Raw genomic sequence first — 56601 nt, forward strand, 5'->3', positions numbered from 1 at the left:
GGGCACGAGCTGCTCGGCGCCGAACGGCAAGCCGTCCGCCAGCCGCTCGGGTCCGCCCTGCGCGCCGGCGTCACGGTGACGCTGTCGTCGGACGCCCCCGTCGTCGACCCCGACTGGCGTCAGGCGATCATCGTCGCCGTCGAGCGCAGCCAGACCGACGGGATCCCGCATCCGGACAGCCCGGAGGCCGTCTCGACGACGGACGCGCTGGCGATGATGACGGTCACCGCCGGGGAGCTCGACGGGTCGGCCGCCCGCAAGGGACGCCTCGCCCCCGGCTTCGCCGCCGACCTCGTGGTGCTGGGCGGCCGGTGGCCGGATGCCGCCCACGTCCGCGATCTGGAGCACCTCCGCACCGACCTCACCGTCGTCGGCGGCCGCATCGTCCACCGCCGCTGACTCGCCCCGGCCCGATGCTCATCTTCCGCCGACAACAATGGCGCCCGCGCCGCGCAAATCTTGTCGGTGGAACGAAACCGATGCTCGGCGAGGGGGTCAGACCACGGAGGCGGGGACGCGGAGGGTGTCCAGGAACGCGTCGAGCTGGGCGAGCAGACGCTCCCGAGTGGTCGTCTCGGGCATCAGCAGGCACATGATCTGCAGTCCGGCGTTCATGGCCGTGAGCTGGTCAATCACGATCTGATCGTCGACGGATGCCACCAGTTCGCCGTCGTCACGGGCCTCCCGGAGGAACTGGCCCATCTGGGCGCGCCAGTGCAGGGCGTTCTCGCGGTGGGCGTTCCAGAGCTCCTCGTCCTGCACGGCGTGGTCCCAGAACGCGACCACCACGCGCGACTCCTGCACGCGCTCCCGGTCGATCGGCATGATCTCCAGGCACAGTTCACGCAGGGCGGCCAGACCCCGCAGCGTCGGCAGCGCGGCCCCGGCACGCACGTTGGTGCGGGTGTGCGCCCGGACGAACGCGGCCGCGAGCAGGCTCTCCTTGTTCGGGAAGTACCGCTGCAGCGCCCCGTGCGCGAAGCCGGCCTCGGCGGCGATCTCGCGCATCGTCGCGCGCTCGAACCCGCCGCGCTCGATGAGCCGCCACGTGGCGTCCACGATCAGCTCACGGCGTTCGTCGTGATCGACGATCTTCGGCATCCGGCACCTCCTGAAGCCGTTTCGCAGTCGGCTTTCGCTCAGCATCCTACGGGGGACCCGTTCGTCTCCACTTGGTCACGTATCGTTATCATTCCGTGACATTCGGATAACCCGACCGGGTGTAACTTTTTTATCACCAAGTGGTGATTATCCCGTCTCACCCGACAGCCTCATCCGACAAAGGAGCCGAAGATGACGAAGAATCGCAGCCAGGGCCGCCTCGCCCTCGCTCTCACCGCCGTGCTCGGGGCAGCCGCGCTCGCGCTGTCCGGATGCTCGGGTGCGAGCGACGCCGCCGCGACCGGTGCCGACGGCCTCACCACCCTCAAGGTGGCCACGATCGGCCTCACCTCCGACGGCGGCCTGGAGATCGGCATCAAGCAGGGTTTCTTCAAGAAGCACGGCCTCGACATCCAGACCTCGGTGGTCGCCAATCCTCCGGCCGGTCTCGCCGCCGCCCAGTCGGGTCAGGTCGACGTCGCGTACGCGCCCAGCATCCCGCTGCTGAACGCGCTGAGCCAGGGCGTCCCGCTGAAGGTCGTGCAGGCCGCCGACGGCTACGCCCCCGGAGCATCCAAGACGAGCGATCCCGCCACGGTCGATGACACGTCGCTCTACGCCAGCAAGGCGTCGGGCATCACCTCGGTCGCCCAGCTCAAGGGCAAGACCATCGCCGTCCCCGCCCGCAAGGCGCAGCTCGAGGTGGTCATCGCCCAGACGCTGAAGGATGCCGGCGTCGACCCGAGCTCGGTCAACTGGGTCGTGCTCGACTTCACCTCGGCCGTCGCCGCGCTGAAGACGGGCAAGGTGGATGCCGCCGGGCTCGTGTCGCCGTTCGGCAGCGAGGCGAAGGCGAACGGCTCCACCTACCTCGCCGCGCCCAGCCTCAAGTTCTTCGTGGACGGCGCGGTGGGTCTGTGGACCACCGGCTCGTCGACCCTGTCGGGCAAGAAGAAGGCGATCGAGTCGTTCCAGGCCGCCATCAAGGAGGCCAACGCCTACGCGAACGCCCACCCGAAGGAGGCCGTGCAGGCCGGGCTCGACTACACCAAGTCGACGCTGACCGCCGACGAGGTCACCACGCCGTACTGGCCGACCGCCGTCACCGACGCCGAGCTGCAGCACGTGAACGACCAGATGGTCTCGCTCGGCTACCTCGCCAAGGCCGTGCCGCTTTCCGGCGTCATCGCGGACGGCGCGCAATGAGCACTGCCCTGCGGCAGACGCTGACCGGGATCGCGGGCGTCCTCCTGGCGCTCGCGGTCTGGCAGCTCGCGGCGACGGTGGGTCCGTTCGCGGACTCGCCGCTGCCGTCGGCGACGGCATCGATCGCCGAGGCGGCTGCGCTTCTCGCAACGCCGGCGATGTGGTCGGCGACCGCCGTCACCGTGGCGATCGCACTCGGCGGCCTCGTGGTCGCGACCGTCATCGGCGTGGTGTTCGGCGTCGGCATCGGGGTCTCCCCCGTGCTGCTGCACGCGACCCGCGTGCCGCTGGAGTTCCTGAAGCCCATCCCGCCGATCGTCATCCTTCCGCTCGCGGTGCTGGTGCTCGGCCCCACGTGGCAGATGGGGATGTTCCTCACCGTGTTCGGCTGCGTGTTCGCGATCGCGATGCAGACCTCGGCGGGCGTGTTCGACACCGACCCGGTGGCGCTCAGCACCAGCCGTTCGTACGGGATGGGCCGCGGCGAGATCCTCGGCCGGGTCGTGCTCCCCTCGGCGCTTCCCTACATCGGCACCTCGATCCGCGTCTCCGCGCCGACCTCGCTCATCATCGCGGTGGTCGCCGGCCTCCTCGGCGGCGGTCCGGGCCTCGGCCAGAGCCTGCTGCAGGCACAGCTGGCCGGCAACCAGCCCCAGCTGTTCGCCTACGTCCTCATCCTCGGCATCCTCGGCCTGTGCGTGCAGTGGGGCAGCCAAGCCGCCGAGCGCCGGATGCTGCACTGGCATCCGCAATACCGGAAGGCGACCTTCTGATGACCGTCAGCACCGCGACCCGGGTCACCCGCACCGCGGCCCGCCGGCGCCCCTCCACCCGCAAGACGCCGCGCTGGATGCTCGTCGCCCTCGAGATCGTCGTCCCGATCCTGCTCGTCGCCCTGTGGTGGGTGCTGTCGGCCGATTCGACCAACACGTTCTTCCCGCCGCTGCAGACCATCCTGCAGACCCTCGTGCAGGACCTGTCGAACCCGGTCTTCCTCGCCGACGTCGGCGCGTCGCTGCTGAACCTGCTGATCTCGTTCGTCCTGGCATCCGTCCTCGGCGTCGTGCTCGGCACGCTCCTCGGACTGGTGCGCTGGGTGTCGTGGCTGACCGAGCCCACGATGCACTTCTTCCGCGCCATCCCGCCGGTCGCCCTGGTGCCGATCTTCGTGGCCATCCTCGGCTTCGGCAACGAGACCCGCATCCTCTCCATCACGCTCGCGGCGCTCTTCCCGACGCTCATCGCCACCCTCGACGGCGTGCGCGCCATGGACCCGACCATGGGCATGGTCACCCGCGTGTACGGGCTCACCCGCGGTCAGCGCATCTTCCGGGTGACGCTTCCCGCGGCATCCCCGCGCATCTTCAGCGGCATGCAGGTGAGCCTGCAGACCGCATTCATCGTCATGATCGCGAGCGAGATGCTCGGATCGTCCACCGGGCTCGGCGCCGTCACGCTGCAGGCGCAGCAGTCCTTCATGATCGCCCAGATGTGGGCCGGGATCATCGTGCTGGGCGTCATCGGCTACGTCGCCTCCGCCCTGTTCGCCCTGTTGCGCGGCCGCGTGCTGCGCTGGTACATCCGCTCCCAGCAGATTGGAAGAGAAGCATGAGCGCCAATGCCGTCGTGGGCTCCCCGTCGGACCGCACCGCCGCGCCCGTCCGCCTGAAGGTCGAGCACCTCGCCAAGTCGTACGACACGAAGGCCGGGTCCGTGCCCGTCATCGCCGACCTCACCGTCGAGGTGCGCGCCGGCGAGGTCGCCTGCATCGTCGGGCCGTCCGGCATCGGCAAGACCACGCTGCTGAAGTGCCTCGCCGGCCTCCAGCCGGCCACCAGCGGCACCGCCTGGATCGACGGGCAGGTCATCGACGGACCGCCGCGCGACATGGCGCTCGTCTTCCAGGAGTACACGCGCTCGCTCATGCCGTGGCTGAGCGTCGTCAAGAACGTCGAGCTGCCGCTCAAGCACCTGCGCCTGCCCGCCCCCGAGCGCGCCGAGCGCATCCGCAGCGCGCTGCACGCCGTCGGCCTCGACGGTGCCGAGCAGAAGTATCCGTGGCAGCTGTCCGGCGGGATGCAGCAGCGCGTCGCGATCGCCCGCGCCATCGCGTACCGCCCCGACGTGCTGATCATGGACGAGCCGTTCGCGTCGGTCGACGCGCAGACCCGGTTCGAGCTGGAAGACCTGTGCCTGCGCATCCGCGCCGAGTTCGGGATGACGATCGTCGTCGTCACCCATGACATCGACGAGGCCGTCTACCTCTCCGACCGGGTCATCGTCCTCGGCGAGAAGCCCGCCAAGGTCACCCGCATCATCGACGTGGCCTTCCCCGAGCCGCGCGACCAGATCGTCACGCGCGCAGAGCCGGAGTTCGCGACCCTGCGCAGCGAGATCATGGAACTGATCCGGAAGGCGCACTGACGTGGCGCCCGGGGAGACGGGGGCGAGCGTCGGCGTCCCGCCGGGGGCACGCGGCTACGAGCGCTTCGGCGGACGCGTCGCCGAGTTCACGTCGCAGTCCGAGCCGTGGTGGCCGGCATCCCCCCGCCCGGCGGATGCCCCGAACGTCGTCGTCATGCTCGTCGACGACCTGGGGTTCAGCGACCTGGGACCCTTCGGCGGCGAGATCCCGACGCCGAACATCGACGCCCTCGCGGGCCGCGGGTGGACGTTCTCGAACTACCGCACCGCCCCGATGTGCTCGCCGTCGCGGGCGTCCCTGCTCACCGGCCTGAACCCCCACCGGGCCGGGTTCGGCTACGTCGCCCACGTCGACCCGGGGTATCCCGGCTTCGCGTGCGAGCTGCCCGCGGATGCCCCCACCCTCGCCGAGTCGCTGCGCGCGGGCGGGTACGCCACCTTCGCGGTGGGCAAATGGCACCTCACCGTCGAGTCGAAGCTGCACGACGGCGCCGACAAGTCGTCGTGGCCCCTGCAGCGCGGCTTCGACCGGTATTTCGGCAGCATGGACGGCTTCACCTCCCTCCACCACCCGCATCGACTGATCAGCGACAACTCGCCCGTCGACGTGCGCGAGTTCCCCGACGGATACTTCCTCACCGACGACCTCACCGACCGCGCGCTGGGCATGATCGACGACCTGCGCGCGAACGCCCCGGACAAGCCCTTCTTCCTCTACTACGCGCACACCTCGGTGCACGGGCCGATCCAGGCGAAGGATGCCGACATCCACCGGTACCGCGGCGCCTACGACGCCGGCTGGGACGCGATCCGCCGCGAGAGGTTCGCCCGGCAGCAGGCATCCGGGATCGTGCCGGCCGACGCCGTGCTGCCCGCCGACGACCTGCCCGATGCCGCCGGCATCCGCCGCTGGGACGACCTCGACGCCGACGAGCGGGCCCTGTTCGCCCGGCACATGGAGGTCTACGCGGCCGCCGTCGACGAGATCGACCAGAGCGTCGGGCGCCTCACCGCCCGGCTCTCCGAACTGGGCGAACTCGACAACACGATCTTCCTGGTGCTCAGCGACAACGGCGGCACCGCCGAAGGCGGCCCGTCGGGCACCCGCTCGTACTTCGCGCAGTTCGGCCACGACTCCGACGTCCCCGCCGACTGGGTGCGCGACGTGCCGCGCGACCCCGCGCTCATCGGCGGCCCGCGCGTGTTCGGGCAGTACCCCGCGGGCTGGGCGCGCGTGTCCAACACCCCGTGGCGGTCGTTCAAGTCGTCGACGTACGAGGGCGGCGTGCACGCCCCGCTCGTGGTGTCCTGGCCGGATGCCGCGGCCCGCCCGGGCCTGCGCGACCAGTTCGTGTTCGTCGCCGACCTCGCCCCCACGATCCTCGAGCTCGCCGGCATCCCGCCCCTCGCCGCCCGGGGCGGGATGCCGGCGCGACCGGTCGACGGCCGCAGCTTCGCCGCGTCGCTCAGCGACCCCGAAGCCCCGGGACGACAGGCGCAGTACTTCGAGTGCGTCGGACGCCGGGCGTACGTCGACGGCGACCTGAAGGCCGTGTCGCCGTTGCAGCCCACCGTCGACGAGGGCGCCGCCGGCGGTGCATGGGAGCTGTACGACCTGGCCGCAGACCCCACCGAGACCGCCGACCTGGCGGCATCCCGCACCGCCGACGTCGCCCGGCTCGCGGCGCGCTGGCGCGACGCGGCGTGGGCGAACACGGTGTTCCCGCTCGACGACACCGGGCAGCTGCACACGGTGCGGCCGGAGTCCGAGGCGGTGCTCTCCGAGCCGGTGTTCCTCCCGGCCCGGCGCCCGGTGCTGGAGCGGTTCCGGTCGGCGAGACTCACCGTGCTGCGTTCCTTCCGGGTGACCGCCGACCTGCTCTGCGGGCCGGATGCCGCGGGCGTCCTGGTCGCGCACGGAGACCAGGGCGGCGGGTACGTGCTCGCGATCGACGACGGGCACCTGGCCCTCGGGTACAACGCCTACGGCGACCTGCACCGCGCCCGCTCCCTCGCCCCGATCGGCGGCGGACCGCACCGGATCGAACTCGCCCTGGACGAGCTCGACGGCCTGCGCTGGCGGGTCGCGGCATCCCTCGACGGCTCCGAGGTCGCCGTGATCGACGCCGTGCCGATGCTGCTCGGCATGTGCCCGTTCACCGGCATCAGCGTCGGGTACGACTACGGCGGCCCGGTGGATTGGGACCAGTACGAACGGCACCGCTCGTACCCGTTCACCGGCGGCGATCTGCGGGGGGTGACGTATCTCCCCGGCCCGCGCTCCGCGCACGACCCCACGGTCCTGCGCGCGATGGACGCCGCCGTCGCCGCGCTCGCCGACTAAGTGTCGCCGAAACAAGTGGTTGCCGCTGAGACAAGTGCGTGGGGTGCTTGCCTCAGCGGCAAAGACCTGTCTCGGCGACCCGAAACTTCATGAGCAATCGCTCAAAAAACCTGGTGCACGGGGGCGTTGATCATATATGATCAACGCAATCCCGAACGAACGAGGTGGTTCTGTGGTGTCGACAGCCTCCGGCGACGTGGTGACGACCGCGATCGCCCGCAACATCAGCGAGTTCCGCGCAGCCGTGAACGACTCCTTCGTACCGCTGCAGGTGCACAGCGACCATCCCGACCGGTTCCGCGGCCTCATCCGCGGTGCCGGCGTCGACGAGGTGCACCTCAGCGACGTGCGCGCCACCGACCACCAGGTGCACCGCACGCCCGAACTCATCGCCCGCGGCGACGCACCGTTCTTCAAGGTGAGCCTGATGCTGCAGGGTTCGGGCCTGCTCATCCAGGACGGACGCGAGGCCGTGCTCTCGCCCGGCGACCTCGCCGTCTACGACACCAGCCGGCCGTACTCGCTCATCTTCGACGAGGACTTCCGCACCATGGTCGTGATGTTCCCGCGGCATCTCATCACCCTGCCGCCCGACATGGTCGGGCAGCTCACCGCCGTGCGCGTGGCCGGCACCGACGGGCTGGCCTCGGTCGTCACCCCGTACCTCACCCAGCTCGCCGCGAACCTCGACCAGTTCCACGGCACCACCGGCGCACGCCTCGCACACAGCGCGCTCGACCTCGTCACCACCGTGTTCTCGCACGAGCTCGGACTCGACGGCGCCACCAACGACCCGCACCGCGCTCTCATGCAGCGCATCCGCGGCTACATCGACCGCAACCTCGCCTCGACCGATCTGAGTCCGGCATCCATCGCGGCCGCGCACTATATCTCCACCCGGCACCTCCACGGCCTCTTCCAGGAGCAGGGCACCACCGTGTCCACCTGGATCCGCACCCGCCGCCTGGAGCAGTGCCGTCGCGACCTCCGAGACCCGGTGCTCGCCGACCGACCCGTCGCCGCGATCGCCGCGCGCTGGGGGTTCGTCGACGCCGCGCACTTCAGCCGCGCGTTCAAGTCCGCCTTCGGCGTCGCCCCGAGCGAGTTCCGCGCCGCGCACTGACCCCGGCGCTTATTCAGCCCGGCGAGGGAGACGCACTCGGGGTCTGACGGTGCTCGCCGAGCGGCTCGGGGGCGGCGAGCCGAGACGCCATCCCGGAGAAGATGACGCCGTGGAACGGCTTCATCGACCACCAGTACAGCCGCCCCGTCAGTCCGAGGGGGAAGAACACCGCCCGCTGGCGATAGTTGCTTCCGTGCGCAGTCGCGGCGACCTCGAGCTCCAGCCAGGCCCGGCCGGGCACCCGCATCTCCGCCCGCAGTCGCAGGCTCGATCCGCGCTCGATGGATTCCACCCGCCAGAAGTCGAGGGCGTCCCCGGTGTTCAGGCGCCGGGCATCCCGGCGTCCGCGGCGCAGTCCGACACCGCCGACGAGACGGTCCAGCCATCCGCGCGCCGCCCACGCCAGCGGGAACGAGTACCAGCCGTTCTCGCCGCCGATCGACTCGATGCGCTCCCACACCTGCGCCGGCGTCGCGGTCGAGTCGATCGTGCGCTCGTCGACGTAGACCGTGTGTCCCGACCAGTCCGGATCGGACGGGATCGGATCGCTCGACGCTCCCGCCACCGACGCGTCGCGCCAGCTCGTGCGCACCTGCCCCTCCGCCTCGCGGCGCAGCGCCAGCCGCACGGCGGCGCGGTATCCGAGGAGGCCCTCCGGCGGCGGCGGAACGAAGCGGTCGATGTCGTGCTCCTGGACGACGCAGTCATGCTGCAGGGACTCGATGATCGGCACGGCGACGTCGCGGGGAATGGGCGTCACGAGGTTGACCCACTGCGCCGCAAGCCACGGGGTGAGCACCGGGAGCGCGGCGATGGCCCGCTGCGGCAGTCCTGCCTCGACGGCATAGGCGTTCATCATCTGTCCGTAGCGCAGCACGTCGGGGCCGCCGATGTCGAAAGTGCGGTTCACCTCGCCGGGCAGCTCGGCCCAGGCGACGAGATACCGCAGCACGTCGCGGATCGCGATCGGCTGCACGCGGTTGCGCACCCAGCGCGGCGCCGGCATGTACGGCAGCACCTCGCTGAGGTGGCGGATCATCTCGAAAGACGCCGACCCCGACCCGATGACGATGCCCGCCTGCAGCACGACCGCGGGCACCGGCCCGGCGAGGAGGATGCGCCCCACCGCGACGCGCGAATGGAGGTGCCGCGACAGCCGCTCGACATCGGGATGCAGCCCCGACAGGTAGACGATGCGCGAGACGCCCTGAGCGGCGGCCGCCCGGGCCACGTTCTGCGCGGCCTCCGATTCGGTTGCCTCGAAGTCGCCGCGCGCCGACATGGAATGCACGAGATAGTAAACGACATCGACGCCCGCGCATGCGCGGACGCAGGCCGCGGCATCCACCAGGTCTCCGCCGACGACCTCGACGTCGTCGCGCCACGGCACATCGGCGAGCCGGCGCGGCGTTCGCGCGAACGCCCGCACCTCGATGCCGGCCGCGAGCAGCTCCGGCACCAGGCGCCCGCCCACATACCCGGTGACCCCCGTCACCAGAGCCTTCGTCATCGTCCGCACCCCGCTCCCTCGACCGGCATGACGCTTCCCTAGAAAGGCATGCATCCAGCTTAGAGAGCGATCCGCGCGAGGTCGAGGGAAGGCCGGCCGCGTGACCGGTGGCGCACTCCGTGCGCGTGCGGTCAAGCACCGTGCCCACAGCGCTAAGCACCGACTGCCTTCCGGCCCATAACGTCGGATCACCGGGCTCACCGCAGAGCCCTCCCGGGAGGCAGAGAACCAATGAAGACAAAGCCACTCGCAGCGCTCGCGGCCATCGCCGCGGCGACTGCGCTCGTGATCACCGGCTGCGCCGGGTCCGGCGGCGGATCCGGGAGCAAGGACCCGATCGTGGTCGGATCCGTCAACTCCATCTCGGGCCCGGCGACGTTCCCCGAGGCATCCCAGGCGGCCGCCGCCGTGTTCAAGCAGTTCAACGCGGCCGGGGGCCTGAACGGTCGCAAGATCGACTACAAGGCGCTCGACGACAAGGGAGACCCGGCCACGGCCACCTCCTCCGCCCGCCAGCTGGTCGGCCAGGACGGCGCCGTCGCGATGGTCGGCAGCGCCAGCATCCTGGAGTGCCAGCTCAACGCCAAGTACTACGCGCAGCAGGGCGTGCTGTCGATGCCCGGGGTGGGCGTCGACACCGGCTGCTTCGACAACCCGAAGACGATCTCGCCGGTCAACGTCGGCCCGTACAACGACCTCACCCTCACGCTGATGTACGGCTCGGAGACCCTCAAGCTCACCGACATCTGCGTGCTGCTGGAGATCGTCGGGTCGACCAAGCCCGCCTACATGGCCGCCGTGCAGAAGTGGGAAGAGGTCACCGGCAAGAAGCCGCTCTATGTGGATGCCACCCTCCCCGCGGGCGGCTCGGACTACACGTCGTACATCGTCAAGGCCCGCCAGGCCGGCTGCAAGGCGATCGCGTCGAACCCGATCGAGCCGGACGCCATCGGCCAGGTGAAGGCCGCCAACGCGCAGGGCTGGAACGACCTGACCTGGCTGTACCTGACCTCCGTGTACAGCACCAACTTCGCCAAGGCCGTCTCCAACGCCGGCGCCGGCGTCTACGTGCCCGCCGAGTTCTACCCGTTCACCGACACGTCAAGCTCCGCCAACAAGGACTGGTACGACCTGATGTCGAAGAACAACATCCCGCTGACGTCGTTCAGCCAGGGCGGCTACCTCGCCGCGACGTACTTCATCGACGCCCTGAAGACCATCAAGGGCGACGTCACCAAGGAGTCCGTCACCAAGGCGCTGCAGTCCTTCAAGGCCCAGAACCCGATGGTCGGCGCGCCGTACTCGTTCGGCTCGGCCAACGACGCCGGCTGGCCGGTCGTCCTCAAGTCCGGCGCGGGGGCCTGGAAGAACGCCGCCACCGACTGGCTGACCATCTCCGGCCACTGACCCGGATGCCCCGGACGGGGTCGGCGCGCATCGCACCGCGCCGGCCCCGCCGGGACCCGAAGGAGGAACCATGCTCCAGGGAGCTCTCGCCGGGCTCGCCGCGGGAGGCCTCTACGCCGTCCTCGGCGTCTGCCTCACCCTGATGTCCCGGCTCGTCCGGGTCGTGAACTTCGCACAGGTGGCGACCGGGATGTTCGGCGCCTTCTGCGCCGTGTGGCTGGTCACGGTCGCGAACTGGCCGGTGTGGGCGGGATCGCTCGTCGGCATCCTGATCGGCGGCGTCCTGGCCGCGATCATCGGCTTCATCGCCGCGACCTGGCTCGCCGAAGCCGACACCACGACCCGTTCGGCGATGACCGTCGGTCCGCTGCTGCTGCTCATCTCGCTGTCGTTCATCCTGTTCGGCAACAAGCCGCTGCCGTTCAGCCCGATCATCCAGGGCCCGGCGTTCACCGCCGGCAGCGTCGTGATCAGCTGGGTCACGGTCGCGACCGTCGCTCTGGCCGTCCTGGTGTCGGTCCTGGTCAGCCTGCTGCTCGGGCGCACCCGGGTGGGCACGCAGCTGCGCGCCCTGTCGGAGCGCCCCACCACCGCGGAGCTGCTCGGCATCCGGTCCCGCCCGCTGTCGATCGCCGTGTGGTTCGTCACCGGCCTCGTGAGCGCCCTCGTCGTCGTCATCGTCGCGCCGTCGCAGTCCAACGACGCGGTGAGCCTGTCGATGCTCATCGTCCCCGCCGCCGCGGCCGCCCTGCTGGGCGGATTCCGCCGACTCGACCTCACGGTCGTGGGCGGCCTCGTCCTCGGCATGCTCGACGGCGTGTTCGCGATGATCAACCAGATCTCGATCATCCGCAACTTCCTCCCGTTCCTGTTCATCGTCGTGCTGCTGCTGTGGCGCCAGCGCAAGGAGGTGTGGGATGCCGCGCGATAGCGTCTCCCGCCCGTTCACCCAGACCGGGCTCTACCGCAATTCCTGGCCGATCGTCGTCGCCGTGATCGCCGTCGCGGTCGGCTTCGGACTCAGCGTCGGGCTCAGCGACTACGTCGTCTACCTCGCCATCGGCGCCGTGACCGCGTCGATCTCGATCCTCGGCCTCGGCGTCGTCACCGGCTCGGCGGGCATGATCGCCCTCTGCCAGCTCACGTTCGGCGCCATCGGCGCCTGGGTCGTCGCGTTCCTCAACAACGCGAACGCCCCCGGCGGCTTCATCGTGTGGCTCGTCGTGGGGGCCGCGGCGGCCGGTGTCGCCGGCATCCTCGTCGGTCTTCCCGCGCTGCGTCTGCGCGGCGTGAACCTCGCCGTCGTCACGCTCGGCTTCGCGGCCGCGGCGGATGCCACGCTCATCCAGATCCAGTTCCCCGGCGTCACCACCGGCAACCAGGTGCTGCGCCCGGATGCCTTCTCCACCGACAGCCAGTACTTCTTCTTCTCGATCATCGTGCTGGTGGTGTGCTGCCTGGTGGTCTTCTTCCTGCAGCGCGGCCGCACGGGATCCAGCTGGAAGGCCGTCGCGTTCTCCGAGCGCGGCACCGCGTCGGCCGGTCAGAGCGTGCGCAACGCGAAGCTGTCGGCCTTCGCGGTCAGCGCCGCCCTCGCCGGGGTCGCCGGCGGCCTCCTCGCCGGCCAGGTGGGACTGCCGTACGAGTCCAGCTTCACCCCGCTGCAGTCGCTCGCCCTCTACGTGCTGGCGGTGATGAGCGGCGCGCAGCTGATCGACATGGCGATCTTCGGCGGCATCGTGTGGGTGCTCGTGCCCGAACTGCTGAAAGCCTGGAACATCAACCAGAACTGGGGCTTCGTCATCTTCGGCGTGCTGGGCGTGCAGGCTCTCACGAGCGGGTCGAACCTCGGCCAGGCGATCCGGAGCGCCATCCACCGGCGTGCGGACCGCCGGCAGGAGGCCGCGCGGGCCGCCGCGAAGGAGGCATCCGCTCGCGACACCGCCGAGCAGGCGCACATCTCCACCACGACGATCGCGACCGTCGACCCGATGAAGGACGCCAATGCGCCGGTGCTGACCGTCGAGGGTCTCACCGTGGAGTTCGGCGCCCTGAAGGCCCTGGACGACGTGTCGTTCGCCGTGCCCGCGGGCACCGTCATGGGGCTCATCGGCCCCAACGGCGCCGGCAAGTCGACGTTCGTGGATGCCATCAGCGGGTTCCTCCCCCGCCACGGCGGCCGCGTCGTGCTCGACGGGGTGGACCTCGCCGGAAAGACGCCGACCGCCCGCGCCCGGCTGGGCCTGCGCCGCACGTACCAGCAGGACCGCGTGCCTCCGTCGCTCACCGTCGGCGCCTACGTGACCTTCGTTGCCCGGCGCCGGATCGATGCGACCGAGCTCGCCGAGACCCTGGAGTTCTTCGGGTGCCCTCCCGCATCCGCCCGGCTCTCCGCGATCGACGTCGGAACCCGGCGCCTCATCGAGGTCGCGGCCAACGTGATGGCGCGGCCGAAGCTGCTCATCCTCGACGAGCCCGCCGCGGGCCTGTCGCACGAGGAGCACCTGGCGCTGGCCGCGCGCCTGCGGGAGCTGCCCGACCGCTTCGGGATGTCGCTCGTGATCATCGAGCACGACCTGGATCTGGTGAGGTCGGTGTGCCCGCGCCTCACCGTCCTGAACTTCGGGCGCGTGCTCGCGTCCGGCCCGCAGGTCGAGGTGCTCGAGAACCCGGATGTCATCAAGGCCTACATGGGCGAGACGGAGCTGCTGCAATGAGCGACACACTCGAACTCGAATCCGTCACGGTGAGCCGCGGCGCCGGCCCGGTGATCTCGGACGTCTCGCTGACGCTCCGACGCGGGGAGGTGCTCGCCCTCGTCGGCCCCAACGGCGCCGGCAAGACGAGCCTCATCGAGTCGATCTCCGGCGTCATCCCGCACTCGGCGGGGACGATCCGCCTCGGCGGCGACGCGATCGACAAGGTGTCGCGCGTCACCCGGGCCCGACGCGGGATCGTGCACATCGAGCAGGGCCGGGCGGTGTTCCCGACGCTGACGGTGCGCGAGAACCTGTCGCTGACCGCGCGCACGCCCGCCGAGGTGGATGCCGCGATCGCCCAGTTCCCCGAACTGGAGAAGCGCATCGACGCCCCCACGCAGCTGCTCTCCGGCGGGGAGCAGCAGATGGTGGTGCTGGCGCGCGCGTTCGCCGCGAAGCCGAAGTTCCTGCTGATCGACGAGATGTCGCTGGGCCTGGCGCCCGTCGTGTTCACCCGCCTGTTCCCGATGGTGGCGACCCTCGCCGAGCAGGGCGCCGGGGTGCTGCTGGTGGAGCAGTTCACCGAGCTCGCCCTGGGACTCGCGTCGGAGGCGATCGTGGTCGCCACCGGCCACGTCACCTACCAGGGGGATGCCGCCGCCCTGAAGGCCGACCCCGCCGTGCTGCACCGGGCTTACCTGGGCAGCTGACGCGCCGGGCCTACCTGGGCAGCTGACGCGCCGGGCCTACCTGGGCGCCTACTCGAGGTCCAGGTGGGCGATGCCCCAGGGCGGCACCGGAAGGAAGCCCTGCGACTCGAGGCGCACCGGCACGGGCTTCGCACCGTGCACCCGCAGGGTCGCGCGGTCCGGCCCGTCGCCGACGAGGGCGTACGGCAGCGACGTGGATGCCGTCGCGTTCACGACCGACAGGGTGCGCACCCCGGCGAGGTCGAGGTCGAGGCGGCGGGGCTGGTAGGCGGCCACGACGAGCGCGTCGCCGCGGCGGCTCCCGACGACCGGATACCCTTCGGCCGGGAGCGCCGCGAACAGGCTCCCCTCCAGCACCGTCGGTCGCAGCTCCACCCATTCGGCGATGAGGTCCGCGACGGTGCGCCGGTGGTCGTCGGGCAGGTCGGCGAGCGGCATCGACAGCTGCGGCACGCCGAAGAACGCGTTCAGCACCTGGCGCGCAGCGGCCTCCGGGCCCGCGGTCGGGTCCCACATGAGGGGGTCCGAGTGCACCACCTGTCCGTCGGCGAACAGCCGCAGATCCACGATCGACCGCCGGTTCTGGTCGGCATCGGCCGGGCAGTCGTCGGCCCGCACGACATCGGCGTAGGGCGCGACCGCCGGGGAGATGTACGGCTGACGGAACTCGATCAGGGTGCCCGGGCGGGCGGCGTCCACCGCGTCCGCGACCTCGCGCAGCAGCTCCACCATGGCGCGTCCGACGTTGTCGATGTCTCCGGTCGACGCGGTGCCGGCGTAGACCATGGCGTTGTTGAGGAAGTCGACCTTCAGCCCGTCCAGGTCGTAGTCGCGCACGAGGCGGGCACAGGTCTCGGCGACGTGCGCCCGCACCTCGGCGCGGCGGGGGTCGAGCACGTCGGCGCGCAGCCCCGGCACATGCGCCGGGGCGAGCGGACGCAGCCGCTCGTACACCGCGCTGTGCGCGCCGAGCAGCAGAGGCGCGATCCACACCACGGCATCCATCCCCTGCGCGTGCAGGCGGTCGACCGTCGCGCGCAGGTCGGGGAACTTCTGCGGGTCGGGCTCCCAGTCGCCGCATCCGGCGTACCACCGGCCGTCGCCATACCGCTGCCAGCCGTCGTCGATGAACACCGAGCGGCAGCCGAGGGCGGCGGCGCGGGATGCTTCGGCCTCGACGATCTCGGCGGTGACGGCCTGCGAGTACGCGTACCAGGTGGAGTACACCGGCCGGGTCGCCGTGCGCGAGAGCGGGCGGTGCCCGGCGCCGTCGTGCAGGAAGTCCGACAGCGCGCGCACCGCGGGTTCGTACCGGACGCGGTCGGCGACGACCGCCAGCCGGATGCCGCCGCGGCGCACGTGCTGCTCGCCGACCTCGAGGCGCACGACGAAGGTCTTGCTCTCCTCGGACGCGCCGAACTCGAGCACCCCCTCGTCGACGACGCAGTCGAAGGCGAAGGCGAGCCCGCTCGTGCCGTCGACGTCGCACAGCACCCCGATGGGGGCCGAGCGCACGGCGCTGAAGCTCTGCCGGCCGTGCCAGTCGGCGGGGAGCGCGGGGGCCAGGTCGAACCCGGGGTACCAGAACCCGGACGCATTGCCGAGGGGAGCCTGCAGCACGATCTGACCGGGTCCGTCCACGGCGACGGTGACGAAATCGAGGGCATCCGTCCCGGAGGCGGGGTCGATGCGCTCGATGCGGCATCCGCCGGAGACGGCCACCTCGACGTCGCGGCCGAGCCGCGTCCAGGTGAGGGAGTGGACATCGTGGTCTTCGAGGAGCACAGCGGGGCCTTACTGCTTGACTGCACCGGCGAGGATGCCGGCGACGAACTGACGCTGGAGGAAGAGGAACAGGATGAGGATCGGCAGCATCGAGAGCATCGTGCCGGTCAGCAGCTGCCCGTAGTCGGTGGTGCCGACGCCTTGCAGGGTCGCAAGCGCCACCGGAAGCGTGTAGGCGTCGGGCGTGCGCAGCACCACCAGGGGGTACACGAACGCGTTCCACTGCGCGAGGAAGAGGAAGATCGCGAGGGCGGCGAGCGCGGGCCGCACGGTGGGCACGACGATCCGGGCGAAGAGGCGGAACTCCCCGGCCCCGTCCACGCGTGCCGCCTGGATGAGTTCGTCGGGGATGGAGCTCATCGTCTGCCGCATGAGGAAGATCCCGAACGGCAGGGCCAGGTTCGGCAGGATGATGGCCTGGTACGAGTCGAGCCAGCCGAGCCACACCATGAGCTGGAACAGCGGCACGAGGGTCACCTGCGACGGCAGGGCCAGAGTCACCAGCAGCACCCCGAACATGACGGACTTGCCGCGGAACTCGAACTTTGCGAACGCGTACCCCGCCGCCGTGCAGACGACCAGGCCCAGCAGCGTGTAGACGGTCGAGACGAACAGCGAGTTGAGCATCGCCCGTCCGAACATCGTGTCGGTGAGCAGGCCCTGCACGTTGTGCAGGAACGCATCGCCGGGCAGGAAGTGCGGCGGGGTCGAGAAGATCTCGTTGGACGGATAGGTCGTCGCGATGATCAGCCAATAGAACGGCAGCGCCATCAGCACGGCTCCGGCGGCGATGGCCGTCGTCAGCACGAGCGAGCGCCCGGGTCGAGGGCGGCCGGCGTAGAGAGTGGTCATGACTTCTCCCGGAAGAGGCGCAGCTGCACGAGCGAGATCACGCCGATGATGAGGGTGAGCGCGTACCCGATGGCCGAGGCGTACCCGAAGTCGAAGTACTGGAAGCCGTTCTGGTACAGGTACATGCCGACGGTGAGCGTCGCGTTGTCGGGTCCGCCGTTGGTGAGCACGTACGGTTCGTCGAACAGCTGGAGGGTGCCGATCGTCGAGAGGATGACGGTGAGCACGAGCGCGGGCCGCAGCCCCGGCAGGGTCACGTGCCAGAAGCGGTGCACGGCCCCGGCGCCGTCGACGGACGCGGCTTCGTACAGCTCGGTCGGGATCGACTGCAGCTGGGCGAGGTAGATGATCGCGCTCTGGCCGGTGTAGTGCCAGGTCATCGCGATGACGATGGCGATCTTCGCCCAGAACGGGTCGGCGAGCCACGGGATGGGGCCGATGCCGACGACGCCGAGCAGCTGGTTGACGAATCCGTCCTGGGCGCTGAACAGCGCGCGGAACAGGATGCCGTAGGCGACCAGGCCCATCACGATCGGCACGAAATACAGTGTTCGCCACAGGGCCCGGGCCTTCAGCAGCAGCGAGTTGAACGCCACCGACAGGAGGACGGCGAGCGCGAGCATGATCGGCACCTGGACGACGAGGATCACGGCGGTGTTGCGCAGCGCGGTGTAGAAGAGCGGGTCCTGCAGGAGGCGCACGTAGTTGGCGAGCCCCGCGAAGGATGTCCGTCCGTCCTGGTTGGTGGTCAGACTCAGCCACAGCGCACTGACGTACGGGTAGCAGGTGAAGACCGCGAACAGCAGGATGGTCGGGAGGAGGAAGACGTACGGAGTGGAGCGCGGGTAGCCGATCGCGCGGCGGCGGCGAGCGCGGGCGGCCGGGCGCGGCGCTCTCGTCACGCGCTGTTCGGAGCGCCGACGGGTGTCGGGGTGGACTGTCGTCATCACGGTGTGAGCGCGGGTCCCGGGGGCGTCGGCCGCCGGGACCCGCATCCTCTCTGGATCAGTCGGTCGCGATCTTGCGGCCGGTCTGCTGGGCGACGAGCTTCGCCGCGGCATCCAGGGCCTGCTGGGGGTCGGCGCCGGACAGCAGCACCTGCGTCTGGGCGTCGTCGTAGGCCTTCAGGGCCCGGGCGTAGTCGCTCGTGTAGTTGACGACCGGGGTCTTCTGCGCCAGCTGCGCGATGAAGATGTCGTTGACGCGCTGGCCGTTGTAGAAGGCCATGGGCTTGGAGAAGTCCTGCGACGTGATGAACGGCTTGTATCCGGGGAACATGCCGCCGGCCTTGTACACCGTCTGCTGGCCGTCCAGGGTGCCGAGCGCGTACTTCACGAACGCGGCGGCGGTCGCCTTGTTCTTGCTCGTCTCGGCCACCGACAGGTAGGTGCCGCCGTTGATGGCCGCGGTGAGGCCGCCGGCTTCGACGGCGGGGGGCTTGACGACGCCCCAGTTGCCGGCCATGTCGGGCGCGTCCAGCGGCAGTTCGCCGGCCATCCACCCGCCGCTGGTGAAGGTGGCGACCGGCTTGTCGCCCTTCATCTGCGCGACGAGGTTGTCCCAGGAGCCGGGCATGTTGCCGACGATGCCCGCGTCGTTGGCCTTCTTGATGATTGTGAGGGCCTTGACGCCGGCAGCGTCGTTCATGGTGATCTCGCCCTTGGCGTTGAAGTAGAACGAGTTCTGCTGGTTGGTGAGCAGCTGCCAGAGCCCGGCGGAGTCGGCGGTGGTCGCGGCCTTGTCCATGTTGAGCAGGGGAACGCCGGTCTTCTCCTTGATCACCGTGCCGGCGGCGATGAGGTCGTCCCAGGTCTTGATCGTGGCGACGTCGATGCCGGCCTTGCGGAACAGGTCGGTGCGGTAGAAGAAGCCGGTGGCGTTCACCTCGTACGGCACGCCGTAGACCTGGCCGCCGGTGCCGGTGCCGCTCTTCCACGCGCCGGCAGGAAAGTCGCTCTCGAGCTTTCCGGCGCCGTACTGACGGAGGTCGACGAGCTTGCCGGGGAACTTCTCGACGTAGTTGCCCATGTAGTCGATGCCGATGTTGAGCACGTCGGCGAGACCTGCGCCGCCGGCGGCCATGCCGGTGGTGATCTTGTCCCAGATGGCGGGGTTCCCGACGTCCTGGACCTCGACGGTGGTGCCCGGGTGCAGTTTCTCGAAGCCGGCCACGGCCGCCTTCAGGCCCTTGGCGGGCGCGGTCCACGACCAGACCGTGATCTTGCCGGTGATCTTGTCGTCGGTGCTCTGACCGGATGCCTGCGAACTGCAGCCGGCCAGCGCGCCGGCCGCGAGCGCGGCGAGGGCGACGGTGGCCGCCAGGCGCGTCGTGCGCGGGGTCGTCGGGAACTTCATCGTTCGGGTCCTTTCTCGGGAAGCGAGTCTCGTCGTCGTGACATCGAGACCGTAGCAGGACTTCTGACATATATGCAACGATTAGTTGCAAGATTGCAAAGGAGCACCCATGACCGACATCACCCACCTCTCCTCCGGCGGCGTCAGCATCGTGCTGGGGGCCGAGCCGGACGCCCTGCCCTCGATCGCCTACTGGGGTCGCAGCCTCTGCACCGACGACCCGGGCGTGCTCGCCGACGTCGTTGCGGCCGGACGCGCCCCGCGCGCCACCAGCGAGCCGGACGAACCGCGCGCGGTCGGCATCCTCCCCGAGGCCCGGCAGGGATGGTTCGGGCCGACCGGGCTCGCCGTGAGCCGCCCCGGACGCAGCGTGTTCGCCGCCTTCACCCCGACGCGCGTCGACGTCTCCCCCGCGCACCTGACCGCGACGGGCATCGACCAGGAGGCGGGGCTCGAGCTGCGGCTGCGGGTCGAGCTGCAGCCGAGCGGCGTCGTGCGGGCGGATGCCCGGCTCACCAACATCGGCGCGGACGAGCTCGAGGTGCACGGCCTCGACCTCGCCTGGCCGATCCCGGCGCGCGCCCACGAGCTGCTCGACTTCACCGGTCGCCACGGGCGCGAGCGTCAGCCGCAGCGGATGCCGCTCGTCGACGGCACCCACCTGCGCGAGAACCGGCGCGGACGCACCGGGCCGGATGCCGCGACGCTGCTTTTCGCCGGAACGCCCGGCTTCGACGAGGGCCACGGCGAGGTGTGGGGCATCCACCTGGGATGGTCGGGCAATCAGCGCGTCTGGGCGCACCGCACCAACGGCGGCACCGGCCGGCTCGGTGCCGGGGAGCTGCTCGAACCGCAGGAGATCGTCCTGCAGCCCGGCGAGACGTACGAGACGCCGTGGACCTACCTCGCCTACGGCGCCGGGCTCGACGACGCCTCCGCCCGCATCCACGCGATGCTGCGCGATCGGCCGACGCACCCCGCGGTGGGGCGCCCCGTCACCCTCAACACCTGGGAGGCGGTCTATTTCGACCACTCGCTGCCGCCGCTGCTGGAGCTGGCCGACCTCGCGGCCGACCTCGGCGTGGAGCGGTTCGTGCTCGACGACGGGTGGTTCACCGGCCGCCGCCACGACCGGGCGGGGCTTGGCGACTGGTTCGTCGACGCCGACGTCTGGCCGGACGGCCTCGACCCCCTGGTGCGACGGGTGCGCGGCCGCGGCATGCAGTTCGGGCTGTGGTTCGAACCCGAGATGGTCAATCCCGACTCCGATGTGGCCCGCACCCACCCGGAGTGGATCCTCGGGCCCGTGCACCGCGACCCGCCGCTCGCGCGGCATCAGCTGGTGCTGAACATCGCACATCCGGATGCCTTCGAGTATCTCGCCGAACGCATCGTCGAGGTCGTCACCGCGCACCGCATCGACTTCATCAAGTGGGACCACAATCGCGACCTCGTCGAGCCCGTCGACCGGGTCACCGGCCGCGGGGGCGTGCACCGTCAGACCCGTGCGGCCTACCGGCTCATGGCCCACGTGCGGGAAGCGTGCCCGTGGGTGGAGATCGAGTCGTGCTCGGCCGGCGGCGGCCGCATCGACCTCGGCGTCGTGGAGCACGTCGACCGGTTCTGGACGTCGGATTCCAACGACCCCGTCGAGAGGCAGCGCATCCAGCGCGGCACCAGCCTGCTGATGCCGCCGGAGCTGCTCGGCGCACACGTCGGTGCGGCGGCGGCGCACGTGACCGGGCGCGTGACGCCGCTCGCGCTGCGTGCGATCACGGCACTCGTGGGCAGTTTCGGGCTGGAGTGGGATGTCCGTGAGGCGTCGGCCGGCGAGCAACGGGAGCTGGTGGGGTGGATCCGCGAGGTCAAGCGCCTGCGCCCGCTCGTCGAGCGCGGCCGGCTGCACCGGCTCGAGCTGCCCGCATCCCTCGTGGCGCAGCAGGTGGTCTCGGCCGATCGGGCGCGCTCCCTCGTCACGATCGCAGCGCTCGACTCCCCGACGCACGTCCCGGGCGGCCCGCTGCGACTGCGCGGACTCGACAGGGATGCCCGCTACGCCGCCACCCGCGTGGTGCCGGACTGCGGCGACGACCCGTCGGGTCGCCGCGCGCAGCCGGAGTGGTGGCTGCAGCCGACCGACTGGTCGGGCGCGGTGCTGATGGAGGTCGGGCTCCCGCTGCCCGTGCTGCATCCGCTCGAAGCCGGCCTCGTGGAACTGACCCGCCGATGAGCGGGGTCAGCCTGCGAAGCGGGAGCCGCGCGCTCGTCGACCTGTTCGAGTGGGCCGTCGACACCGCACGCAGTCACGTCGTCGCCGACGGCGCGACGGGGCCGCTCGATGTCGACGAACGGCATCCGGACGGCCACGGCTCGGCACGTTACGCGGCTTCGTACCGCGCGGGATACGGGCACCGCAGCGGCTACTACCTGCGCGACTTCTGCCACCAGGCCATCGGCGCGCAGCTGCTCGGACTGCAGCGCGAGAACAGCGGGATGCTGGCATCCTTCGTGGCATCCGTGCGCGACGGCTGGCCGGCATGGGCGCTGAACTTCGACGGCACCACGCCCCTCGCCATCGACGTCGCCGCAGACGGACGCCGGGTGCGCGAGCTGCCCGCGGTCTTCGAGCTCGTCGAGACGATGCAGTCGCTGCACCGGTGGACGGGCGCGGCTCCCACCGCGGATGATCGGGCATTCGCCGTGCATGCGGTCACCGGGTTCGTCGCCGCCCACGACGCGGAACGGCCCAACGGCATCGCCGAAGCCGGCGGCCCGACCATCTTCGACGGGGTCGCCAGCTACGACGAGTCGCCCGATCCGCCGTTCTTCGAGGCCGGAGACGGCATCGGCGCCCAGTATGCGGCGACCCGGCACGCCGCCGCCCTGGCGGCCGACTCCGCGGGTGCGGTCGGAATGCCGGGCGGGCTCGCAGAACGCATCCGCCGCCTCTATCGCGAGTCGTGGAGCCGGGACCCCGCGGACCGGGACGATGCGGTGGTGTCCGGCTGGACGCGGGAGGGGTCGCCCGCAACCGGTTGGCACCGCGAAGCGACCTGGTTCCCCCCGCTGAAGGGTCTGATGGCGGGCGATCCGCGCCTTCCGGCCGAACTCGACCGCATCGACGCCCTGTGCCGCGCGTCGGCCACCGCGCCGCGCAACGTCGAGGCGCTGACCTACCTGCCCGACCTGTTCTGGCGGTACGGCGACGCCGACCGCGCGTTCGCGTGGATGCAGCGCATCTTCGCACGCCGGGAGCACCCGCATCCGGTCGCGGGCCAGGGCGCCGACGGCACGTACCCCGAGGTCTCGTTCACGCTCGTGGCCCAGTGCGTCGCCGGCATCCTCGGCATCGAGCCCGACGCCCCGCGCCGGCGGGTCGCTCTCGCGCCGCGGCTGCCGCGGGGCGTGCCGTTCGTCGATGCCCGCGACATCCCGTTCGGCGACGGCGGCATCGACGTCGCCTGCGACCGCGACGAGGTGCGGTTTCGCAACGGCACCTCGGTCCCCCTGGAGCTGCGCGTGGTGCGGCGGCGGCGCGGGCAGTTCCGCGACCCGCACCTTCCGGACGAAGGAATCGCCGCCGACGCGGTCGTCGCGCCGGGCGAGTCGGTCGCCGTCAGTCGCGTACGGGCGCGGTCGAGTTCCGGATCCGCAGTTCCGGCTCGACGAGCACCTCGTCGGTGTGCACCGGCCGGTTCTGCACCATCGACATGAGCGTGCGGGCGCAGAAGTCCGCGATGCGCTCGATGGGCTGACGGACGCTGGTCAGCGCCGGGTCGGTGAAGTCGAGCATGTACGAGTCGTTGTAGCCGATCACCGAGACGTCGTCGGGCACGCGCAGCCCGCGGCGCGTGATCGCGCGGTAGGCGCCGAGCGCCATGTCGTCGCTCGAGGCGATGATGGCCGTCACGCCGAGGGCGAGCAGCTCGTCGGCGGCGTGACGGCCGCCCTCGAGCGAGTAGTAGTGGCGCACGACGAGGTCTTCGGCATCCGTCAGCCCGCGGGCATCCATCGCCGCCAGGAATCCCTCCACGCGGCGGTCGGCCGGGATGTTGCCCACCGGCCCGGCGGTCAGGCCGATGCGCCGGTGACCGAGGTCGTGCAGATGCGCCACCGACAGCTCCGCGGCCTGCCAGTCGTCCGTGGACACGACGGGCACGTCGGTGTCGGCGAAGCCGCCGTTCACGCTGATGTACGGGATGCCGCGCGACTCCAGCAGCTGGTGGGCGACCGGGTCGGCGTTTCGCAGCGTGTTGCTGGAGGACAGGAACACCGCCGCGGCGATCCCGGTGTCGATGAGCGCCTCGACGTAGTCGCGTTCGAACACGGTGCCCGGGTAGACCGGGCAGATGACCGCACGCAGGCTCTGCGGGCTCAGGGCCTTCTCGATCGCGTCGCAGATGTTGGCGAAGAACGCCTCGTTGAGCCCCGGCACGAGCACCAGCACGACCTCGCCCTTCGTCGCCCGCTCGTAGCCCACGGTGCGCAGCGCCGCCTCGACCTGCTCCCGGGTCTTCTGCGCCACTCCGTACTTGCGGTTGAGCACGCGACTGACGGTGGCCTCGCTGACACCCGCGATCGCCGCGATCTCGGCCAGCTTCATCGACCCCGCCGGCGAGCGCGGCTTCTTCGCCGCCGAGCGTCCCCGGCCGGATCCCGTGTCGCTTGTCATGCGCTCAATTCTGTCGGATGCTACATCCCGGCGTGATCGAACGCGATGGTGGGCAGGTCCACGATATGGGCGCCGCCGTCCACGACGAGCACCGATCCGTTCATGTACGACGACTCCCCCGACCCGAGGAAGCGCACCACGGACGCGATCTCGCTCGGCTGCGCGGGGCGCTGCAGGGGCACGTCGCGGGTGACGGTCTGGTAGGCGAGGTCGCGTCCGTCCAGGCCCGCGTGGGCGGCGAACTCGTCCATCTCGGCGTCCGCCATCGGCGTCTGCACCCAGCCGGGGCAGACCGCGTTGACCCGGACGCCGTGCGTGCCGTAGTCGCGGGCGAGGGTCTTGGTGAGGCCGATGAGCGCGTGCTTGCCGACCGTGTAGCCGGCGACGGACGGCCCGGCGAACAGCCCCGCGAGCGAGGAGATCACCACGATCTGCCCCTTCGCCTCGATGAGCGCCGGAAGCGCGGCGCGCGACATCACGAACGCGGTCGTGAGGTTCGCCTGCAGGGATGCCGCCCACCCGGCGTCGTCGGTCTCTCCGACCGGCGCGAAACCGTGGCCGCCGGCGTTGTTGACGAGCACGTCGATGCGGCCGAAGTGCGCCACGATCTGGTCGACGGCACCCTGCGCGGAAGCGGAGTCGGCGGCATCCGCGACGACGGCGATCGCGCCCGTGCGCGCCGCGACCTCGTCGAGGGGTCCGCGGCGCCGGCCGACCACGGCGACCTTGGCCCCCTCGGCCGTGTACCGCTCCGCGACCGCGGCACCGATGCCTGTGCCGCCGCCGGTGACGACGACGACCTTGCCGGCGACGGATGCTCCTGCGTAGACCATTTTTCTCTCCTTCGAGGGTTCAGGCGGGGAAGTTCGAGCGGGCGGTGTACCCGAAGTCGGTGACGAGCGCCGTGCCGTTGACCGGGCGCGACACGGGCGAGGCGAGGAACACGAGCTGGACCCCCACCTCGTCGGCGCTCTGCACGGGGAACGCGGCGTCGTCGAAGCCCGCGACCTCGAGGTCGTCGCGGCTCATCGGGGTGTCCACGACCGACGGGCACACCGCCGTCACGCGGATGCCGTCCGGGGCGAGGTCGACCGCTGCCGCCCGCGCCAGCTGCAGCACCGCCGCCTTGGACGCGCAGTACGGCACCATGCCGGGCGCGGCCACCAGGGCGGAGTCGCTGGCGACGAGCACCACCGAGGCGGCATCCGATCGGCGCAGCGCCGGGATCGCGGCTCGCAGCACCAGGAACGTGCCGCGCACGTTGACGGCGAACACCGACTCCCAGTCCGCGAGCGCGGTCTCGGCGAGCGGGGTGCCGACGGGACCGGAGATCCCGGCGCACCCGATCACGATGTCGAGGTCGCCGGCCGCGCGCACCGCGGCATCCACGGATGCCTCGTCGGTGACGTCGCACGGATGCACCGAGACGGCGCCGCCGGCATCCCGCAGCGAATCCGCCAGCGACGAGAGCGCGGCGGCGTCCCGGTCGAGCAGGGCGACGCGGCAGCCTTCGGCCACGAGAGCCCGCGCGGCGGCGCGGCCGATGCCGCCCGCGGCGCCGGTGACGAGCGCCCGGGCGCCGATGAGTCGGAGTTCCATGCGTCCGATCATCCCTCCGGGCCCGTGGGCTCCGGCATCCCCCCGGCACCGACCCTGCGCGGGCGCAACAGGGCCCGGCGCTCTGCGACAAGCCGTGCGGCGGCGGACGCGCGCACAATCGAAGGGCAGCCCGAACTGCACCCTGCTGCAGGAACGCAGCCCCCGACCGCAGGCGAAGGAGCCCTCCGTGTCCGACACCCCCACCTCAGCGACGATGCTCCGCTCGAACACGCTCGGCGTGTTCGCCATCGTGTTCCTCGTGCTGGCCGCCGTCGCCCCGCTCACCGGCATGGTCGTGGTGGCCTCCCTCACCGTGGCCCTCGGCAACGGCGGCGGCGCACCGGCCTCCTTCTTCATCGTCGCGATCATCCTGCTGCTGTTCGCCATCGGCTACGCGCAGATGTCCAAGCAGCTGGCCAACGCGGGCGGGTTCTACGCGTTCGTCGTCAAGGGCCTCGGCCGCACCGGCGGACTCATCGCCGGCCTCATCGCCACGATCGGCTACAACTTCTTCGTCGTCGGCACGATCGGCACCTCCGGCTTCTTCATGGAGACGATCATCGCCCAGCTCACCGGCTTCGACCTGAACTGGTACGTGTGGGGCCTGCTGTCGATCGCGGTGTGCTTCCTGATGGCCCGCCGCGGCGTCGACTTCTCGTCGAAGATCCTCGGCGTCTCGCTCGTGCTCGAGACCCTCATGCTCGTCGTCTTCGACATCTCCGTGTTCGTCAAGACCGGGTTCGACATCTCCGCGTTCAGCCCGGCGGCCGTGTTCAGCGGCTCCCTGCCGATCGGCCTGCTGCTCGCGGCGACCGGCTACCTCGGCTTCGAGGCCACCGCGCTGTTCAGCGAAGAGGCCAAGCGCCCGCTGAAGACCATCCCCCGGGCGACGTACAGCGCCATCATCGCGATCGGCATCATCCTCGGCGTCTCGACCTGGGCGATGGTGTCGGCGATCGGCGTCGCGCAGGCGCAGGATGTCGCGCTCAAGCACCTCGCCACCGGCGACCTGCTGTTCACCCTCATCGGCCAGTACCTCGGCAGCGGCTTCGTCGTGGTCGCCGAGATCCTGCTGCTGGTGAGCCTGTTCGCGGCCATGCTCGCGTTCCACAACTCGGCCACCCGGTACTTGTACTCGATGGGACGCGCCCGCATCCTGCCGCGCGTGCTCGCCCGCACCCGCCCGAACGGCGCCCCCGCGGTCGCGGGCGGCGTGCAGGCCCTGTTCGGTGCCATCGTCGCGGGTGGCTTCTTCCTCGCGCAGCTCAGCCCCATCGGCGTGCTCGTGCCCGCCATGCTCGGCTTCGGCACCCTGTCGGTCGTCGTGCTGCAGGCGCTGGCGGCGCTGTCGATCGTCGTGTGGTTCCGGCGCTCCCGGGACTCGCGCTGGTGGTCGACGTTCGTCGCCCCCGGGCTCGGATTCCTCGGTCTCGCCGCGATCGTCGTGCTGGCGATCTTCAACTTCGACATCGTGGCCGGATCCAACGACCCCGTCATCCTGAGCCTTCCCGTCATGCTGCTCCTGGCCCTCATCGGCGGCATCGTGTACGGCGGCTACCTGCGCCGGCGCAAGCCCGCCGTGTACGACGCCCTCGCCACCGACCTCGAGAAGTTCAACGTGCACGCCGCCGAGGAGGGCCGGGACCCCGTGCCCGGCTTCTGACAACTCGCCATCCACCGAAAGGAACGAAAATGACCGAAGTGAACCTGTCCGACACGTCCACCTGGCTGCCGCTGGACGGCCTCGCCCCCGGCTTCGACGCCAGCAAGGCGGAGCTGTCGAGCGACCTCGACGGCCGCACCTTCACCGTCGTCGACGAGCGGGGCACCCGTGTCGCGCACACCTTCGGCCCCGGCACGGTGTCGTGGGACTACCGGCCCGGCGCGGGCGACCCGATCGAGGCGGCGCAGCAGACGGATGCCTGTGAGGTCATCAAGGTCGACGAGGATCTGTACTACGCGCAGTTCCACCACGACTACCACCCGAACGAGTCGGTGTCGCTGTTCCTGGACCTGCGCAGCGGCTACGCGCTGTCGGTGATCGCCGTGCTCGGCGAGCGCACCGTCGAGCAGGTCGCGGTGCAGCACCTGTTCAACGTGGGACGCATCGCAGAGGTCGACGGCGGCGTGGGCGAGGCGCCCGCCCCGACGCTGGAGCTCATCGGCCGCCGCGTGCTGTGGGTGTACTCCTCGGAGCACGCCTACGAGCACGTGTACCTGTCGCCGCACTGGTACACCTGGCAGTGCCTCGCGGGTCCCGAGCAGGGTCTCGCCGACACCGACGAGAACACCGTCTACAAGATGCGCCCCGGCATCTACGTCTTCACGTGGCGCGAGGGCGTCATCCCGTGCGGGTCGATCACGATCGCCGACCACCGCGACGCGAAGGCGATCCGCTCGCACGGCGTGCTGTTCGGCGAGGCGGAGGACCCGGCCGCGAAGCCCACGCACTTCACGTTCGGCGCGCACGGCCGCCTCATCTCGAACACGATCCACCCGGCCGAGTACGACCCGGCCCGCGCCCTCGCCCGCTGAGCCCGATGAGCGCTGATCTGATCCTCACCGGAGCGGTGGTGCGCACCGCCGACCGCCGGCATCCTGTCGCCTCGGCCCTCGCGGTCCAGGACGGCCGGGTGCTGGCGGTGGGCACCGAGACCGAGGTGCTCGCGCACCGCGGGCCGGACACGATCGTGCGCGACCTCGGCGGCGGCGCCGTCTACCCGGGCTTCGTGGACGTGCACAACCATCATGCGATCGCGGGCGTCACCGAGCTGTTCGAGCTGTCGTTCAGCGTCGCGCTGTCGCTGGACGAGATCCTGGAGCGCGTGCGCGCACACGCCGCGGCCCTCCCCGAGGGTGCCTGGGTGACCGGCGGATCGTGGGCGTCGACGCTCCTGGACGAGCTGAACACCACCGCGGCGCGGCTGCGGCTCGACGAGGCATCCGGCGGGCGCCCCGTCATGCTCTCCGACGACAGCCACCACAACCGGTGGGTGAACACCCGCGCGCTGGAGCTGGCGGGCATCTCGAAGGACGCCCTGCCGGCCGAGGGCGTGACGCTGGTGGATGCCGCCGACGGCGAGCCGACCGGCGTGCTGCTGGAGGCCGCCGGCATCCTCGTGGCCAAGGCCCACGCCGAGGCGGGCGGGCTCACCGACCTGCAGCATCGCAAGGCGTCGGCACGCGGCGTGGAGCTGCTGAACTCGTACGGGGTGACGGCGTTCCAGGATGCCGCCGTCTCGATCGACATCCTCGGCGCCCTGAAGGCGCTCGACGACGCCGGCGAGCTGAACGCGTGGGTGGTGTCGTCGATCACGATCAACGACGAGATCTTCGGATACGAGCTGATCGGGCATCCGCTCATCGAACGCGGCGAGGAGTTCCGTTCGGCGCACCATCGTCCCGACTTCGTGAAGATCTTCCTGGACGGGGTGCCGCCGGCGCGCACCGCGCTGTTCCTCGACCCGTACCTGCCCGACGACGTGCACGGCGCGCACTTCCACGGCACGACGACGATGGATGCCGACGAGCTCTACGACTGGCTGCACGCGGTCGCCGAGCGCGGGCTCGGTGCGAAGGTGCACGTCACCGGCGACGGGTCGGCGCGGCTGCTCATCGACGTGGTCGAGCGACTGCGCGGCGAGGGCTACACCGACACGAAGTTCCAGATGGCGCACGGCCAGTTCCTCGCCGGGGACGACATCGAGCGTCTGGTGCGCCTGCGCATCGCCGCGGACATCTCGCCGTTCCTGTGGTTTCCGGGGGTCATCCCGGACGCCCTCGCCACGGTGCTCGGCGACCGCGCGTACCACTCGCAGCCGAACCGTTCGATCCTGGATGCCGGGGGCCTCGTCGCCGGCGGGTCGGACTGGCCGGTGAGCGAGTCGCCGAACCCGTTCGAGGGGATGCAGGGCCTCGTCACGCGCGCCGACCCGTTGCGCCGGGCGCCCGGAACGCTGTGGGCCGAGCAGGGGATCACCGCCGAGGAGGCGCTGGAGGTCTTCACGATCAACGGGGCACGGGCCATGGGCCTGGACCACGAGACCGGCTCGCTGGAACCGGGCAAGTCGGCGGACTTCGTGATCGTCGACCGCGACTTCGTCGCCGGCGACCCGGAGCAGATCATCGACACCCGCATCCGCGAGACCTGGTTCGCCGGCCGTCCGGTGTTCCACGCCTGACGCGCGCCAGCGCGCTGAGCCTGTCGAAGCGCAACACCGGCAGCGACTGCCCTTCGACAGGCTCAGGGCGCCCGATCCCCCGATCCCCCGGTCCCTGAGCGCCCTTCGTCTCGCTGCGCTCGCTCAGGAACCGCGCAGCAGCGAGACGAACGGACCTCCGAGTCCGGCCGACTCAGCGCACCAGGGCTTCGCCGGCGCGCACCGGCGCGGGGAGCCGGTTCTCGGCCGGGGGCAGCGGGCACAGGTAGTGGTCCGAGAACGCGCACGGGGGCAGGTACGCGCGGTTCAGGTCGACCTCGACGGCGCCGTCGGCGGCCGGAGCGGGCAGATCCAGAAACCGGAACCGGTGGCTCTCCGTGCCGCTGGTGGCATCCGCGAACACGGCGAAGAGGGTGCCGTCGGCATCCTGCTCGACGGTCAGCGCCGCGGGACCCTCGGGGAGCGCGAACTCGACCCGGCCGCCGTACCGCTTCTGCGACACGTGCCCGTCGATGGCCTCGGCGTCCCGCAGGCCGGGGTCGGATGCCGCGACGAATCGCCCGGGCACGTCGAATCCGGGGTCGTAGGCGAACCGGTCGATGCGGCTGATCCCCTTCTCCTCCGGGGCGGACCGGACGTACACGCGCACCGCGACCAGGCCGTCGCGCGCGTAGCCGCGCAGCCGCACCGGCACGCCGTCGGGACGCACGACCTCGCGATCGGCGAACGGGGCGAGCACGATCCGCTCCCCGTCGAGCTCACCGATCGCGGACTGCCCGTCAGTGCTCCACAGCCCCGGCACCTCGTCGAAGGAGCGAGGGGTGCCGTCGAGCCAGTTCGTTCCGGCCAGGGTGGCGATGCCGAATCCGCCCCACACCGCGCGGTCGCGGGCCACAGTCCATGCGTCGTATGTCGTCATGTCCCCATCCTCCCCTCCCCGCTCGCCGCCCCGGCGCCGCGAGCGTCATCCCCCGACACGAAATCGCCGGCAGCAGAAAGGGCCCGGCGGATCGGATCCGCCGGGCCCCGAGGGGTTATGCCTCAGCCGTTGATGATCTGGGGAACGGCCACCGACTTCAGTCCTTCGACGCCGAACTCGAGCCCGTAGCCGGAGCCCTTGACACCGCCGAAGGGGATCATCGGGTGCACGCCGCCGTGGGAGTTGATCCACACCGTGCCGGCCTGGATGCGCGCGGCCACCGTGCGCGCCTGGTCGCGGTCGCCCCACACCGAGGCGCCGAGGCCCACGTCGAGGCGGTTCGCGTTGGCGATGGCGTCTTCGACGTCGGTGTAGCGGATGATCGGCAGCGTCGGACCGAACTGCTCCTCGTCGACGATCGCCATCCCGTCGGTGACGTCGGCCACGAGGGTGATCGGGTAGAACAGTTCGCCGAGGTCGGATGCCGGGGCCCCGCCGGTGACGACACGGCCGCCATTGGCCTTGGCGTCCTCGACGAGCCGGTTCACGATGTCGAACTGCTGCTTGTTCTGCAGCGGGCCGAGCACGTTCGCCTCGTCGAGCCCGGGCCCCATCGGGGTCTGCTCGGCGACGGCCTTCAGGGCGTCGACGACCTCGTCGTAGACCGAGTCGTGCACGTACAGGCGCTTGAGCGCCGCGCACGTCTGCCCGGTGTTGATGAACGCGCCCCAGAAGAGGTCCTGCGCGATGGCGGCGGCATCCACTCCGGGCAGGACGATACCGGCGTCGTTGCCGCCCATCTCCAGGGTGAGGCGGGCGAGGTTGCCGGCGGATGCCTCGACGATCTTGCGGCCGGTCGCGGTGGAGCCGGTGAACATCACCTTGTCGATGTCGGGGTGCGACGACAGGCGCGCGCCGATCTCGCGGCCGCCGGAGATCCCGATCAGCACGTCGGCGGGGAGCACCTCGTTCATCACCGAGATCAGGGCGAGCACGCTCAGCGGCGTGTACTCGCTGGGCTTGGTGACGACGGTGTTGCCCATGCGCAGCGACGGGGCGACCTGCCAGATGGTGATCATCAGCGGCCAGTTCCACGGGCTGATGGCCCCCACCACGCCGATGGCGCGGTAGTGCAGCTCGGCGTGCACCTGGCCGTCGTCCACGAGCACCTCGGGCTCGAGCGGGGTGGTCGCGGCGGTGCGCAGCCACGCGGAGCAGGCGCCCAGCTCGAAGCGCGCGTTCGGGCCGTTGAGGGGCTTGCCCTGCTCACGGGACAGCAGCCGCGCCAGGCCTTCCGCGTTCGTGTCGATGGCGTCGGCGACCTTCAGCAGCAGCTCCGCGCGCTCGGCGTGGCCGCGGGCCTCCCACGCCGGCTGGGCCGCCTTGGCGCGCGCGATGGCGTCGTCGAGGTCGGCGGCCGTCTGCTCCGGGGCCCGGCCGATCACCTCGCGGGTGGCGGCGTCGAGGATGTCGCGCCCCTCCCCTTCGGGCGCCTGCACACGGGCGAGCAGCGCACTCTCATCGAGCCCTGTGTTCTGGTCGAGGACGGTCGGGTCGGACATCGGCGTCTCCTTGGATCGGGGCGGCGCGGCGGGGCACCGTGGTTCCTCTCATTGTCCGTCCGGCATCCGGGGCCCGGTTGACTGAGCGCGCATCATCGATGCCCGTCGGCGCGCGGCCGGACGCGCCGGGTCCGCTCAGGCGCGGTCGAGCATCGCGCCCAGACGCGCGGCGAGCGCTGCGGCATCCACGTCCGGATCCAGCGTGCGTCGCACCGCGTAACCCTGCACGCAGGTGAGGAACACGTCGGTGAGAGCGGCCACGCGGACCTCGCCGGCATCCCCCTGCGCGCCCGCCCAGGGCCGCAGCGACGCGGTCAGCAGCTCCCGCACCTGGGTCACCTTGCCGAGTGCGATCTGTGCGAGCTCGGGATCGTTCGGCGCCTCGCCCCACACCTGCACCAGCACCCGGGCGCGATCCGCTTCGAACACGGCCCCGACGACCCGCTCGAACAGCACGCCGGGCGACACCGGCTCGGAGCTCTCCGCCGCCGCGCCGATGAGCCCCCGCACACGCGCCTCGAGCACCTCGGATGCCACCATCCGCAGGAGGTCCGCCTTGCTCTCGAAGTGGGAGTAGATCGAGCCGGCCGAGAGGCCGGACTCGGCGATGATGTCGGCCATCGTGGTGTCGCGGAATCCTTCGCGGGCGAAGCACCGCATGGCGGCATCCGCGATCTGCTCCATGCGCCGGCGCTTGGATTCCTCGGTGAGACGGGGCATGTAAACAGAATACAGATTCTGTTATCGTGGGGGCTCAAACAGATCGCACATTCTTTTTGGAGGATTCCCGTGTCGAACACATCTCTCCGCGGGCACACCGTCCACCCCGACACCCCGCCGCGCCCGCCGCACACCAAATGGGGCGTCGCCGTGCTCATCGGAGTCGGGGCGGCCGCCGCCGTCGCGCTCATCGTCATCGCGTTCCTCTGGCCGACCAAGGCCCTCACCGCGCAGAATCTGCCCGTCTCGATCAGCGGATCCCCGGCGGTCGTCTCCGCGTTCGAGACCGCGGTCGACGAGCACTCCCCCGGCACGTTCGACTGGGTGAAGGCCGACGACCGGTCGGATGCCGTCCACCAGATCAAGACCCGCGAGACCTACGGCGCGATCGTGCTCCCGGCGGCGCAAGGCCAGCTCCCCGAGGTGCTGACCGCCCCCGCCGGATCGTCGATCGCGACCCAGCTGCTGGGCGTCATGGCCGGGCAGCTGCAGGCGCAGGTGACCGCCCAGGTCACCGCCGCCGGCGGCAACCCCGCCGGTGCCGTCGTGAAGACCACCGCCGTGGTGCCGCTGTCCTCCGACGACCCCACCGGCGCGGGGCTCACCGCATCGGCGTTCCCGATGATGATGGGCGGCATGATCGGCGGCATCCTGATCTCGCTGCTCGTCGTCGGCCCGGTGCGGCGCCTGGCCGCGCTCGCCGGCCTGGCGGTCGCGGTCGGGATCGGCATCCCGCTCATCCTGCAGACCTGGTTCGGGTTCCTGCAGGGCGACTTCTGGCTGAACGCCGCCGCGATCGGCCTGTCGGTGCTGGCGACGGCGTCGTTCATCGTCGGCTGCACGTCGCTCATCGGGCGGGCGGGCATCGCGATCGGCGCCGTGGTGACGATGCTCGTCGGAAACCCGCTGTCGGCGGCCGCCGTCCCGGTGCAGTTCGTGCCGACGCCCTGGGGCGAGATCGGCCAGTTCATGGTGCCGGGGGCATCCAACTGGCTCGTACGCTCCCTGAGCTACTTCCCCGACGCGGACGTCTCCAAGCAGTGGTGGATCCTCGGCACCTGGGCCGCGGTCGGCATCCTGCTGACGATCGTGGGGCACTTCCGCTCCCAGGAGCCGGTGCACGTGCCGGATGCCACCCTCGAGCACGAACCGGAGCACGCCGCCGGCGCCGCCGCCCCCGCCCTCAACCCGGCCTGACCCGCCGCCTGCGGCGTTCGCGTCCCTCCCTCGTGCCGCCTCCCACGTTCAGGTGCCAACTTCTCGGGTTCACACCGCGAAAGTTGGCACCTGAGCGAAGACGCCGCGGCCCGAAGACGCCTCGGATCCGGCCTCAGACGCCGCTGCGCAGGTCCGCGAGGGTCGTGGCGTCGAGCCGGATGCCGTCGAACACGGCGGTGCAGCCGGCACCCGTGGGGCACTGTGCCAGGAATCCGACCCGCATCGGGCCGGTTCCCGTCGCCAGGGCGAAATACCGAACGAAGTCCCACGTGATGCCGTCGCGCGACGAGTGGAACGCGTACGCACGGTCCCGCCGCGAGATGCGCAGGTGCACGTCGGGGTCGACCACGACCGTGCTGTTGCAGTCGTCCGACAGCCCGTCGGTGACGACGCTCACCACCATCCCCTGGTGGTGCGGGGAGTACTCGAAGCAGAGCTTGGCCCAGTGGTCGGGGTCGCTCCAGAGGGCCAGCACAGCCGCATCGAACGTGGAGCGATCACCCTCGACCCGGACGCGCGCCGAGAACATGAAGTCGCCGTCCGGCTCGGCGAACGTCAGCGCCGTCGCCGCGTGCTGACCGCCCCCGTGCGCATAGTTGATCCAGTCGACACCGGCACGCGAGCGCAGCACGAGGGTGCCGGAGGCGTCGTCGTACTCGGCGGATCCGGGCTCTCCGGTCCAGTCCAGCGGGGGCAGCTCGGTGATCGCCGGCATCGTGTGCTCCTAGTCCATGAACGCGCCGCCGTTGACGGCGAGCGCCTCCCCCGTGATGAACGAAGCGTCGTCGGAGAGCAGGAACGCCACCGCTTTGGCGACGTCCCGCGGCCGCTCCAGACGCCCCAACGGGGTGTCGTCGATCCACAACTGTTTCACATCCTCCGGGGCGACGCCTCGAAGCCCGGCCTCCCAGGCGAGCTCGCGCTCCTGCATGGGGGTCTCCACGAAACCCGGGCAGACGCTGTTGACGTTGATGCCGTGCTCCGCCAGCTCGAACGCCATCGCCTGCGTGAGACCGACGACGCCGAACTTGGATGCCACGTAGTCGGCGAGGAACGGCACACGCCCCTGCTTGCCCGCCATCGAGGCGGTGTTGACGATCGCCCCGCGCCGCCCGGTGCGGATCATCGCCCGCGCAGCCGCCTGGCCGCACACGAAGACGCCCTTGAGGTTCACGTCGAGGGTCCGGTCGTACCGTTCGATGGGCAGGTCGACGAAGCGCTCCATGTACGAGATGCCCGCGTTGTTGACCCAGGCATCCAGGCCGAGGCGGGATGCCACATCCTCCGCGACGCGCGCCGCCTGCTCGGGGTCGCTGACGTTCAGGGTCGCGGCCTCGTGCGCCTGGTCGTCCGCGGCGGGCAGGGAGGCGGCGGTGGCCGAGGCGGCTTCGGCGTCGATGTCGGCGACCACCACCGTCCAGCCCCGCTCGGCGAGCGTCGTCGCGATCTCGCGCCCGATGCCCGATCCGGAACCGGTCACGACCACGGTCCGCGGGCTCATGCGGCGCTCATCTCGGATGCCGCCTGCGCGGATTCCGGCAGGGATGCCCGCAGGTCGCGGACGGCATCCATCAGCTCCTGCACGCGCGGCAGCACGGCGCGGTTCTCGAAGACACCGTCCTCCTTGAACGCGGTGCCGACCACGGCGCCGTCGGCGATGGCGAGCTGTTCGCGCACGTTCTCCGCGCGCACGCCGGTGTTGACGAACACCGGCACGTTGCCGGCGGCGGCCTTGACGACGCCCAGGCTCTGCGTGTCGGTCGGCGCGCCGGCGGTGAGGCCCGAGACGCAGAGCGCGTCGGGGAGCGTCGCGAACACCGTGGTCTCCGTGATCGACTTCAGCGATCGATCGGTCAGGTACTTCGCGGACTCGGGGACGATGTTGAACAGCAGCTTGACGTCGTCGGCGCCGACCCGGTGGCGGTACCGGGCGACCTCGCCGATGTTGGTGTCCCAGAGGCCGAAGTCGCTGGCGTAGACGCCGGTGAAGATCTCCCGGACCCACTGGGCTCCGGTGGCCACGGCGAGGTCGATCGATGCGCGACCGTCCCAGAGCACGTTCACCCCGTGCGGGACGTGGATGTCGGGGAGCAGCTCGCCGATGATCCGGGCCATGGCGATCGCCGTGATCGGCTCGGTCTTCGTCAGGTAGGGGAGGCTGAACTCGTTCGAGATCATCACGCCGTCCACCCCGCCTTCCTGGAGAGCGGCGAGTTCGCCCTTGGCGCGTTCGACGACCGCGGCGATGCCCGCCTTCTGGTCGTAGTGCGGGTCGCCGGGGAGTGCCTGCAGGTGGAGCATCGCGATGACGGGCTTCGGGTGTGCGAAGACGTCGGTGAGCCAGGTGGTCATGAGAGGGATCTTTCTGTCGGTGACGAAGGTCGGTCGGTCGATCGGCCTGAGCCGGTCATGGGCGGTTGCGCGCCGAGATCCGGTGCGAGACGGGTGCGAGTGCGCCGCCGAGCGCGCGCCACTCGGCGTACCGCTCGTCGTAGAGGCGCACGTTCCCCGGGTCGGGCTCGACGGGGGTGTCCAGGGTCAGGTAGTCGTGCACGCCGTCCCAGCCGGCGATCTCGCCGGCGCCGATGCCGGCGATGATCGCCGCCCCGAGCGAGGCGCCCGGATGGTCGACGATGGGGAACATCTCGGTGCCGAGGATCTCGGCGTGGATCTGCTTCCAGATGCGAGACCTGCTGCCGCCGTTGGTGATCATCACACGGTCCAGGGGCAGTCCCATCTCGGTGAACACCTCGACGTGATGGCGGAAGCCGAAGGCGATCCCCTCGAGCACGGCCCGATAGAGGTCTCCCCGGCTGTGGCCGAGGTGGAGGCCGACGAAGGCGCCGCGCAGGTCCGGGTCGTGCAGCGGCGATTTCTCGCCCAGAAAGTAGGGGAGGCACAGGACATCGCCGGCCGCGGCGCGGGCGGCCTCGCCTTCGAGCACGCCGAAGTCCGACTCCCCCACGAGGGCCTGATACCAGCGGATCAGGCTCCCGCTGGTCGCCATGCAGCCGTTCGGCAGCCAGCCGCCCGGGCGCGGATGGGCGTCGAGATAGATCCGCTCGTCGACCACGGGCCGGTCGGCGGCCACGAGGATGTCCCCGGCCCCGCCGAGCTTGACGAGCCAGTCGCCGGGCCGCTCGACTCCGGCTGCGAAAGCGGACAGCACGTGGTCCGCTCCCCCGACGACGAGGGGCGTTCCCACGGCGAGGCCGGTGCGGTCGGCGGCGGCGGCATCGATCGCGCCGACCACGGCCCCCGGCACGACCGACGGCGGAATCCGGCGGGGCTCGACATGGGCCGCCTGGAACACGGCATCCATCGGCTCACCGTCCAGGGCGAACAGACCGGACTCGATCGCCCAGTTCTGCTCGACGTGCGGACGGGCCCCGAGCGACATCAGGACGAAGTCGTAGGAGCCGACGACGAAGGATGCCCGGGCCCAGACGTCGGGTTCGTGGCGCTGCAGCCAGGCGAGGGTCGGCGCGACCGACTGCTGGGTGAGGGCGGATCCGGTGCGGTGCACCAGGTCCACGTCGGCGAGCTGCCGGGCGAGCTCGTCGACCTCGACCGACGCCCGGGCGTCGTTCTGCAGGATCGCGCGCCGCAGCGGCTTTCCGTCGGCATCGCACACGACCACCGCCGGCACCATGCCCGATGCCGAGACGGCGGCGACATCGGAGGCCGCGACGCCCGCGGTCGACAGGACCTCCGCGATCGTCTGGTGCACGTTGGCGGCCCACTGGGCCGGGTCGGCCTCGGCCCAGCCGGCGTGCGGGCTGAAGAGGTCCGCCGCGCGGTTCGCCTGCGCGACGATGCCCCGGCCCGCCTCGAGCAGCACGGACTTGGTGCCCGTCGTGCCGACGTCGATGCCGATCGTGTAAACGCCCATGTTCGGATTCCTTCACTGCTCCGCAGGGAACGCTCCGTCCGAGAAGATCTCGGTGCGTTCACCGCTGCAACTGTAAAAGATTCACAAACAAGTGTCAACAACCAACATCCGGCAGTGACGACTGTGATCGGCTCACTCGCCGGCGGCGGGCTCGTACTCCTCCGTCGGGACGGACTGCACGACGACGCCCGCCCGCTCCGCCGCCGCCAGCGCGGGCTCGGCCGGGTCCGCGTCGGTGACGATGACGGCGGCTGCGGCGAGCGGCGCGATCCGGCTCAGGTAGGACTGCCCGATCTTCGAGTGGTCCGCGACGACGATGAGGCGATCACTCGCCTCGACGGCGGCCCGTTTCACCGCACTCTCGTCGCGGTGGTAGTCGGTGAACCCGCGGGCCTCGTCGACGCCGGCGACGCCCATGACGAACGTGTCGCAGTTGTATCGCGCCAGGCTCTCGACCGCCTCGATGCCGATGAGGCTCAGCTCGCCGGACCGGACGAGTCCGCCGGTGAGCAGGACGGTGGTGTCCGGTTCGGAGGCGAGTTCGACCGCGACGAGGATGCTGGGCGTGACGACGGTGAGCCCGAGCCCACGGCCGCGAATCGCCTGCGCCACGGCCAGCGCGGTGCTGCCGCTGTCGAGAATGACGGTCTCGTGCGCCGAGAGGTGCTCCACTGCGGATGCCGCGATGTGCTCCTTGCTCACGACATCCTTGTGCGAGCGCGACTCGAACGTGGGCTCGGCGATCTTGCCGAGGGCGATGGCGCCCCCGATCACCTTGCGGACGACCCCCTGCTCTTCGAGCACGTCGATGTCGCGTCGGATGGTCATCTCCGAGACGCCGAACTCCTGCGCCAGAGCGCTGAACTCGACCTCGCCGCTCACCTGCAGCTGCTCGCGGATCCGCTGTTGTCGCCCGTCGATGCCCCTGGCCATCGCTCGTCTCCCGTCTCGATGCGAACGCTCCCAGAGTAATGGGCCGGAGCCCGGGAGTGTAATATCCTCACACTTGTTCTGCGAATCAATGACAGAGGTGTTCCCATGCTCACCGAATCCGCCGCCGACCCCGTCGAGCTTCGTCACATCGCGATCGCCGGCGCGACCATCGGCCGCGACATCCTCGCGTCGGGCACGGTCCTGCGCGATCTGGACGCGAAGTCGCCGGGCGACGTCGTCACCGACGTGGACCGGCGCATCGAGCAGCGCATCCGCGCCCACGTGGAATCGGTCCGGCCGGAAGACCGGATCGTCGGCGAGGAGCTGCCGGACTCGGGCTCTGCGACGTCGGGCATCGAGTGGTACATCGACCCGATCGACGGCACGACGAACTTCGTTCTCGGGCTCGGGCTGCACTGCACCTCCGTCGCCGCCTACGACGCCCGCACCGGGCAGTGGCTGGCCGGCGCGGTGGCGGTGCCGAGCGACGGCTCCGTCTACTCCGCCGCCCGCGGACAGGGGGCGCAGAAGGAGCAGGGGGACGGATCCGTCGTCAGACTGACCGCAGCGGTGCCGCCGAAGGCACCGCGTCTGCTCGGCGTCGGCCTGTCGTACGATCCGCTGCAGCGTCAGGATCAGCTCGCCGCCATCCGCGATCTGATGGGCGACTACGACGACATGCGCTCGCTCGGAACCGCTGCTTACGCGCTGTGCCTGGTGGCAGAGGGCAGGCTCGCCGCATTCGTCGAGTCCGATCTGTTCGTCTACGACTGGGCCGCGGGAGCACTCATCGCCGAGGAGGCCGGGGCGGCGGTGAGCCGACGGGCCGATCTCGCGCGCGGCGCGGTCTCCGCCGTCTCACGATCGACGGCGCACCCCAGCATCGCGTGAATGTGTGAACCATGAACGCCAAATGTGACATTCACGTTACAGATACACAGATCCTCGATTGATACTTGTTGCTGTTTCACATTTGTGACAGACTCACGATCGGACGAGCGCCGGACGACTCCGTCGGACGCCACCATCTCCCGCACGACCGATCCCCACGGAGCAATCAATGACGATCAGCAACATGACGCCAGGCGATACGCCGGGTGACCTCGCCGTCACTGCACTCGGCGGCGACGCCGCAACGAACCTGGCCGACGACCAGGAGCTGGCGAGCTTCGGATACAAGGAACAACTGAGCCGCTCCATCGGCGGATTCTCGTCGTTCGCCCTCGCCTTCTCGATGATCAGCGTCATCACGACGGTGTTCACCCTGTTCGCGCAGCCCTTCCAGACGGTCGGCGGAATCGCGATCTGGCTCTGGATCCCGGTGATCGGCGGCGTGCTGCTGCTGGCCCTGGTCTACGGGCACCTCGTGGTGCGGATGCCGCTGACCGGATACGCGTATCAGTGGGCCAGTCGCCTCGTCGGCGTGCGGTACGGCTGGTTCGCCGGATACAACGCCTTCCTGTGCCAGTTCGTCGGGTCGGCCGGCATCGCGGTCGCGCTGGCCACCGTCTTCGCGCCGGACTTCTGGCCGAACCCGACGCACGGCGACGTCATCCTCCTCGCGACGATCGCCGTCTCGGCGGCGGTGCTGATCAACATCGTGTCGATCGCCCTCACAGCGCGCATCAACAACATCGGCGCCGTCGTGGAACTGTCCGGCGTCGCGATCATGCTGCTCGCCCTCGGAGTCGGGATCTTCTTCTTCCACGGCATCCAGGGGCCGGCCGTCCTGTTCCAGGTCGGGTCGTCCACCGGATCGCCCATCGATGTGCTCTCGATCGCCACCGCCCTGCTGCTGCCGGTGTGGACGATCGGCGGATGGGAGGGCTCGGCGGACCTCGCTGAGGAGACCAAGGACCCGCGGCGCACTGCTCCGCGGTCGATGATCCGCGCCGTGTCGATCAGCGGTGCCGCCGGATTCCTCCTCTACGCGGTGTTCGCGATGGCGATCCCCGGAGAGATCGCGCCCGTCGTCAACTCCACGTCGGCCAACCCGATGGTGTCCATCGTCGAAAGCCACTTCGGCGTGGTCGCCGCCTGGCTCGTGCAGGGCATCGCCTTCGTGTCGATGTTCGCCTGCCTCCTGGCCAACGTGACGGTCGCGGGGCGCACCAGCTTCTCCCTCGCGCGTGACAACATGCTGCCCTTCTCCCGCCTGCTGTCGACCGTCGGCCGGCGTACGCAGACGCCGCTGTATTCCCTGCTGTTCGTCGGGCTCTTCGCGATTGGCGTCAACTTCCTCTCGGCGGGGATCGCGACCCAGGTGACGGGCATGGTCTCGGTCATCCTGTACGTGACGTACGGGCTGACGCTGGTGGCCACGATCATCGGAGCGCGCCGGAACAGGATTCCGGATGCCCCCAGCCGCTACTTCGGTCTCGGCAAGTGGCTCCTGCCGCTGTGCATCATCGGGACGACGTGGGCGATCGTGATCATCGCCTGCATGACGATCCCGGCGGCATCCTGGACCGTCGCGGCCTACACGGCCGGGTTCGAGCTGGCCGCGGTGCTGTGGTTCTTTCTCGTGCTGCGGCGCCGCCTCGCGCGAGGCACCGCGGGCCCGACCATCGACTACACGTCCGGTGACGAGCTCCGCGAGGGCGGAACGTCGTGGGCGGACGCCTGAGCCGCTGACACGAGTGCGTGATCCGGCATCCCTGATCGCGGTCAGGGATGCCAGGTCACGGTGACCGCGATCAGCGCCGTCACGGCGCCGACCGACACGGCCCCTGCCACCAGCAGGGGCAGTGTCCCGCCGGAGGTCAGCGCCCCGCGGTTCACGAGTCCGCGGTGCACGCGCCGGTACCGCAGGGTGCACACGAACCACGCCATCCCCGCGAGCCCGAGCCCCACGACCCCGAGCGCGATGGCCCACGCGCCGATGGCGTCGGTGAAGTACTTGATGGTCGCAACGAAGCCGGCCGCGATCGACAGGCACGTGCGACGCCACGCCAACAGGGTGCGCTCGGGCTGCAGCCCGGCGTCGAACACCTCCGCGTGCGGGTCGTCGCCGACCGGAACACCGGTCACAGGAACATCCCGACGGCGATGATGGCGGCGGCGATCACCACGCCGACCACGAGCACGGGCCCCAGCGACGGGCCGGGCAACGGGCGCCCTTCGCGCATGGCGCGCTCGGCACGGGCCCACGCCACCCACGAGAACACGGCCGCGATCACCGCGAGCACGCAGAAGATCATGGCGGCGATGAAGCGCAGCACCGGGTTGATGTCGAGCTTGAGCGCCTCGATCGCGATGCCGACGGCGAGCAGGCCCAGCGACGTGCGGATCCACGCGAGGAACGTGCGCTCGTTGGCGAGACTGAACCGCGGGTCGGGTTCGGTGCCGCGGCCGTACACACTGCGGGGGAACCGGCGATCGCTCACGGTCCCGATCCTACGGGCACGCGAGCGGACCGAACGCAGGAGCATCGGCCCGCCCTCGGCCGTGCCACGCCGAATCGGCGCGGCCCGGCCGGGGTGCGAACTCGATCCGTCCTGCGTTCGGTACCCCGCGGTTCAGACCTCTTCGACCAGCGTGATGACCTTGCTCGCCACCCGCTCGGGCTGGCCGGCGAACGCGGCCGCGCGCTCCGGCGAGGCCAGGTAGGAGGCCTCCAGCTCGGCGAACGCGGCGGCGTCGCCCGGCGCCGACACCGCCCAGACGAACTCGTTGGTCTCGCGGATGCCGTAGGCGAACTCGATCGCGAACCCGCGGGCGGGACGCACCTCCGGCATGAACTTGTTGAACCACGCGATGAAGTCGTCGTAGGTTCCGTCGACGAGCACGTACCGGCGCAGCTGGATGGTCTTCATCCCTCCATTCTGTCCGGGCCGGCTCGGTCGTGACGCGCGGGATCGGATCCGGCGATGCAGGATGCCGCACATCGCGATGCCCGGGACCTGACGACACGACGTCCGCACCGCTACTGTGACAGGCATGCACCGACGCACCGCCGCGCTCCTGCAATGCGCGCACGCCGCGGTGCTCGTCGTGCTCGTGCTCGCCGTGCTGGTCACCGTGACCGCCGTCCCCTCCGGTGCCCCGCGCTACCTGGCGCCGCTGCTCATGGGCGGGTACATCGTGGTGATGTGCGCGGTCGGGGTGTCAGGGGTGCTGGTCATGCACCGGCGCAGCGCCCGGCGACTCGACGACCTCGACTGACCGCGCGCCGCGTCCCAGCCCGGTGCCGGCGAGGATCGCCAGGACGCCGAGCGCGACCGGCCACGCCGCGAGGATGAGCGAGGCGAACGATGACACCGCGGTGAGGGTCTCCTGGTCGGCGGTCATCGATGCCCCGATCAGGATCACCTGCGCCAGCGCCCACGTCACCGCCACCGCGCCGAGCATCACGAGGGGCGCCCAGCGCCACGGCGATCGGAAGCCTCCGGCACGGGCGATCATCACGGCGGCGACGAGGACGAGCGCGAGCCAGACGAGATCGAACGCCGGGCCGGGGGCGACGGTCGCGAGCGCGGGCAGGGCTTCGGCCGCGGCCCGCACCAGCACCCAGACCGCCCACAGCGCGAGCGCGACCGTGCCGAGCAGATCACCGCGCACGATGTTGCTGCGGCGCCCACCGCCGAACGCCACCAGCAGCAGCGCGACGGCCATGAGCCCCGCACCGATCCACAGGCGTACGGGGCCGCCGTTCGCCTGCAGGGTGACCAGACCGCTCGCGATGCTGCAGGCGCCTGCCCAGATCCATGCCCGGCGGGAGTGGGGTTCGACATCCACTGCGAGCCTCCGATGTCCGATTCGTTCAGGAGCCTACCCATCGGCCGTCCGGCCGGACAAGAGGGCCTGCGCCGTGATGCCCTAGAGTGATGGTGTCCGGCCCGGTACGGCGCAGAAGCCGCCACGGGGTCCGGTGCTCGAAAAAGGAGCACGCAGCCGCCCGGCGTTCGGGCCGAGCGCGCGAGACATACACGGCATCCCTCCGCCCCTGTCTCGAAAGGCTCCGCCATGCCCTCAGCCGCTCCCGCCACCGTGTCCGCGCACGTCGCCGTGACCCTCGCCCAGCACATCGATCACGTGTTCGGTGTGATGGGCAACGGCAACGCCTACTTCCTCGACGCCCTGGAGCGCCAGACCGACGCCACCTACACCGCGGTGCGGCACGAGGCGGGCGGCGTCGTCGCCGCCGACACCTACTACCGGGCATCCGGACGGATCGCCGCCGCGACGGCGACGTACGGCGCCGGGTTCACCAACACCCTGACCGCCCTCGCCGAGTCGGTGCAGGCCCGCATCCCGCTCGTGCTCGTGGTCGGCGACGAACCCACCTCGGGCCCCCGCCCGTGGGATGTCGACCAGATCGCGATGGCGTCCGGCGTCGGCGCCCGCACCTACACCGTGGGCCGGACGGATGCCGCAGCGACCGTCATCATCGCGATCGAGCACGCGCTCGCCTACCGGGTGCCGGTCGTGCTGGCGATCCCCTACGACGTCGCCGCGCGTGAAGCGGGGCCCGTGCCGGAGGTCCCTTCGCCCGTGCTCCCCGCTCCGCTCGCACCGTCGGGCGCGTTCGCCGCGGCCGCCGTCGCCGACCTCGCCCGGGCCCTGGCCGGCGCCGAGCGTCCGTTCCTGCTGGCCGGACGCGGCGCCTGGCTGGCAGGCGCCGGCGACGCCCTCGGCGCCCTCGCCGAGGCGACCGGAGCGATCACCGCCTCGACGGCGCTCGGCCGCGGCGTCTTCCCGGACTCCCGCTACGACCTGGGCGTCACCGGCGGGTTCGGCGCGGCGGGCGCGATGGAACTCATCCGCACCGCCGACGTCGCCGTCGTCTTCGGGGCGGGCCTCAACCAGTTCACGATGCGCTTCGGCGAACTGTTCGCGCCGGGTACGCGTGTCGTGCAGGTCGACGTCTCCCCCGCCGCCACGCACCCGCACGTCGGGTCGTTCATCCGCGGGGATGCCGCGGTGGTGGCATCCGCCCTCGTCGCCGAACTCGACGCGCTGGATGCCCCGTCCAGCCGCTGGCGCGAGCAGGTCGACCTCGCACCGCTGCGCGCCCACGACGAGGGCGACGCCCTCGCGCCCGACGGACGCCTCGACCCGCGGTCGGTGGCGCGCCGCATCGCGGAGCTCCTCCCCGAGGACCGGGTGGTGGTGTCCGACGGCGGGCACTTCATCGGCTGGGCGAACATGTACTGGCCGGTCGCGTCCCCGGATCGCATGATCATGGTGGGCACCGCGTTCCAGGCGATCGGACTGGGGTGGCCGTCGGTCCCGGGTGCGGCGGCGGCCAAGCCGGAATCCACCGTCGTGCTGACCACGGGCGACGGCGGCGGGCTGATGGCGCTCGCCGACCTGGAGACCGCGGTGCGCTCCGCCGGCGGGAGGGGCCTGGCCGTGGTGTGGAACGACGCCGCCTACGGTGCCGAGGTCAACCTGTACGGGCTGAAGGGGCTCGCGAAGGAGCCGATGCTGATCCCGGAGACGTCGTTCGCCGGGCTGGCATCCGCCGTGGGCGCCGAGGGGGTCGTCGTGCGCACCCTCGCCGACCTCGATCGTCTCGGGTCGTGGGCCGCCGAGGACCCCGCATCCCGCCCGTTCCTGCTGCTGGACTGCCGCATCTCCGGCGCCGTCATCTCCCCGTACCAGCACGAGGTCATCCGCGTGAACTCCTGACAGGCTCAGGGCGCAGCACTGGCGGGCTGAGCCTGTCGAAGCCCAATCCACTCGGGAACGACGGATGCCCGGGAACCGTGCGGCTCCCGGGCATCCGTGCGTCAGCTCGTGGTCAGACGGCGACCGGCTCCTCGACCTCGAGGGTCACGTTGCGCCGGGCGGGAAAGACGGCCGGGTGCGTGCCCGCCATCTCCTCGAGCACGCGCACGACCTGGCTGGAGTAGCCGAACTCGTTGTCGTACCAGACGTAGAGGATGAGGGTGGTGTCGTGCGCGACGGTCGCGAGCCCGTCGACGATACCGGCCCGGTGCGAGCCGACGAAGTCGGTCGAGACCGCCTCGGTGGACTCGGAGTAGTCGATCTGCTGGCGCAGGCGCGAGTGCAGCGACACGCGGCGCAGGTAGTCGTTGGCCTGCTCCTTGGTCGCGGCTCGCTCCAGCACCAGGTTGAGCACGGCGATCGAGACATCCGGCGTGGGGACGCGGATGGACGATCCCGACAGCTTGCCCTCCAGGTGCGGCAGCGCCTTCGCGACCGCCTTGGCGGCACCGGTCTCGGTGATGACCATGTTCAGCACCGCGGAACGGCCGCGACGGTCGCCCTTGTGGAAGTTGTCGATCAGGTTCTGGTCGTTGGTGAACGAGTGCACCGTCTCCACGTGCCCGTGCTGCACGCCGTACGCCTCGTCGATCGCGGCGAGAACCGGCGTGATCGCGTTGGTCGTGCAGGATGCAGCGGACAGGATGCGGTCGCCGGGCTCGATGGTGTGCTCGTTGATGCCGTGCACGATGTTCTTGACGCCCTTGCCGGGGGCGGTGAGCAGCACGCGCGCGACGCCCTTCGACTGCAGGTGCTGCGAGAGTCCCGCCTCGTCACGCCAGCGACCGGTGTTGTCCACGACGATCGCGTCGTGGATGCCGTACGCGGTGTAGTCGATGGCGGCCGGGTCGTCGGCGTAGATCACCTGGATCGCGGTGCCGTTCGCGATGATCCGCTGGCCTTCTTCGTCGACCGAGACCGTGCCCGGGAAGGGACCGTGCACCGAGTCGCGGGCCAGCAGCGCCGCGCGCTTCTGCAGGTCGTTGGCCCCGCCCTTGCGCACGACGATGGCGCGCAGGTTCAGGCCGGAGCCGGCGGGCTCGTGATTGATGAGGATGCGGGCCAGCAGCCGCCCGATGCGGCCGAACCCGTAGAGCACGACGTCGGTGGGCGCGGGGGCATCCACGCCGATGACGCTGGCGAGCTCCTGACGCACGAACGCGTCCACGTCGAGGTCGCTGTCGCGCAGGTCGAGGGCGAGCCGGCCGAGGTCGATGGATGCCACGCCCGGCGAGACGGCGTCGATCGCCTCGAGCAGGGCGAGCGAGCCGGCCGGGTCGATCACGTCGCCGTGCAGCTCGCTGACGCGGGCGTGGACGGCGAGGAGTCCGGTGGCCGACAGATTGTTGATACGGTGGCCGTGCAGCGAGATGACCGCACCCCGATCCCGGTTGAGCCGGCCGATGATCGGAATCATCCGCTCGGCGACCTCCAGCTGTGTGCCCCAGTCGTCGGCGTGCTGCGTTGAAACCACGGGTTCCCCTTTGTCCTCAGCTTGTGTCGCGTGATGTCGCGATCGCGCCGCGGCTAGGCGTCGTACCGGGGCGCTCAGCCCGATTCTATCCGGATCATGGAACTCACCTTCCGTTTTTCACCCCGCCCGGCCGTTAAGAACCCGCCTTCTTATCAATACCGAAGCCCAGCCTGCGACTGCTCCCCCGGGAGGCGCCGAGGATGCTCCCCGGGGCGGATGACACCGGCCGGCGCGCGGCGGAGACTGGCGGCATGACACCTCCTCCGTTCCGTTTCGGCGCCGTCGCGGGCCTGGCCTCCCCCGCAAGCCCCTGGGCGGACACCGCCCGTGCGATCGAGCACGCCGGCTTCTCGACCCTGCTCGTGCCCGACACCTTGAACACCCTGTCGCCGTTCCCGGCGCTGGCCGCGGCGGCCGCCGTGACGACCACGCTGCACCTCGGGACCTGGGTGCTCGCGTCGCCGCTGCGGACGCCGGGCGCCGTCGTCCGCGAGGCGAAGGCGCTGCAGATCCTGTCGGACGGACGCCTCGAACTCGGGATCGGCGCCGGTCGCCCCGGCGGCGAGCACGACGCCCCGCCGCTCGGCGTGACGTGGGAGCGCCCCGGCATCCGCGTCGGACAGGTCGAGGCCGTGCTGGATGCCGTCGCGACTGAGGTCGACCCGGCACCGCGCATCGTGATTGCCGGCAGCGGGGACCGGATGCTGGGGATCGCCGCCCGGCACGCGGCCACGCTCACCGTGCCGGCGTCGCCGCTGGCATCCGTGGACGAGATCGCCGTCGCGGCCGACCGCGCCCGCACGGCGGGGTTCACCGGAGAGCTCGCCCTGCAGATCGCCGGCATCGGCGAGGACATCCCGGCGTGGCTGCGCCAGCGCGGGATGACTCCCGAGTCGCTGCGCGGCAAGGCCGCGTTCCTCACCGGCGACCTCGACGACGACGCGGCATCCCTGCGTGCCCTGCGCGACCGCACCGGCGTGAGCTACATCACCTTCTCCGGCGAGTTCGCCGCCCGCGGCACACCCCTGGTTCAGCGTCTCTCCGGAACCTGACCCGCACACGGCTTTTGCGAACGACTACTCAATTTCGACGATTCGGCACTCACCGAGCCGAAATCGCGTCAGTTCCCACCACACTCGAGAGTGGAATACCTCTATTGGTTGACGGCTGGCCCGCGGCCTGGCTGGGCAGACGTGCTCCAGATCGGAGGCCTGTATGGCATCTACTCTCAATGAACAGTTCACCGGTCTCGTGCGGCGAGCTAACCGGCGCGCTCGAGCGTACCTATGCGATGGCGACCCGACCTCCGCGGTCGTCTGGGACCCGGAATCCGAGATCACCATCCGCCTCTCCCTCCGGGGCGACGAAATATGGGTCATTGCCGGGTCGGGGATCCTCATCCGATTCGTCGCCGACAGCGGCGGCGAACTCGATCACGAAGGCATCGCAATCGTGCTCACCCGCATCCTCGCCGGTGAAGCCGTCGAGCACTTCGGTGTCGCCGGGCAAGACGACGGGGACGCCTTCGCCACTGGATACCGGGTGGGGACCGAAGGGTTCTCCGGAGGGTTCACCGCAGAGGAAGCCAAGTTCCGAGCGCGCCTCGCCGGTCCCCTCGCCGTCGCCACCCTGGAACTGCCCGAATGAGCAGCGCCGACCGTCTACCGGTACTGCCGCGCAGCCCGGAATCAGCGGCAACCGGATCAGTACTCGTGTCGTTCATCGGCGGCGCGGCGGCGGGCGTCCTCGGCATCACCTTCTCCGGCGAGTTCGCCGCCCGCGTCACACGCCTGGTGCAGCGCCTCTCCGGAAGCTAACCCCCCACCACGGTTTTTGCGAACGACTACTCAATTTCGACGATTCGGTACTCACTGAGCCGGAAACGGCGCAATTCCCACCGCGCTCGAGAGTGGGATGCCGGTGGGCCCCAACGTCGGAGCCCGTTCATCGGAGAACGGAGAGAATCATGCACACTCCTACTGCGCTTGTCGTCGGTGGCGCCTCGCTGGCATTGCTCGTGGGGCTGGGAACATCCAGCGCCTCAGCGTCCACGGACGATCCGGCGGCTGTCACGACGGTAACGGGGTTCCAACAGCAGCTGGCGGATGAGTCAAAGACATCTCCCGCAGCGGCGACGGAGCTCCAACAGTTTGAGGATCTGTCGCCGTCGGACCAGCAGAAGCTCGTCGACTACCTCGATGACCCTGAGGTGGCGGAGGCCTTCGAACATACGGCCGCAACCGGCGAAGCCCTCAGCATCAAAGACGGCGACGTGCAAACGACGGCAAAGGTGGAGATCAGTCGCACACCTGCCTCTGCAGGGCTCCTGTCCGTACGGTCGCTTGCATCCACGCAACAGTACAACGTCACGGCCACATATGCACCGGAGCAGCGGATCCTCGGTGTGCTCATCACGAGGTTGACGCAGACCTTCAAGTACGTGACGGGAAACAACGTCGTCCTCAGGACTCAGAGCTGCACTGCTGCTGCGACGAACTTCAATTTCACTGTCCAGCTCGACAGCAAGGTGAGCCGATACATGCTTGCTGGGGGCAGGGCCGAGTGTGACATCGTCTGGAAGGGATACATTGCCTACAAGGCCTTCGGCGTCGAGATCGACAAGCTGCAGAAGCTGGTTGTGAGCGGCCCCGGGATCGTCTCCGAGAGCCTCAACAACGCATAGGTGGTCGTGATGGCGATTGGTGGAGAAGTCGTGCATTCTCAGCCGAAGTGGATCCCCATCGTGGCGTGGATCGCGTTCGGCGCAGGCGTCGCCTTGGTGAGAATTCCGGCAGCGAGCTTCGGCAGTCTTCTGGTCGGCCTTCTGATCACATACCTCGGAGTTCGAAAAGGGACGAGGCAGCGCACCGCGCTGCTGATCGTCGGGTGGAGTCTCCTCGGGCTCCTCGCCGCGATCCTCGTCCTCGGCATGATGCTCTGGGGCAGTTTCGAACTGTAGGCCTCGATCTGGCGAGACGCCCTCGGGCATGCCCGGGGGCGTCTCGCTGTTGACACTCGTGCGGGGTCCGGTCGGGCGGCAGACTGGGACCGCACGCAACCCCGGGAGGCACCATGCACGGACTCGAAGTGACCGTTCTGCTGGGCATCGCGATCCTCGTCGGAACCCTACTCGCACCGCGGCTGCGACTTGCCACCCCGCTGGTGCTGCTCGTGCTCGGCCTGCTGCTCGGCTTCGTGCCGGCGCTGCGGGACGTCGAGCTCCCGCCCGAGACGGTGCTGCTGCTCTTCCTCCCGGTGATGCTGTTCTGGGAGAGCCTCACCACGTCGCTGCGCTCGATCCGCCGCGACTTCCGGTACATCGCCCCGATGTCGACGCTGCTGGTCGTCGCCTCCGCGTTCGCGGTCGCAGGCCTGGCCACCCTGCTCGGGCTGCCCTGGGAGGCATCCCTCATCCTCGGCGCGGCCGTGGCCCCGCCGGATGCCACCGCGGTCGCCGCCCTCGGGCGCCTCCTGCCGCAGCGCACCTTCATGAAGCTCAAGGCCGAGAGCCTCACCAACGACGGCACGGCGCTGGTGATCTACGCGATCGCGGTCTCGCTCGCGGTCGGCGGGCACGTCAGCGGCTGGACCATCACCTGGACCGTGCTGGTGTCGTACATCGGCGGGGCGGCGGCGGGCGTCCTCGGCGCCGTGTTCGGCTGGCTGGTGCTGCGCCGCCTGCAGGCGACCCTGCCGATCAACCTGACCCTGCTGCTGGTGCCGTTCGTGTCGTTCCTGCTCGCCGAGCTCGTCGGGGCATCCGGCGTCCTCGCCGTCGTCGTGGCCGGCCTCATCATCGCGTGGATCTCGCCCCGGGTGACGACCGCGGCCTCGAGACGCCAGGCCGAGGCGATGTGGCCGTTCGGGGTGTTCGTGCTCAACGGCGCTCTGTTCGTGCTGATCGGGCTCGAAGTGCAGCTGGTGGTGCACGAGATCTCGCCGAGCGAGATCTGGAGCCTCGTGCTCGCCTCCGTCGCGGTGTGGGCGGCGCTGCTGGTGGTGCGCTACGTGTTCCAGCTGCTGTCGGCGCCGTTCACGCATCCGGCGCCGGGCACCTCGTTCGCACTGCGCAACCGGATGCGGGTCGTGTCGACGTTCGCGGGGTTCCGCGGTGCCGTGTCGCTGGCGATCGCGATGTCGGTGCCGCTGACCACGAACGCGGGGGCTCCACTGCCGGGTCGCAGCGAGATCGTCTTCGTCACCGCCGGAGTCATCGTGCTGGGACTCGTGATCCAGGGGCCGCTGCTGCCGGCGCTCATCCGCTGGGCGCGCTACCCGCGCGACACCACCACCCAGGACGAATGCGACCTCATCGAGCGCGCGATCTCGGGTGCCGCCGTCGCCGCGCTCGACGACCTCGCCGCCGAACACGGCATCAGCGACGAGGTGCGCGATCGCACCCGGCGGGACACATACGAGATGCTCGAGCTCGCGAACGCCCGCAGCATCGCCCGGCAGCGCGCCGCGATGGAGGCGGATGCCGCCGACCTGCAGGCCGTCGCGGGCACCGGTCCGCTGGCGGACGAGCCGGATGCCGGCATCCCCGGACCAGGCGCGGTCGTGCCGGATGCCGGGGGGCCCGGCGTCGGGGCGGGGGTCGGAGCCGACGCGGCTGGGTTCGAACTGGAGATGCTCGCGGTCAGCACCGACATCGACGTGACGCAGCGCTCGCCCCTGGTCAAGCACGAGGAGCACACCCGTCTCAAGCTCGCCCTGCTCGACCGCAAGCGCGAGGTGCTGCTGCGCCTGCGCAGCGAACGTGTGGTGGACGACCTGGTGGTGCGGCGCGTGCAGGGCCGGCTCGACCTGGAGGAGGTCCGCCTGCGCGGCATCGAGGCCTTCGATTGAGCCCGCTCCGAACCGTTCGCCGGCGGCCGGAGCCGAGCGTGCTCCAAGGATGCCGCGCCTAGGCTTTCCGCATGATCCTCGATCCGCTGCTTCGCCGTGCCGAGCCGCTGTTCCTGAAGCTCGACCGCGTCGCCGGCGGCCGCCAGGCGCACCAGCGCATCCCGAACGAGGACCTCGAGCACCATCGCACCATCCGCGCGTTCCGGTGGGTGTTCTGGCTGCTGCTGCTCGAGCTGGTGATCGGGATCGTCGCGGTCGTCGTCGCCGTGGTGATCGCGGTGCAGGCGGGCAGCATCCGGGCCGTGCCCTTCGCGGTGTGGATGCGGGCGCTCATCGTGCTCGCGATGACGGCGACCCTCTTCTACTTCGCCTGGCGGGCCGCGCTCGGCTGGCGGTGGGCGTACCTGCGGCTGCGGCTGTTCGCGCAGATCTTCCCGGTGATCACGCTCGTGATCGCGGCGATCCCCGGGCTGTACCCCGCGTGGATGGTGACCGAGCAGATCATCTTCAGCCTGGTGATGATCGGTATCGCCGACTTCCTGACCAGCGACCACATGCGTCAGGTGTTTCGCAAGCCCGACGAGCCGGCGGGCGGTGCCGCCGCTCAGAGCTGAGCCCCCGCCGGTCGAGGCAGGGTCGCGCCGCCGAGACGGGATCGCGCCGACCCTGTTTCGTCGGCGCGACCCCGTTTCGACGCGGAATGCGGCGCCGGCTCAGTTCTGCGGCAGCAGGCAGCCGGCGAAGAACTCGGCGAGCTGGTCGCGCACCGACAGCGGGAAGACGCCCGACACGTAGTGGTCGGGACGCACGACGACCACGGCGCCGTCGCGCGAGATGCCGCGCGCCTCGAAGATGTCGTCCTCGGGCAGCGTCGCGTACACCTTCTCGAAGTCCATCAGGTCGAACGGGGCGTGGTGCGGACGGAAGACGCCCGGGGCGGCGATCACGTCGACCTCGGTGTGCGGCTGCTGGTAGACGACCTTGACGTCGAAGACGGCATCCAGATCGGCGTCCGACGGCGTGAAGCGCGCGACCGGGGATGCCGGGTCCTGCTTGAGCCAGCGGGCGAATTCCTTCAGGGCCGACTCCTCGTGCTGGCCGGGGCGGTCGGCGAAGGCGTAGATGCGCCACCGCCCGTCGGCGCGGTGGTGGTGGCCGAGGTGCACCGGGTTGCCGTCGGCGACCCGGCCGACCTTGGCCGACTTGAAACGCTTGCCGAGCGGGAAGCCGGTGGCCAGGTCGGGGTCCGAGGCATCCGACACGATCATCGAGGGCGCGTACTCGGTGAGGAATCCGGCCGGGAACTCCGCGGTGCGCACGTAGAAGTCCTCGAGCTCGGTGGGGTCGTCGAGGTCCTCGGGCTTGGTGGCCATGAGCGTCGACCACGTGCGGTCGAAGTCGATGAGGTTCTGGGCGACGACGTGCCGCTCGGCCGAGTAGGTGGCCAGAAGGCTCTCCGGTGCGAGCCCGGAGCACACGTGCCCGAGTTTCCAGCCGATGTTCCAGCCGTCCTGGATCGACACGTTCATGCCCTGGCCGGCCTTGGCGCTGTGCGTGTGGCAGGCGTCGCCGCCGATGAACACGCGCGGGTTGCGCGTGCCGATCTCGTCGACCGGAACGTCGTCGAAGCGGTCGGTGACGCGGTGGCCGACCTCGTAGACGCTGTGCCACGGCACGTTCTTGACGTCGAGCTTGTACGGATGCAGGATGTCGTTCGCCTTCGCGATGATCTGCTCGAGGCTCGTCTTGCGCACCGCGCCCTTGTCGTCGGGCCCGACTTCGCCGAGGTCGACGTAGAGGCGGAACAGGTACCCGCCTTCGCGCGGGATGAGGAGGATGTTGCCCGCCTCGGACTGGATGGAGCACTTCGTGCGGATGTCCGGAAAGTCGGTGTTGGCGAGCGTGTCCATGACGCCCCAGGCGTGGTTGGCCTGCTGGCCGATGTGCACGGCGCCGATGGAGTCGCGCACGGCGCTGCGCGCCCCGTCGCCGCCCACCACGTACTTGGCGTGCACGACCCGCGTCGCGCCGGCATCCGGACCCGCGGTGCGGGTGAGGGTCACCGCGACCGGGTACTCCCCCTCGGTGCCGACCTCGAGGCCCTCGAACTGCCAGCCGAAGTCGGGCACGAGACGCGTGGGGGCGTTGCGCGCGGACTCGGCGAAGTAGTCGAGCACGCGCGCCTGGTTCACGATGAGGTGCGGGAACTCGCTGATGCCGGACGGGTCGTCGGGGGCGACCGCGGCCCGCACGATGCGGGTGGGGTCGGCGGGATCCGGCTTCCAGAACGCCATCTCGGTGATCCAGTAGGCCTCGGCGATGATCGCCTCCGCGAACCCGAACGCCTGGAACGTCTCGACGCTGCGCGCCTGGATGCCGTCGGCCTGGCCGATCTTGAGGCGTCCGTCGCGGCGCTCGATGATGCGGGTGTGCACGTTCGGGAACTGCGCGAGCTGCGCGGCGGTCACGATGCCCGCGGGACCGGAGCCGACGATGAGCACGTCCATCTCGTCGGGGAGCTCGTCGGGTCGATTGAGACCGATCCCGGCCGCCGGCTGCACGCGCGGATCGGTCGAGACGTAGCCGTGGTGGTGGAACTGCATCGATGCCTCCTAGCCCGTCATTGGGCTCTTGCGCCCTGACGGGCTTGTGTTCGATAATCGAACAAGCTGTTCTGGTATAGAACAGATCGTATACGAAGACCGGCAGGAGGGGCAAGGGATGCCGGAGGAGGTCGACGCAGGCACCCTGAGCGGCGCAGGCGCCCCGAGCAGTGCAGGCGCCCCGAGCAGTGCAGGCGCCCTGACCGGCGCAGGCGCCCCGAGCAGTGCAGGCGCCCCGAGCAGTGCAGGCGCCCTGAGCCTGTCGAAGGACAATTCCCCCGGCGCATCCGGGTCGCAGACGCTCAGTCGCGGCATCCGGATCCTCGAGATCCTCTCGGACGCCCGCGAGCCGCTCACGATCGACGAGATCGCCCGGCGCCTCGGCGTGCACCGCTCGGTCGCCTACCGGCTGCTGCGCACCCTCGAGGACCACGGGCTCGTGGTGCGCGACGACGCGGGCCGCGTCGAACTCGGCGCCCGGCTCGCGTCCCTCGCGGCCGGCGTCGCGCACGACCTGCAGGCCGAGGCGCTGCCCGAGCTCACCGCCGTGGCGAACGACCTCGCCATGACGTGCTTCATCGCGATGCTCGATCGTGACGAGGCCCTGACACTCATCTCGGTGGAACCGCGGCACGCGATCGCATCGGTGGCGCAGCGGCCGGGATCCCGGCATCCGGTCGCGGCCGGCGCACCCGGCAAGGTGATCCTCGCCCAGCTGCCGGTGACCGAATGGCCTGCCGGCGTGACCGCCGGCTTCGCGGCGGAGGTGCAGGATGCCGCCCTCCGCGGATTCGCGCAGAGCCACGACGAGGTGATCCCGTCGCTGCGGGCCGTCGCGGTGGCGCTCCCGCTGCGGGGGCGTCCGCCCGCCGCGATCGCGGTCGTCTACCTCGCCAGCGACCTGGCCGTCGAAGAGATCGCGCGGCGCCTCGCCGCGGCATCCGACTCGATCCGCGGCGCTCTCGGCAGCTGATGCGGGCGGGCTGCCCCGGCTTCACTCGTCACGATCCACACGCCCGCACGCACAACCTGACGAGCGAACAGGCACGTCGCGCGTGCGGGGCGCGCCCTTCGGCAGGAGTCGGCTCGGCAGCTGACGTCGGCGGGGCCGACTCAGTCCTCGGGCAGGGGGCCGGTCAGGTAGCCCTGCACGGTCGGGCCGACGTGATCGGCCACCCACGCCGGATCGGCGGATGCCAGCGGCTCCCATCGCAGGACGTACCGCGTCAGCATCAGACCGGTGATCTGACTCGCCAGCAGCGCGGCACGGGTCTCCACGCGGTCGTCGGGACTGAAGCGGCGCACGACGGGGCCCACCGCCCGCTCGAGGATGAACGTGCGCATCTGCCCCGCCAGCGTCTTGCTGCGCATCGCACTGCGCACGAGCGTCGTCAGCACCGGCGCGTGGGCGTCCCAGGTGCGCACCAGGGCGAGGAGCAGCTCCCTCGCGGCATCGGCGGCGTCAGCATCCAGCACCGGCGCGATGACGTCGGCCGGATCGACCTGCAGGGCGGTGACGGCCTCGAAGAGTCCGCCCTTGGACCCGAAGTAGTGCGCGATCATGGCCGGGTCGACCCCGGCGCGCTGCGCGATCTCGCGCGTGGTGCCGTCCACCCCGCGGTCGGCGAACACCTCGCGGGCGGCATCCAGGATCTCCTGCCGCGTGGTGGACGGGCCGCGGCGCCGCCCGCTCATGCCACCTCCGCTGCGGTCGCGTCGGCGCCGGCGCCACCCGGGGCGCTGTCGAGCAGCA

General features: G+C 70.6%; 53 protein-coding genes (2 of these 53 only partly in view). 28 read left to right on the forward strand and 25 right to left on the reverse strand.

All coding sequences use genetic code 11. The features are described 5' to 3' along the window. Positions 1 to 399, forward strand: partial view of an amidohydrolase gene (locus LK09_RS19010; RefSeq protein ID WP_156138914.1) — the final stretch only. 1308 nt of this gene lie to the left of the window's left edge; 399 of the gene's 1707 nt are visible here — the last part of the coding sequence; its start codon lies off the left edge, out of view; its stop codon occupies positions 397 to 399. A gap of 96 nt (positions 400 to 495) precedes the next feature. Here LK09_RS19010 and LK09_RS19015 read toward each other — a convergent pair whose 3' ends face one another. Then, positions 496 to 1101: a TetR/AcrR family transcriptional regulator gene (locus tag LK09_RS19015; protein WP_039403107.1), complete on the reverse strand. Its 606-nt coding sequence runs from the start codon at positions 1099 to 1101 to the stop codon at positions 496 to 498. Positions 1102 to 1293: 192 nt separating this feature from the next. On the opposite strand from LK09_RS19015, the gene LK09_RS19020 reads away from it, so the two are divergent. From LK09_RS19020 to LK09_RS19045, 6 genes are all read left to right on the forward strand, one after another. Continuing rightward, positions 1294 to 2307: an ABC transporter substrate-binding protein gene (locus tag LK09_RS19020; protein WP_052227006.1), complete on the forward strand. Its 1014-nt coding sequence runs from the start codon at positions 1294 to 1296 to the stop codon at positions 2305 to 2307. After that, positions 2304 to 3080 (forward strand): ABC transporter permease, encoded by a 777-nt coding sequence (locus LK09_RS19025; RefSeq protein WP_039403109.1) that lies wholly within the window; start codon positions 2304 to 2306, stop codon positions 3078 to 3080. The genes LK09_RS19020 and LK09_RS19025 overlap by 4 nt, the downstream gene beginning before the upstream one ends. Next, positions 3080 to 3919, forward strand: coding sequence for an ABC transporter permease (locus LK09_RS19030; RefSeq protein WP_039403111.1), 840 nt, complete (start codon positions 3080 to 3082; stop codon positions 3917 to 3919). Before LK09_RS19025 ends, LK09_RS19030 begins: the two co-directional genes overlap by 1 nt. Then, positions 3916 to 4731, forward strand: coding sequence for an ABC transporter ATP-binding protein (locus LK09_RS19035; protein WP_052227007.1), 816 nt, complete (start codon positions 3916 to 3918; stop codon positions 4729 to 4731). The genes LK09_RS19030 and LK09_RS19035 overlap by 4 nt, the downstream gene beginning before the upstream one ends. Before the next feature lies 1 nt (position 4732). Then, positions 4733 to 7075: an arylsulfatase gene (locus LK09_RS19040; protein WP_039403113.1), complete on the forward strand. Its 2343-nt coding sequence runs from the start codon at positions 4733 to 4735 to the stop codon at positions 7073 to 7075. Positions 7076 to 7211: 136 nt separating this feature from the next. Further along, the gene (locus LK09_RS19045; RefSeq protein WP_052227008.1) at positions 7212 to 8198 is read left to right on the forward strand and encodes an AraC-like ligand-binding domain-containing protein; all 987 of its coding nucleotides are present in this window, start codon (positions 7212 to 7214) and stop codon (positions 8196 to 8198) included. A gap of 13 nt (positions 8199 to 8211) precedes the next feature. Here the strand turns inward: LK09_RS19045 and LK09_RS19050 are convergent, their stop codons facing one another. After that, positions 8212 to 9708, reverse strand: coding sequence for an SDR family oxidoreductase (locus tag LK09_RS19050; protein WP_052227009.1), 1497 nt, complete (start codon positions 9706 to 9708; stop codon positions 8212 to 8214). 231 nt (positions 9709 to 9939) lie between these two features. On the opposite strand from LK09_RS19050, the gene LK09_RS19055 reads away from it, so the two are divergent. From LK09_RS19055 to LK09_RS19070, 4 genes are all read left to right on the forward strand, one after another. After that, positions 9940 to 11115 carry an ABC transporter substrate-binding protein gene (locus LK09_RS19055; protein ID WP_039403115.1) on the forward strand — a complete coding sequence of 392 codons (1176 nt, stop codon included), beginning with the start codon at positions 9940 to 9942 and terminating at the stop codon, positions 11113 to 11115. 70 nt (positions 11116 to 11185) lie between these two features. Next, positions 11186 to 12046: a branched-chain amino acid ABC transporter permease gene (locus LK09_RS19060; RefSeq protein ID WP_039403117.1), complete on the forward strand. Its 861-nt coding sequence runs from the start codon at positions 11186 to 11188 to the stop codon at positions 12044 to 12046. Further along, positions 12033 to 13832, forward strand: coding sequence for a branched-chain amino acid ABC transporter ATP-binding protein/permease (locus LK09_RS19065; RefSeq protein ID WP_052227010.1), 1800 nt, complete (start codon positions 12033 to 12035; stop codon positions 13830 to 13832). The genes LK09_RS19060 and LK09_RS19065 overlap by 14 nt, the downstream gene beginning before the upstream one ends. Beyond that, entirely contained in the window at positions 13829 to 14524 is a 696-nt protein-coding gene (locus tag LK09_RS19070) for an ABC transporter ATP-binding protein (RefSeq protein ID WP_039403119.1), read from the forward strand. Before LK09_RS19065 ends, LK09_RS19070 begins: the two co-directional genes overlap by 4 nt. A gap of 48 nt (positions 14525 to 14572) precedes the next feature. On the opposite strand, the gene LK09_RS19075 is transcribed toward LK09_RS19070, so the two are convergent. From LK09_RS19075 to LK09_RS19090, 4 genes are all read right to left on the reverse strand, one after another. Further along, positions 14573 to 16309, reverse strand: coding sequence for a glycoside hydrolase family 36 protein (locus LK09_RS19075; protein WP_052227011.1), 1737 nt, complete (start codon positions 16307 to 16309; stop codon positions 14573 to 14575). 9 nt (positions 16310 to 16318) lie between these two features. Continuing rightward, on the reverse strand, positions 16319 to 17161 hold the full coding sequence (locus tag LK09_RS19080) for a carbohydrate ABC transporter permease (protein ID WP_052227012.1): 843 nt from the start codon (positions 17159 to 17161) through the stop codon (positions 16319 to 16321). After that, on the reverse strand, positions 17158 to 18063 hold the full coding sequence (locus tag LK09_RS19085; protein WP_039403244.1) for a carbohydrate ABC transporter permease: 906 nt from the start codon (positions 18061 to 18063) through the stop codon (positions 17158 to 17160). Before LK09_RS19085 ends, LK09_RS19080 begins: the two co-directional genes overlap by 4 nt. A gap of 103 nt (positions 18064 to 18166) precedes the next feature. Continuing rightward, on the reverse strand, positions 18167 to 19516 hold the full coding sequence (locus LK09_RS19090) for an ABC transporter substrate-binding protein (RefSeq protein ID WP_039403121.1): 1350 nt from the start codon (positions 19514 to 19516) through the stop codon (positions 18167 to 18169). Between the two features lie 109 nt (positions 19517 to 19625). Between LK09_RS19090 and LK09_RS19095 the strand changes: the two genes are divergently transcribed. Continuing rightward, positions 19626 to 21746 carry an alpha-galactosidase gene (locus tag LK09_RS19095; protein WP_039403123.1) on the forward strand — a complete coding sequence of 707 codons (2121 nt, stop codon included), beginning with the start codon at positions 19626 to 19628 and terminating at the stop codon, positions 21744 to 21746. Beyond that, entirely contained in the window at positions 21743 to 23230 is a 1488-nt protein-coding gene (locus tag LK09_RS19100; protein WP_039403125.1) for a hypothetical protein, read from the forward strand. The genes LK09_RS19095 and LK09_RS19100 overlap by 4 nt, the downstream gene beginning before the upstream one ends. On the opposite strand, the gene LK09_RS19105 is transcribed toward LK09_RS19100, so the two are convergent. From LK09_RS19105 to LK09_RS19115, 3 genes are read right to left on the reverse strand one after another with little or no spacing between them, the layout of a single operon-like run. After that, a complete protein-coding gene (locus tag LK09_RS19105) occupies positions 23133 to 24188 on the reverse strand; it encodes a LacI family DNA-binding transcriptional regulator (protein ID WP_197061114.1) in 1056 nt (351 codons plus the stop codon). The two genes, LK09_RS19100 and LK09_RS19105, sit on opposite strands and share 98 nt — an antisense overlap. A gap of 20 nt (positions 24189 to 24208) precedes the next feature. After that, positions 24209 to 25021 (reverse strand): SDR family NAD(P)-dependent oxidoreductase, encoded by an 813-nt coding sequence (locus tag LK09_RS19110; RefSeq protein WP_039403126.1) that lies wholly within the window; start codon positions 25019 to 25021, stop codon positions 24209 to 24211. A 19-nt stretch (positions 25022 to 25040) separates the two neighbouring features. After that, entirely contained in the window at positions 25041 to 25787 is a 747-nt protein-coding gene (locus tag LK09_RS19115; protein ID WP_039403249.1) for an SDR family NAD(P)-dependent oxidoreductase, read from the reverse strand. Between the two features lie 187 nt (positions 25788 to 25974). On the opposite strand from LK09_RS19115, the gene LK09_RS19120 reads away from it, so the two are divergent. Genes LK09_RS19120 through LK09_RS19130 form a run of 3 tightly spaced genes read left to right on the forward strand, consistent with a single transcriptional unit; the run spans position 25975 to position 29968 of the window. Continuing rightward, the gene (locus LK09_RS19120; RefSeq protein WP_231563163.1) at positions 25975 to 27450 is read left to right on the forward strand and encodes an APC family permease; all 1476 of its coding nucleotides are present in this window, start codon (positions 25975 to 25977) and stop codon (positions 27448 to 27450) included. 29 nt (positions 27451 to 27479) lie between these two features. After that, positions 27480 to 28322, forward strand: coding sequence for a molybdenum cofactor biosynthesis F family protein (locus LK09_RS19125; RefSeq protein WP_039403128.1), 843 nt, complete (start codon positions 27480 to 27482; stop codon positions 28320 to 28322). A 5-nt stretch (positions 28323 to 28327) separates the two neighbouring features. Then, a complete protein-coding gene (locus tag LK09_RS19130) occupies positions 28328 to 29968 on the forward strand; it encodes an amidohydrolase (protein WP_039403130.1) in 1641 nt (546 codons plus the stop codon). Positions 29969 to 30140: 172 nt separating this feature from the next. Here LK09_RS19130 and LK09_RS19135 read toward each other — a convergent pair whose 3' ends face one another. The 3 genes from LK09_RS19135 to LK09_RS20990 all read right to left on the reverse strand — a co-directional run bounded on the left by LK09_RS19135 (position 30141) and on the right by LK09_RS20990 (position 33148). After that, positions 30141 to 30866 (reverse strand): DUF1684 domain-containing protein, encoded by a 726-nt coding sequence (locus tag LK09_RS19135; RefSeq protein ID WP_039403131.1) that lies wholly within the window; start codon positions 30864 to 30866, stop codon positions 30141 to 30143. Between the two features lie 122 nt (positions 30867 to 30988). Further along, positions 30989 to 32428, reverse strand: coding sequence for an aldehyde dehydrogenase family protein (locus LK09_RS19140; RefSeq protein ID WP_052227013.1), 1440 nt, complete (start codon positions 32426 to 32428; stop codon positions 30989 to 30991). Between the two features lie 135 nt (positions 32429 to 32563). Then, the gene (locus tag LK09_RS20990; RefSeq protein WP_052227014.1) at positions 32564 to 33148 is read right to left on the reverse strand and encodes a TetR/AcrR family transcriptional regulator; all 585 of its coding nucleotides are present in this window, start codon (positions 33146 to 33148) and stop codon (positions 32564 to 32566) included. A gap of 69 nt (positions 33149 to 33217) precedes the next feature. On the opposite strand from LK09_RS20990, the gene LK09_RS19150 reads away from it, so the two are divergent. Further along, positions 33218 to 34345: a hypothetical protein gene (locus LK09_RS19150; protein WP_052227015.1), complete on the forward strand. Its 1128-nt coding sequence runs from the start codon at positions 33218 to 33220 to the stop codon at positions 34343 to 34345. 133 nt (positions 34346 to 34478) lie between these two features. Here LK09_RS19150 and LK09_RS19155 read toward each other — a convergent pair whose 3' ends face one another. The 5 genes from LK09_RS19155 to LK09_RS19175 all read right to left on the reverse strand — a co-directional run bounded on the left by LK09_RS19155 (position 34479) and on the right by LK09_RS19175 (position 39191). Continuing rightward, positions 34479 to 35081 carry a DUF1349 domain-containing protein gene (locus LK09_RS19155; protein ID WP_039403133.1) on the reverse strand — a complete coding sequence of 201 codons (603 nt, stop codon included), beginning with the start codon at positions 35079 to 35081 and terminating at the stop codon, positions 34479 to 34481. Positions 35082 to 35090: 9 nt separating this feature from the next. Continuing rightward, complete coding sequence (locus LK09_RS19160) at positions 35091 to 35867, reverse strand: SDR family NAD(P)-dependent oxidoreductase (RefSeq protein ID WP_039403135.1); 777 nt, start codon at positions 35865 to 35867, stop codon at positions 35091 to 35093. Continuing rightward, positions 35864 to 36718: a BtpA/SgcQ family protein gene (locus LK09_RS19165; protein WP_052227016.1), complete on the reverse strand. Its 855-nt coding sequence runs from the start codon at positions 36716 to 36718 to the stop codon at positions 35864 to 35866. The genes LK09_RS19160 and LK09_RS19165 overlap by 4 nt, the downstream gene beginning before the upstream one ends. A gap of 55 nt (positions 36719 to 36773) precedes the next feature. Continuing rightward, positions 36774 to 38258, reverse strand: a complete 1485-nt coding sequence (locus tag LK09_RS19170; protein WP_039403137.1) for an FGGY-family carbohydrate kinase — start codon at positions 38256 to 38258, stop codon at positions 36774 to 36776. A 132-nt stretch (positions 38259 to 38390) separates the two neighbouring features. After that, positions 38391 to 39191 (reverse strand): DeoR/GlpR family DNA-binding transcription regulator, encoded by an 801-nt coding sequence (locus LK09_RS19175; protein ID WP_039403139.1) that lies wholly within the window; start codon positions 39189 to 39191, stop codon positions 38391 to 38393. A gap of 105 nt (positions 39192 to 39296) precedes the next feature. On the opposite strand from LK09_RS19175, the gene LK09_RS19180 reads away from it, so the two are divergent. Further along, positions 39297 to 40082, forward strand: coding sequence for an inositol monophosphatase family protein (locus LK09_RS19180; protein WP_052227017.1), 786 nt, complete (start codon positions 39297 to 39299; stop codon positions 40080 to 40082). 169 nt (positions 40083 to 40251) lie between these two features. Continuing rightward, the gene (locus LK09_RS19185; RefSeq protein WP_052227018.1) at positions 40252 to 41817 is read left to right on the forward strand and encodes an amino acid permease; all 1566 of its coding nucleotides are present in this window, start codon (positions 40252 to 40254) and stop codon (positions 41815 to 41817) included. Between the two features lie 41 nt (positions 41818 to 41858). On the opposite strand, the gene LK09_RS19190 is transcribed toward LK09_RS19185, so the two are convergent. The 3 genes from LK09_RS19190 to LK09_RS19200 all read right to left on the reverse strand — a co-directional run bounded on the left by LK09_RS19190 (position 41859) and on the right by LK09_RS19200 (position 43006). Beyond that, the gene (locus tag LK09_RS19190) at positions 41859 to 42221 is read right to left on the reverse strand and encodes a DUF202 domain-containing protein (protein WP_039403141.1); all 363 of its coding nucleotides are present in this window, start codon (positions 42219 to 42221) and stop codon (positions 41859 to 41861) included. Further along, on the reverse strand, positions 42218 to 42577 hold the full coding sequence (locus tag LK09_RS19195) for a YidH family protein (RefSeq protein WP_039403143.1): 360 nt from the start codon (positions 42575 to 42577) through the stop codon (positions 42218 to 42220). Before LK09_RS19195 ends, LK09_RS19190 begins: the two co-directional genes overlap by 4 nt. 132 nt (positions 42578 to 42709) lie before the next feature. After that, positions 42710 to 43006, reverse strand: a complete 297-nt coding sequence (locus LK09_RS19200) for a hypothetical protein (RefSeq protein WP_039403145.1) — start codon at positions 43004 to 43006, stop codon at positions 42710 to 42712. Between the two features lie 124 nt (positions 43007 to 43130). On the opposite strand from LK09_RS19200, the gene LK09_RS19205 reads away from it, so the two are divergent. Further along, positions 43131 to 43355, forward strand: a complete 225-nt coding sequence (locus LK09_RS19205) for a hypothetical protein (protein WP_039403148.1) — start codon at positions 43131 to 43133, stop codon at positions 43353 to 43355. On the opposite strand, the gene LK09_RS19210 is transcribed toward LK09_RS19205, so the two are convergent. Next, positions 43299 to 43928: a hypothetical protein gene (locus tag LK09_RS19210; protein ID WP_039403150.1), complete on the reverse strand. Its 630-nt coding sequence runs from the start codon at positions 43926 to 43928 to the stop codon at positions 43299 to 43301. The two genes, LK09_RS19205 and LK09_RS19210, sit on opposite strands and share 57 nt — an antisense overlap. A gap of 228 nt (positions 43929 to 44156) precedes the next feature. Between LK09_RS19210 and LK09_RS19215 the strand changes: the two genes are divergently transcribed. Then, entirely contained in the window at positions 44157 to 45824 is a 1668-nt protein-coding gene (locus LK09_RS19215; protein WP_039403161.1) for a thiamine pyrophosphate-binding protein, read from the forward strand. 112 nt (positions 45825 to 45936) lie between these two features. On the opposite strand, the gene LK09_RS19220 is transcribed toward LK09_RS19215, so the two are convergent. Further along, positions 45937 to 47397: a glyceraldehyde-3-phosphate dehydrogenase gene (locus LK09_RS19220; protein ID WP_052227020.1), complete on the reverse strand. Its 1461-nt coding sequence runs from the start codon at positions 47395 to 47397 to the stop codon at positions 45937 to 45939. 251 nt (positions 47398 to 47648) lie between these two features. Here LK09_RS19220 and LK09_RS19225 point away from each other — a divergent pair, with 251 nt between their 5' ends. The 6 genes from LK09_RS19225 (at position 47649) to LK09_RS19250 (ending at position 52859) form a co-directional block, all read left to right on the forward strand. Then, entirely contained in the window at positions 47649 to 48449 is an 801-nt protein-coding gene (locus LK09_RS19225; RefSeq protein WP_039403169.1) for an LLM class flavin-dependent oxidoreductase, read from the forward strand. 163 nt (positions 48450 to 48612) lie between these two features. Next, positions 48613 to 49044 (forward strand): hypothetical protein, encoded by a 432-nt coding sequence (locus LK09_RS19230; RefSeq protein ID WP_156138916.1) that lies wholly within the window; start codon positions 48613 to 48615, stop codon positions 49042 to 49044. Positions 49045 to 49363: 319 nt separating this feature from the next. Beyond that, on the forward strand, positions 49364 to 50080 hold the full coding sequence (locus LK09_RS19235) for a hypothetical protein (RefSeq protein WP_039403174.1): 717 nt from the start codon (positions 49364 to 49366) through the stop codon (positions 50078 to 50080). A gap of 9 nt (positions 50081 to 50089) precedes the next feature. Continuing rightward, complete coding sequence (locus tag LK09_RS19240; RefSeq protein WP_156138917.1) at positions 50090 to 50356, forward strand: hypothetical protein; 267 nt, start codon at positions 50090 to 50092, stop codon at positions 50354 to 50356. A gap of 113 nt (positions 50357 to 50469) precedes the next feature. After that, entirely contained in the window at positions 50470 to 52245 is a 1776-nt protein-coding gene (locus tag LK09_RS19245) for a Na+/H+ antiporter (protein ID WP_039403179.1), read from the forward strand. Between the two features lie 71 nt (positions 52246 to 52316). Next, complete coding sequence (locus LK09_RS19250) at positions 52317 to 52859, forward strand: hypothetical protein (RefSeq protein ID WP_039403182.1); 543 nt, start codon at positions 52317 to 52319, stop codon at positions 52857 to 52859. A gap of 99 nt (positions 52860 to 52958) precedes the next feature. Here the strand turns inward: LK09_RS19250 and LK09_RS19255 are convergent, their stop codons facing one another. Beyond that, entirely contained in the window at positions 52959 to 54848 is a 1890-nt protein-coding gene (locus tag LK09_RS19255; RefSeq protein ID WP_039403184.1) for an FAD-binding monooxygenase, read from the reverse strand. 118 nt (positions 54849 to 54966) lie between these two features. Between LK09_RS19255 and LK09_RS19260 the strand changes: the two genes are divergently transcribed. Then, complete coding sequence (locus LK09_RS19260) at positions 54967 to 55821, forward strand: IclR family transcriptional regulator (protein WP_082008390.1); 855 nt, start codon at positions 54967 to 54969, stop codon at positions 55819 to 55821. 140 nt (positions 55822 to 55961) lie between these two features. Here LK09_RS19260 and LK09_RS19265 read toward each other — a convergent pair whose 3' ends face one another. Continuing rightward, positions 55962 to 56543 carry a TetR/AcrR family transcriptional regulator gene (locus LK09_RS19265; RefSeq protein ID WP_039403187.1) on the reverse strand — a complete coding sequence of 194 codons (582 nt, stop codon included), beginning with the start codon at positions 56541 to 56543 and terminating at the stop codon, positions 55962 to 55964. Beyond that, positions 56540 to 56601, reverse strand: the 3' portion of a protein-coding gene (locus LK09_RS21255; RefSeq protein ID WP_082008391.1) for an ATP-binding cassette domain-containing protein. The gene runs 1885 nt beyond the window's last position; 62 of the gene's 1947 nt are visible here — the last part of the coding sequence; its start codon lies off the right edge, out of view; the stop codon is at positions 56540 to 56542. The genes LK09_RS19265 and LK09_RS21255 overlap by 4 nt, the downstream gene beginning before the upstream one ends.

This window comes from Microbacterium mangrovi (assembly GCF_000802305.1).
GTDB lineage: Bacteria > Actinomycetota > Actinomycetes > Actinomycetales > Microbacteriaceae > Microbacterium > Microbacterium mangrovi.

Coding starts and splice junctions, on each gene's coding strand:
- LK09_RS19015 (WP_039403107.1), bottom strand. CDS start 1,101: ATGCCGAAGATCGTCGATCACGACGAACGCCGTGAGCTGATCGTGGAC.
- LK09_RS19020 (WP_052227006.1), top strand. CDS start 1,294: ATGACGAAGAATCGCAGCCAGGGCCGCCTCGCCCTCGCTCTCACCGCC.
- LK09_RS19025 (WP_039403109.1), top strand. CDS start 2,304: ATGAGCACTGCCCTGCGGCAGACGCTGACCGGGATCGCGGGCGTCCTC.
- LK09_RS19030 (WP_039403111.1), top strand. CDS start 3,080: ATGACCGTCAGCACCGCGACCCGGGTCACCCGCACCGCGGCCCGCCGG.
- LK09_RS19035 (WP_052227007.1), top strand. CDS start 3,916: ATGAGCGCCAATGCCGTCGTGGGCTCCCCGTCGGACCGCACCGCCGCG.
- LK09_RS19045 (WP_052227008.1), top strand. CDS start 7,212: ATGATCAACGCAATCCCGAACGAACGAGGTGGTTCTGTGGTGTCGACA.
- LK09_RS19050 (WP_052227009.1), bottom strand. CDS start 9,708: ATGACGAAGGCTCTGGTGACGGGGGTCACCGGGTATGTGGGCGGGCGC.
- LK09_RS19055 (WP_039403115.1), top strand. CDS start 9,940: ATGAAGACAAAGCCACTCGCAGCGCTCGCGGCCATCGCCGCGGCGACT.
- LK09_RS19060 (WP_039403117.1), top strand. CDS start 11,186: ATGCTCCAGGGAGCTCTCGCCGGGCTCGCCGCGGGAGGCCTCTACGCC.
- LK09_RS19065 (WP_052227010.1), top strand. CDS start 12,033: ATGCCGCGCGATAGCGTCTCCCGCCCGTTCACCCAGACCGGGCTCTAC.
- LK09_RS19070 (WP_039403119.1), top strand. CDS start 13,829: ATGAGCGACACACTCGAACTCGAATCCGTCACGGTGAGCCGCGGCGCC.
- LK09_RS19080 (WP_052227012.1), bottom strand. CDS start 17,161: ATGACCACTCTCTACGCCGGCCGCCCTCGACCCGGGCGCTCGCTCGTG.
- LK09_RS19090 (WP_039403121.1), bottom strand. CDS start 19,516: ATGAAGTTCCCGACGACCCCGCGCACGACGCGCCTGGCGGCCACCGTC.
- LK09_RS19095 (WP_039403123.1), top strand. CDS start 19,626: ATGACCGACATCACCCACCTCTCCTCCGGCGGCGTCAGCATCGTGCTG.
- LK09_RS19100 (WP_039403125.1), top strand. CDS start 21,743: ATGAGCGGGGTCAGCCTGCGAAGCGGGAGCCGCGCGCTCGTCGACCTG.
- LK09_RS19105 (WP_197061114.1), bottom strand. CDS start 24,188: ATGACAAGCGACACGGGATCCGGCCGGGGACGCTCGGCGGCGAAGAAG.
- LK09_RS19110 (WP_039403126.1), bottom strand. CDS start 25,021: ATGGTCTACGCAGGAGCATCCGTCGCCGGCAAGGTCGTCGTCGTCACC.
- LK09_RS19115 (WP_039403249.1), bottom strand. CDS start 25,787: ATGGAACTCCGACTCATCGGCGCCCGGGCGCTCGTCACCGGCGCCGCG.
- LK09_RS19125 (WP_039403128.1), top strand. CDS start 27,480: ATGACCGAAGTGAACCTGTCCGACACGTCCACCTGGCTGCCGCTGGAC.
- LK09_RS19130 (WP_039403130.1), top strand. CDS start 28,328: ATGAGCGCTGATCTGATCCTCACCGGAGCGGTGGTGCGCACCGCCGAC.
- LK09_RS19135 (WP_039403131.1), bottom strand. CDS start 30,866: ATGACGACATACGACGCATGGACTGTGGCCCGCGACCGCGCGGTGTGG.
- LK09_RS19140 (WP_052227013.1), bottom strand. CDS start 32,428: ATGTCCGACCCGACCGTCCTCGACCAGAACACAGGGCTCGATGAGAGT.
- LK09_RS20990 (WP_052227014.1), bottom strand. CDS start 33,148: ATGCCCCGTCTCACCGAGGAATCCAAGCGCCGGCGCATGGAGCAGATC.
- LK09_RS19155 (WP_039403133.1), bottom strand. CDS start 35,081: ATGCCGGCGATCACCGAGCTGCCCCCGCTGGACTGGACCGGAGAGCCC.
- LK09_RS19160 (WP_039403135.1), bottom strand. CDS start 35,867: ATGAGCCCGCGGACCGTGGTCGTGACCGGTTCCGGATCGGGCATCGGG.
- LK09_RS19165 (WP_052227016.1), bottom strand. CDS start 36,718: ATGACCACCTGGCTCACCGACGTCTTCGCACACCCGAAGCCCGTCATC.
- LK09_RS19170 (WP_039403137.1), bottom strand. CDS start 38,258: ATGGGCGTTTACACGATCGGCATCGACGTCGGCACGACGGGCACCAAG.
- LK09_RS19175 (WP_039403139.1), bottom strand. CDS start 39,191: ATGGCCAGGGGCATCGACGGGCGACAACAGCGGATCCGCGAGCAGCTG.
- LK09_RS19180 (WP_052227017.1), top strand. CDS start 39,297: ATGCTCACCGAATCCGCCGCCGACCCCGTCGAGCTTCGTCACATCGCG.
- LK09_RS19185 (WP_052227018.1), top strand. CDS start 40,252: ATGACGATCAGCAACATGACGCCAGGCGATACGCCGGGTGACCTCGCC.
- LK09_RS19200 (WP_039403145.1), bottom strand. CDS start 43,006: ATGAAGACCATCCAGCTGCGCCGGTACGTGCTCGTCGACGGAACCTAC.
- LK09_RS19205 (WP_039403148.1), top strand. CDS start 43,131: ATGCACCGACGCACCGCCGCGCTCCTGCAATGCGCGCACGCCGCGGTG.
- LK09_RS19215 (WP_039403161.1), top strand. CDS start 44,157: ATGCCCTCAGCCGCTCCCGCCACCGTGTCCGCGCACGTCGCCGTGACC.
- LK09_RS19225 (WP_039403169.1), top strand. CDS start 47,649: ATGACACCTCCTCCGTTCCGTTTCGGCGCCGTCGCGGGCCTGGCCTCC.
- LK09_RS19230 (WP_156138916.1), top strand. CDS start 48,613: ATGGCATCTACTCTCAATGAACAGTTCACCGGTCTCGTGCGGCGAGCT.
- LK09_RS19235 (WP_039403174.1), top strand. CDS start 49,364: ATGCACACTCCTACTGCGCTTGTCGTCGGTGGCGCCTCGCTGGCATTG.
- LK09_RS19240 (WP_156138917.1), top strand. CDS start 50,090: ATGGCGATTGGTGGAGAAGTCGTGCATTCTCAGCCGAAGTGGATCCCC.
- LK09_RS19245 (WP_039403179.1), top strand. CDS start 50,470: ATGCACGGACTCGAAGTGACCGTTCTGCTGGGCATCGCGATCCTCGTC.
- LK09_RS19250 (WP_039403182.1), top strand. CDS start 52,317: ATGATCCTCGATCCGCTGCTTCGCCGTGCCGAGCCGCTGTTCCTGAAG.
- LK09_RS19255 (WP_039403184.1), bottom strand. CDS start 54,848: ATGCAGTTCCACCACCACGGCTACGTCTCGACCGATCCGCGCGTGCAG.
- LK09_RS19260 (WP_082008390.1), top strand. CDS start 54,967: ATGCCGGAGGAGGTCGACGCAGGCACCCTGAGCGGCGCAGGCGCCCCG.
- LK09_RS19265 (WP_039403187.1), bottom strand. CDS start 56,543: ATGAGCGGGCGGCGCCGCGGCCCGTCCACCACGCGGCAGGAGATCCTG.